The following is a 56,264-nucleotide window of genomic DNA, read 5'->3' as shown; positions in this document are numbered from 1 at the left end:
TTGATGCCGCCCGCGCCGGTGCGGCCATCGTGCACTGCCATGTACGCGAACCTGACACCGGCAAGCCGTCGCGCCGGCTGGAGCTGTATCGCGAGCTGACCGAACGGGTGCGCGAAAGCGAGGTGGACGTGGTCCTGAACCTGACCGCCGGCATGGGCGGCGACATCGTCTTCGGCTCGCCCGAGAGCCCCTTCCCGGTAAACCCGGATGCGACCGACATGATCGGCGCGGCCGAGCGGGTGCAGCACGTGGCCGAATGCCTGCCGGAAATCTGCACGCTGGACTGTGGCACGATGAACTTTGCCGAGGCCGATTACGTCATGACCAACACGCCCGGCATGTTGGAGGCGATGGGCCGCATGATGACCGCGCTGGGCGTGAAACCCGAGATCGAGGCCTTTGACACCGGCCACCTGTGGCACGCGAAAACCCTTGTGGATCAAGGTGTTCTGGACAGTCCTGCGTTGGTGCAGCTGTGCATGGGGGTGCCCTGGGGCGCGCCCAATGACCTGAACACCTTCATGGCGATGGTCAACAATGTGCCCTCGGACTGGACCTGGTCGGCCTTCTCGCTGGGGCGCGATCAGATGCCATATGCCGCCGCTGCGGTGCTGGCGGGGGGCAATGTGCGCGTCGGTTTGGAGGACAACCTGTGGCTGGAAAAAGGCGTGCTGGCGACCAATGCGCAGCTGGTTGAACGGGCTGCCAATGTGGTCACCAACATGGGCGCGCGGGTGATCGGCCCCGCCGAGGTGCGCGAGAAGCTGGGCCTGGTGAAACGCGATCCGAAGTTTTGATCAGCCTGCGGCCTGAGGAGTGCGGCACTGCCCCGCGTGCGCGGTCGGCGGGGCAGGCGGGCTCAGGCCGCTTTGATCCGGCACAGGAAGCAGTTGTTGCTGGCGCTGCGCAGGTCGACAAAGGCGATGTCGTCACGGGCCAGAAGCTGGGCGGCGTAGTCGGCCAAGGCGTCACGCGGGGTGACCGCCCCGGTGCCATAGACGATACGTTCCTCGGCCGAATAGCCGCGCAGGATATAGTGATCGGCGGCCAGGAAGGCGGGCGGTTCCGGCGACGGCACGGCCGCGGCGCAGATCGGATCGCAAAGGTAGATCGGCCCGGTTTCGGTAAAGGGGTTCTGCCCCTGAAACGGACGGTGGGCCAGGGTCAGGTAGGGCTGCCCGGCGGGCACGTTCTGCAGACAATGACGGCAGGGCATGCCGCCCTCTTCAGCGCTGGCGTGGCGTTCGACGGGGTTGGCGTAACTGTCACGCCCGGTGCGGTGGATCAATTCGACCTCTGCGCTGGGCAACGGGTGAAATTCAAGTCTCATAGGGGTCTCCTTTCCGTGAGGACCCTGCCGGAAAGCAGGGCGCGGAGACGACCCGAAACATGCGGGAAAGCAAGATGACGAAGACAGCAGCAATCATTGGCGGTGGGGTGATCGGCGGCGGCTGGGCCGCGCGGTTCCTTCTGATGGGGTGGGACGTGCGGGTGTTCGACCCGGACCCGGAGGCCGAACGCAAGATCGGCGAGGTGCTGGACAATGCGCGCCGCTCCTTGCCCGGCCTGTCGGATGTGTCGATGCCCGAGGAAGGTACGCTGAGCTTCCATGACGACCTGGCCGAGGCCGTGGCGGGTGCGACCTGGGTGCAGGAAAGCGTGCCGGAGCGGCTGGAGCTGAAACAGAAAGTCTACGGCGCGCTGATGGAGGCCGTGGGCGAGGAGGCCATCGTTGGTTCCTCCACCTCCGGCTTCAAGCCGTCGGAGTTGCAGGACGGGCTGAGCCGCCCCGGCCAGGTGCTGGTCGCGCATCCGTTCAACCCGGTCTACTTGCTCCCCGTCGTGGAGGTGGTGCCGACGGCTGAGAACTCGGCCGAGGTGCGGGCGCGCGCGGCGGAAATCTTGACCGAGATCGGCATGAAACCCGTTGAGATCAAAAAGGAAATTGACGCCCATGTGGCCGACCGCCTGCTGGAGGCGGTCTGGCGCGAGGCGTTGTGGCTGGTCTCGGACGGGATCGCCACGACGGAAGAAATCGACGATATCATGCGGTTTGGTTTCGGGCTGCGCTGGGCGCAGATGGGCCTGTTTGAAACCTACCGCGTGGCCGGCGGCGAGGCGGGGATGAAACACTTCATGGCGCAGTTCGGCCCGGCGCTGAAATGGCCCTGGACCAAGCTGATGGATGTGCCGGAGTTCACCGACGAGCTGGTTGATCTGATTGCCGACCAGTCCGATGCGCAATCGGGCATGCACACGATCCGCGAGCTGGAGCGCATTCGCGACGACAACCTGGTCGGCATGATGCGTGCGCTGAAGGATCGCGACTGGGGGGCGGGCAAGCTGCTGAATGAGCAGGACAAGCGCCTGGGCCAGCCTGCGGTGGTAATCGAGAAGCCGATCACCACGCTTGCCACCGCCATCCCGGTGGATTGGCTGGATTATAACGGGCACATGACCGAAAGCCGCTACCTGGACGCCTTTGCGCGTTCGACCGACCGGTTCATGGAGATCATCGGCTGTGACGCGGATTACATCGCCACGGGCGGGTCGTATTTCACCGCCGAGACCCATATTCGCCATATCGACGAGGCCCATCTGGGCCAGCGGATCCGGGTGGAAACCACCTGCCTCATGGGCGCGGGCAAGAAGATGCACCTGTTCCACCAGATGTTCGAAGGCGACCGGCTGCTGGCGACAGGCGAACATTTTCTGCTGCATGTCAGCCTGGAAACCCGCCGCCCCGCGCCACCCGCTGAACATATCGAGGCGCGCCTGGTCGAGATCGCCCAGGCCCACGCGAACCTGCCGCGTCCCGAGGGGGTCGGCCGTGCCATCGCGGTGAAACCATGAGGGGGCTGGACAATGCCCGCGTGCTGATCACCGCGGGCGCCTCCGGCATCGGGCGCGCCATGGGCGAGGCCTTCGCCGCTGCCGGGGCCCGGGTCTGGGTGACCGACATTGACCGCGAGGCGCTGGCGGACCTGCCCAAGGGGTGGGTCGGCCGCCGGGTGGATGTGGCGGACGAGGCCGCCATGGCGGAATTGTTCAAGGAACTCAAGGTGAAATGGGGCGGTCTTGATGTGCTCTGCGCCAATGCGGGCGTGGCCGGGCCGACCGCTCTGGTCGAGGATATTGCGCTGGAAGACTGGCGGTCCTGTGTGTCCGTGAACCTTGAAGGGGCGTTCCTGGCGGCCAAGTTCGCGGCGCCGATGATGAAGGAGCGTGGGGCCGGGGCGATCGTGCTGACCTCGTCCACGGCGGGGCAATATGGCTACCCGAACCGCGCGCCTTATGCGGCGGCGAAATGGGCGGTGATCGGGTTGATGAAGACGCTGGCGATGGAGCTGGGGCCGCATGGCATTCGCGCCAATGCGATCTGTCCCGGCGCGGTGGAAGGCCCGCGCATGGAAGGCGTGTTGGCGCGTGAGGCGGCGGCCAAGGGCATGACCCGCGATGAGGTTTACGCGGGCTATGCCTCGGGCACCTCGATGGGGTCGTTTGTCGAGGCCGCGGATATTGCCGACATGGCGGTCTTCCTCGGCTCGGAGGCGGCGCGGCTGGTGTCTGGCCAGGTGATCGCGGTGGACGGGCATACGGTGAACCCGGATCCGAAGGTGTGATGCCAAGCAGCCACGCGGCGCCCGACTCTGGGTGGGCGCTTTGCTCCGGGATTTGGATGTAAGCTGGTCGCAGCATCCGATCGGGCAGTTGGGGTGAAGCGTTGCAAGAGCGCCCTCCCGTGGGGAGGGCCCCCTCCCGGCAGAACTCGTACCGAGTTCGCCTGCCGGGTCAATGCAGGCGCCGCGTGGCTGCGCCCCGCGATTTGACATCTTCGCTGACGCTCGATGGGCGTCGCTCTACAAGCTCAGTGAATCCAGAAACCCCGGCAGGGCGCGGGCGGGCACCTGGGCCTCGCGCACCAGTTGGTCGAAGTGGCGGGTAAAGGCCTGCACCCGGTCCGAGTCGCGAAAGGCCACGTAATTGGCGCCCAGGTAGAGCACGGCGAGCAGCGGACCAAAGACCGTGATCGGCGAAGAAAACAGCCGCCGCGCGTCGAACAGGTAGATGCGGAGGGTTGGGTAGAGCTGGTCGTGCAGGGCGCGCAGATGGGCGATCTGTTCGGTACGAATGTGGTCGGGTAGCCCGGCGTAATATCCAGTGCCGCCTGCGAAACTGATCAGCTCATCCAGGGGCAGGGCGATCTCGTAATCCGAGTTGGACTGGCGCATGAAGGTCAGACGGTCCTCGGACGCGCCAATGGCCTGGTCCGTGGTGCGCCCTAGATGCGGGGCGTATTCCCACTCTAGCATGGCGCGGGTCTTTAGCATGTCAGGCAGCGCGGCGGGCACGTGGCGGATCTTGTAGCCCGCAGCCTCCAGATGCCAGTCATAGATCTGTTCATCGACCAGCGCGCGGGGGGCGCGGGTGAGGGAAAGCGAGGCCGCGAGCAGATCGGCCGCCGGTTCGGGCCGGTCCGACAGGCCCAGCAGCCAGTCGGCGGAAACCCCCAGGTGGGCCGCGCATTCCGCCACCAGCTGCGCATTGGGCAGGCGCGCGCCCTGATCCTTCAACAGCTGCGACACGGTTGACCGATCCACCCCGGCGGCGCGGGCCAGGGCGCTCTGATTGGTCTGTTTTTCTTCGATCGCCTGCAAAAGGCGGCCGCGAAACAACAAGGCGCGGTCTCGTTTGTCGATTTTTTCACTCATGTGCTGGATTAAATCACATCTGAGGGAAAATGTTAACTACTGACAGAATGCCCCCACAGCTCCCGCCCTGATAGCACAGAGGAGGAAGGTAACGGAGGCATTATGGAAACGACGCGAAGATCGTGGGTAAAGGCAGTTTTGTGGAATGTTCTCGGGCTGTTGACCATGTCCGGTGTCGGGCTGGTCATGACCGGGTCCGCAGCCGTGGGCGGCGCGATGGCGGCGATCAATACGGCAATCGGCTTTACCATGTACATCCTCTATGAACGGGTCTGGGCGCGGATCGGCTGGGGGCGTCATGGTTGAGCGCAGGCTGGGCACCGAATGGCCAACGCTCGCGGTTCTGGCCGGGGCCTACGGGCTTTGGGCCGTGGCGACGGTGTGGGTCGCGCCGCTGTGGCTGGCGATCGGGCTGGCGGGGGTGGCGGCGGCGCTGCACAGTTCGCTGACCCATGAGGTGTTGCACGGTCATCCGACCCGCAACCCTTGGATCAACGGCGCGCTGGTGTTTCCGGCCTTGAGCCTGGCGATCCCCTATATGCGCTTTCGCGACACGCACCTGGCGCATCATGATGACGAGCGGCTGACCGACCCCTATGACGATCCCGAGACGAATTTCCTGGACCCGGCGGTCTGGGCGAACCTGTCGCTGCCCTGCCGGGTGTTGATGCGGGTGAACAACACCCTGGCCGGGCGCATGGTGCTGGGGCCGATCATCGGCCAGGTGCTGTTCATGCGCTGTGATTTCCGGGCGATTATCCGAGGGGATCGGCGCGTGTTGGCCGGTTGGCTGTTGCATGTGCCCGCCGTGGCCGTCGTGGTCTGGTGGGCCAATGCGGTGGGGCAGATGCCCTGGTGGGCCTATCTGCTGCAAGCCTGGCTGGCGCTGGGGCTCTTGAAAATCCGCACCTTCCTGGAACACCGCGCCCACGAAGACGCGCCCTGCCGCACCGTGGTGATCGAAAGCCGTGGGCCGCTCGCATTTCTGTTTCTGAACAACAACTTCCACATTGTGCACCATTCCCATCCGGGGGTGCAGTGGTGGCAGATGCCGCGCCTGTATTTCGCCGATCGCGACGGGTATCTGCGGAAGAATGACGGTTATGTCTATCGCTCCTACGCTGAGGTGTTTCGCCGTTACTTCCTGCGGGCGAAGGATCCGGTGCCGCATCCGCTCTGGTCTGATCGCGGCTGACGTGCCATCAAGGCGCCATGCAGGCCTGGATTCCGATCACGATTGCTGCGGCATTTTCGCAGAACCTCCGTTTCATGTTGCAAAAGCGGCTGAAGGAGACGCGGCTGTCCACGGCGGGCGCGACCTTCGCGCGGTTTGCCTTTTCCGCGCCCTTGGTGGCGCTGGGCATGGTGGTCTACATGGGCGCCACGGGGCAGGGGATGCCCGCGCTCACGGCGCGGTTCTTTCTGTTCGCCTGTGTTGGCGGGGTGGCGCAGATCCTGGCGACCATGTGCGTGGTGGCGCTGTTTGCCGAACGCAACTTCGCCGTGGGCATTACCTTCAAGAAGACCGAGGTGATCCTGACCGCGCTGACTGGTCTGGTAGTGCTGGGCGAGGGGCTGAGCCGCGCGGGCGTGGTGGCGATTGCCATCGGCTTTGTCGGGCTTCTGGTGCTGAGCGACCCGCCCGAGGGCGGTGTGGGCTGGCGGCGGTTTTTCAACCGGGCGGCGGCTTTGGGGTTGGGCTCGGGGCTGTTGTTCGGGATCTCGGCCACCGGATATCGGGGCGCCACGCTGACCTTGGGGGTCGAGGATGTGGTGGCGCGGGCCGGGCTGACACTTGCTTTTGTCACGGCTTTTCAATCGCTTGTCATGGCCGCCTGGATGCGTGCGAAGGAGCCCGGGGAGGTCACCCGGGTCTTTGCCGCCTGGCGCGTGGGCGCGCTGGTGGGGCTCAGCTCGATGGTTGGCAGTTTCTGCTGGTTCACCGCCTTTGCGCTACAAAATGCGGCGATGGTGAAGGCGTTGGGGCAGGTGGAGCTGGTGTTCAGCTTCATGGCCACAATCTTTGTCTTCAAGGAGACCGTGACCCGCCGCGAATGGGCGGGCACGGCGTTGTTGGTGCTGTCGATCCTGGTGCTTGTCTTGTGGTTGTGAAGTGAGCAGCCGCGACGCGCCTGACCCTGGGTGGGCGCTTTCGCTACAGGTGTTCAGAGCAAGCGGGTTGCCACAAGCGCAACGCCGCCGTGAGACGAAACATCAGAAATGCGCCCTCCCGTGGGGAGGGGAGGGCGCGTCGCGGCTGCGCCGCTCCAGGCTTAACCCAGCATGCGCCCCACCATCTCCGCCGTGTCGGACGAGATCCCATCGGTGCCCTGAATACGCTCCAGCTCGCCCCGGATCATCGCGCGGCGGTCGGCGTCGTAGCGGCGCCAGGTCTCGAACCCGGTGGTCATGCGCGCGGCGATCTGCGGGTTCACGGGGTCGAGCTTGATCAGCCAGTCGGCAAAGAGCGTATAGCCCGCGCCGGACACCGCGTGGAAGCCCGCCGGGTTCATCATCAGTGCCCCGAATAGGGCGCGGAAGCGGTTCGGGTTTTGCCAGTTGAAATCCTTGTGGGCGCTCAGTTTTTGCGCCGTCTCCACCGCCGTCTGCGGGCTGGCATGGGCCACCTGCATGGCGAACCACTTGTCGATCACCAGGGCGTCGCCGTCAAACTCGGCGTGGAATTTCGCCAGCGCATCCTCGCCCACTTCGGCGTCCAGAAGGCAGCCCAAGGCACCCAGTTTCAGCGTCATGTTGTCGGCGCGGTCATAGAGCGCCTGGGCGGCCGCACCGCTGTCCAGGCGGGTGGTGAGAGACAGAAGCCCCAGACCCAGGGCGCGTTTGCCGGCCTGATCCGCGTTGGGGGCGAAGGGTTCGGTCACCTCCATCTCGGCGGACAGACGCGGCAGCAGGTCTTGCAGGTGTTCGGCGACCTCCTGCGCCAGGGTTTCGGACGCGCGCCAGATCGCCAGCGGGTCCGGGGTGATACCTGCGTCAAACAGCGTCTGGGCGATGTCGTCCTGGCCGGGCTGGCGCAGAGCCAGCGCGCGGAAGGCCGGGTCCAGGCTGTCATCGCGCAGCATGGTGGCGAGCGCCTGAAGATAGGCCGCGTCAGGCGTCTTGCCATGGGTGACCATGCCGATCAGCACGTCCTTGGCCAGCGCCCGGCCTGCCTCCCATTTGTTGAACGGATCGGTGTCATGGGCCAAGAGGAAAGCCCGTTCGCGGGCGGAGCTCTTGCGTTGCAGGATCACCGGAGCGGAGAAGCCGCGCAGGAGCGAGGGCACGGGCTTGGCCGCGAGCCCTTCGAAGGTAAAGCTCTGCTCGGCTTCTGTCATTTCCAGAACCGTGGTTGGCACGACCTCGTCGCCATTGGGATTGAGCAGCCCCGTGGCGATCGGAATGACGCGCGGGTCTTTGGTGTCCTGTCCGGGCGTGGGCGGGGTTTCCTGTTTGAAATGAAGCGTGTAGGTGCCGTCCTTGAAGTCGTCCGTGACGCTCAGACGCGGGGTGCCCGCCTGGGCATACCAGCGTTTGAACTGGGTCAGGTCGCGGCCGGTGGCATCCTCGAACACACGCACCCAATCCTGGATCGTCGCGGCCTCGCCATCATGGCGGTCGAAGTAGAGGTCGAGCGCGCGGTCGTAGTCGTCCTGCCCCACCAGCGTGTGCAGCATGCGGATCACCTCGGCGCCCTTTTCGTAGATCGTCGCGGTGTAGAAGTTGTTGATCTCGACGAAACTGTCGGGCTGGACCGGGTGGGCCAATGGTCCGTTGTCCTCGCGGAACTGGCGGCCGCGCAGCGACAGGACATCGTTGATCCGGCAGACGGCTTTTGACCGCATGTCACCGGAGAATTGCTGGTCGCGGAAGACGGTCAGGCCCTCCTTCAGTGACAGTTGGAACCAGTCGCGACAGGTGATGCGGTTGCCGGTCCAGTTGTGGAAATACTCATGCGCGATGATCGCCTCGATCCGTTCGAAATTCGCGTCCGTCGAGGTCTCGGGCGAGGCGAGCACGGCGGAGGTGTTGAAGATGTTCAGCCCCTTGTTCTCCATCGCGCCCATGTTGAAATCGGACACGGCGACGATCTGGAAAATGTCGAGGTCGTATTCACGTTTGTAGGTGTCCTCGTCCCACTTCATGGACGCTTTCAGCGCCTCCATGCCGAAGGCGGTCTTGCCTTCGTCCGGGCCGGGGCGGGTCCAGAGTTTGAGGTCGACGTGCTTGCCGGACATGGTGGTAAAGCTGTCCTCGCGCGCCACCAGATCACCGGCGACCAGGGCGAAGAGGTAGGCGGGTTTGGGCCAGGGGTCGGTCCACTCGGCCCAGCCGTCCCCCGCGCCGGTGGGGTTGCCGTTGGACAGCATCACCTTCTCGTCGCCTTCGATGCGCACGGTAAAGGGTGCCATCACGTCGGGGCGGTCGGGGTAGAAGGTGATCTTGCGGAAGCCCTCGGCCTCGCATTGGGTGCAGTACATGCCGTTCGAGGTATAGAGCCCTTCGAGCGCGGTGTTGGTGGCGGGGGAGATCTCGACCTCCGCCTCCCAGGTGAATGGGCCGTCGGGCACGGCGCAGGTGAGGCCGCCCTTGACCATCTCGGGCGTGACCGGGGCGCCGTCGATACTGGCCGAGATCAGGGTCAGTTCTTCGCCATGCAGGAAGAAATCACGCGATTTCGCGGCCTTGTTGGGCACGAAGCGGATGCGGGATGTGACGCGGGTGGCTTGCGGAGAGAGCGCGAAGGTCAGATGCACCTGTTCCACCAGCCAGTTGGGCGGGGTGTAATCGGCAAGAAAGATGCGGGTCTGCTCGGTCATGGGGCGCTCCTGAAAGGGTTTGGGGGGACGTTATAGCCCTCATTCGGGGGCTGCAAGGCGGGGAGGGCGCGGATCAAGATCATGTCAGATTGCGTGGCGGGGCAGGGTCGCATTCTCTTCCTCGGTTTGAAAAATCTTCAGTGAAACCGGTAAGTTTTTCTGACCGCCGCTTGTTGCCGATAGGAAACATACTCTCTACAAAAGAAACCGGATTGAAATCAGGGAGGTCGCGATGGTCGATCGGGTTGAGCGCAGCGGGTTGCAGGTGGCCGGGGAACTGGCGGAGTTCATCGAGGGGCGCGCGCTGCCGGGCACCGGGGTGGAGGCGGGCGCCTTCTGGGCGGGCTTTGCCGCGATCGTGTCCAACCTCGGCCCGAAGAACCGCGCTCTGCTGGAGCGGCGCGAGGAGATCCAACAGACCCTGGACAGCTGGCATATCGACCGGCGCGGGCAGGCGTTTGACGCCGCCGAATACCGCGCCTTCTTGGAAGAGATCGGATATCTGGTGCCTGAGGGGCCCGATTTCACCGTGGACACCGCCAATGTCGACCCCGAGATTGCCTCCATCCCAGGCCCGCAGCTGGTCGTGCCGATCATGAACGCGCGCTATGCGCTGAACGCGGCCAACGCGCGGTGGGGCAGCCTTTACGATGCGCTCTATGGCACCGATGCTTTGGGTGATCTGCCTGGGGGTGGGGGCTATGACCCGGTGCGTGGGGCCCGCGTTGTGGCGCGGGCGAAGGAGATGCTGGACGCTGCTGTGCCGCTCGCATCAGGCAGCTGGGCGGATGTCAGCGACGTGGCGGGTGTCTCTCTGGCCGATCCGAGTCAATTCAAGGGCAAGCGCGAGGGCGAAGTCCTGTTTGCAAAGAATGGTTTGCATATCCGCGTGGTGATCGACCCGTCGACCCCGGTGGGCGCGACGGACCCGGCGGGGATTAGCGATGTAATCCTGGAATCGGCCCTGTCCGCGATTATGGATTGCGAGGACTCGGTGGCCGCGGTGGATGCGGAGGACAAGGTGCTGGCCTATTCCAACTGGCTGGGGCTGATGGACGGCAGCCTGACCGAGGAGGTCACCAAGGGCGGCAAGAGCTTTACCCGCGCGCTGAACGATGACCTGACGTTTGACGGGCCGGACGGACCCGTGACGCTGAAAGGCCGCGCGCTGATGTTGGTGCGCAATGTGGGCCATCTGATGACCAACCCGGCCATTCTGGACGGCGACGGCCGCGAGGTAGGCGAGGGGCTGATGGACGCGATGGTGACCACGCTCTGCGCCATGCATGACCTGAAACGCGACAGCGGTAACTCGGTCGAAGGCTCGGTCTATGTGGTGAAACCCAAGATGCATGGGCCGGAGGAAGTGGCGTTCGCCGATGAGATCTTTACCCGGGTCGAAGCCGTGCTGGGTCTGCCCGCCAACACGGTCAAGCTGGGCATCATGGATGAGGAACGGCGCACCTCGGCGAACCTCAAGGAATGCATTCGCGCGGCCCAGTCGCGGGTGGCCTTCATCAACACCGGCTTCCTGGACCGCACCGGGGATGAGATCCATACCTCGATGGAGGCAGGCCCGATGATCCGCAAGGGCGAGATGAAGAACTCGGCCTGGATTGCGGCCTATGAGGATCGCAACGTGGATATTGGTCTGGCTTGCGGGCTGAAGGGTCGCGCACAGATCGGCAAGGGGATGTGGGCCGCACCCGACCGGATGGCCGAGATGCTGGAGCAGAAACTGGGCCACCCCCAATCGGGCGCGACCTGTGCCTGGGTGCCGTCGCCCACGGCGGCGACGCTGCATGCGACCCATTACCATCAGGTCGACGTGCTGGCGCGTCAGGATGAACTGGCCGCCGGTGGCGCGCGAGGCACGCTGGACGATCTGCTGACCATTCCGGTGGCCCATGGCGTGAACTGGTCCGAGGACGAGATCACCCAGGAGATCGAGAACAATGCGCAGGGCATCCTGGGCTATGTGGTGCGCTGGGTTGATCAGGGTGTCGGCTGTTCGAAAGTGCCGGACATCCACGATGTCGGGCTGATGGAGGACCGCGCCACACTGCGGATCAGCGCGCAGGCCCTGTCGAACTGGATCCACCACGGGGTGGTGGACCGCGACCGGGTCATGGCCGCGCTGCGCAAGATGGCGGTCAAGGTGGATGAACAGAACGCGGGCGATCCCGCCTACCGGCCAATGGCGCCGGATTATGACGGGGTGGCCTTCCAGGCGGCCTGTGATCTGGTGTTCCTGGGGCGGGTCCAGCCCTCGGGCTACACGGAACCGGTGCTGCACATGCGCCGTCAGGAGCTGAAGGCGGCGGGTTGAAACGGAAAATGGCTGCTCCGTCCGGGTGGGGTGCAGCCAAGCTTCCGGGGTAATGGTGGAGAGTGGAAGGAGGCAGGCAAGCCCACCCCCTTCCGGCCTGGCCCATCCCGGGGCGATCCGTGGCCTTCGCTGCGACCGCGTTTCACCCCCGGCCTACCAGACCCCCGGAAACGTCCCGGGGCCACGTGGTTGGGGAGGCCCCGAAACGGTTCGGGTTCAGGCGTTCTGGGTCTTGAGCATTCCGCCCAGCCCCATCAGCTGGTGCACCGCCGAGAGACCGACGACGACGTAGACCAGGCGCGACAGCACCGACATATCGCCGAAGATCGCGGCCACGAGGTCGAAGTTGAGGGCACCGACAAGGCCCCAGTTCAGGCCGCCCACGGCGAGAAGGACGAGAGTAATGACGTTCAGCATGACAGGCCTCCGATCACTTGCCGTCCGGGATCATCACGCGGTCGATCACGTGGATGATGCCGTTCGAGGTTTCGATATTGGCGGTGATGATGAAGGCCTCGTCCAGGTTGACGGTGCCGTCGTCGTTCAGGGTGACATCGACCATGTCGCCGTTGACCGTGTCGACCATGTCCTTGCGCGCGACCTGCTTGGCCATCAGCTTGCCGGGGCTCACGTGGTAGGTGAGGATCGCGATCAACTGGTCCTTGTTCTCGGGTTTCAGCAGGGTCTCGACCGTGCCGTGGGGCAGGGCCGCAAAGGCCGCGTCCGTGGGGGCGTAGACGGTAAAGGGCCCATCGCCTTTCAGCGTATCGACCAGACCCGCGGCGCCCAGGGCGGCGGCCAGGGTGGTGAAGTTGCCTGCGGCGACGGCGGTGCCGACGATGTCGGCATCCGCAGCGGCAGCGGGGGCGGCGAGGGCCAGAGACAGGCTCAGAGCGGTGAGGGTACGTTTCATGATTTCATTCCTTTCCGGGTTTGGGTCTGCCCGTTGGGGCATGACTTTCATGAGGTGAAAAAATCTTTCCCACCAGTAACGGTTTCGTGTGATGCACAATTCTTGCATCTAGTGAAAAAGAGGCGCAGTGTTGTTGCACCACGGGAAAACCAATGAGGCTGCCATGCTGTCGGAGACATTGATCGAAGGGTTGGAGAGCTACCGAATCGGGTCGAAGATCCGCGCGCTCAGGGCGTCGAAGAGCATGGGGTTGGCGCAGCTGGGCGATCACACCGGCCTGTCGGCGGGCATGTTGTCCAAGCTGGAACGCGGGCAGGTGGTGCCGACCCTGCCGACGCTCATGCGGGTGGCCATGGTGTTCGGGGTCGGGCTGGATCACTTCTTTCAACCCGGAGAGACCGCGCCGCTGGTGGAACTGGTGCGTGCGCAGGAGCGGCTGACCCTGCCCAATGTGCGCGAGGGCGACGTGACCTATCACTTTGCCAGCCTGGATTACACGGTGCAGGGGCGCCAGACCGAGGCCTTTCTGGCCGAGTTTCCGAAAGGCGCGCCTGAGTCCGAGCCGCATGAACACGAAGGCGTCGAGATGATCCATGTGATCAGCGGCTGGCTGGAGCTGACCATTCACAGCCGCACCCACCGGTTGGAGGTGGGCGACACCCTGACCTTCGACGCGGGTTTCCCGCATTCCTATCGCGGGGAGGGCCAGGCTCTGGTCACCCTGCGTCCAGAAATCTGAACGTGACCTCACAGGAGAGACAGGTGAGCACGATTTCCCTGCGCCGCGCGCGCACGATCATTCGCAAGACCATGGAGAAGGGCGCCGAGATGGGGCTGAAGCCCCTGTCGGTCGTGGTGGTGGACACGGGTGGCCATGTGATTGCCTTCGAACGGGGGGACGGGGCGCCTCCGGGCCGGTTCGATATCGCACGCGGCAAGGCCTATGGCTGCGTCATGCTGGGCATCGGCGGCACCGCGCAACGCGATCGGGCCGAGGCGCAGGCCTACTTCATCGGTGCGGTCGGCGGCGCCTATGACGGCAAGCTGGTGCCGGTGCCGGGCGGCATCCTGGTGCGCGACGCCAAGGGCCGGACCCTGGGCGCCATCGGCGTGACCGGCGACACCTCGGAAAACGATCTGGAGGCCGGGACCTATGGGATCGAGGCCGTGAACCTGGTGGCCGAAGGCTGACAGCGCGAAGGGCCGGGCAAGGACCCGGCCCTTTTGTTTCTCTGACACACAGGCTCAGTTCGGGATGTGAACGGCGGTGATGCTGACGTCATTGAACACGCCGCCGATGGTCGACATCATGCTGGCGCCGGGCGGGGTGAAGTTGATGGTCAGTGCCGAGAAACTGGTGTGTTCCAGCGACCCGGCCATGGCGTTTCCGTCCAGGATCGGGGCCAGGTCCGACAGCTCGCCCGCGTGCAGGTTGGTGTTACCGATGACGATATGCTCCACCGTGCCGAAGGGCCGCCCGGAGATATAGCGCGGGTTCAGAAAGAATGAGAACCCGTCGAACGGCGCGCTCCCGGCGCCATAGCTGTGATCGTCGTAAACGGTGAACGTGTTGTCCGGTGTCAGCAGGCCCAGATCGCTTTGTGCCCCAAAGACCTCGAGCGCCCCGCCGGTGGCCTCGTAATGCATCTGGGTCATGCGTTGGGGCTGGCTGTTTGCCTGATGGGTCGGAAAGGCGATCTCGAGCGTAAAGCTGATCTTGCCCTTGGTGTCGAACCCGTTGGCCTGCGCGGCCGCATGGTATTGCGGCAGGATCTCGTATTCCCCTGCGAACTCATAGATCACCCCTTCGGCCGCACGGGCGGACATGGGGGCGAGGGCTGCGCCAAGGGATAGGGCGGCGGCCAGGGCGGCCGTCAGGAAATGTCTCATGAAATGTCTCCAAATTGCAAAATGCAACGGGAGCTTTGCGCGCTGCCCCCCATGCTGCCAAGTCAGGTCAACCTGACCCCGCGTCGCGATTTGACCTTACTGCCGGTTTCGGGTTGGATGCAGCCGATACGCGCAAATCGAGGTTCTCATGTCCCGCCCCATCGTCGGCATCATCGGCAATTCCTACCTTCTGAACGACCAATACCCGACCCATGCGGGGGGCACGATGAATTCGGCCGCCGTGTCCGAAGTGTCGGGCTGCATGCCGATGATCGTGCCCTCGGACCCGCGCTATGTCTCGGTCGAGGAACTGCTGGAGGTCTGTGACGGGTTCCTTCTGACCGGCGGGCGGCCGAATGTGCACCCGGAAGAATATGGCGAGCCGCCCACCGTGGCCCATGGTGATTTCGACCGTTGCCGCGATGCGATCACCCTGCCGCTGGTGCGGGCCTGTGTCGAACGCGGCCAGCCCTTCTTCGGCATCTGTCGCGGCTTTCAGGAGGTGAACGTGGCGATGGGTGGCACGCTTTATCCCGAGATCCGCGAACTGCCCGGCCGGATGAACCACCGCATGCCGCCCGATGGCACGCTGGAAGAGAAATTCGCGATCCGCCACCGGGTGCATTTCACCGAAGGCGGGCGGTTCCACGACGTACTGGGCGCGACCGACGTGATGACCAACACGCTGCACGGGCAGGGGATCAAGACCCCCGGCGCCCGCGTGGTGGTCGAAGGCCAGGCCGATGACGGCACGCCCGAGGCGGTCTTCATCAAGGACGCGCCGGGCTTTACCCTGTCTGTGCAATGGCACCCGGAGTGGCAGGCGGCGACCGACCCGGTCTCGCGGCCGCTGTTCGAGGCCTTCGGGGAGGCCGTGCGGGGTTGGGCGGCGGGGAAGTAGGGCAACCGCCGAATAAGCTGTGCAAGCTGCGGGGCGGCGCCCGACCCTGGGTGGGCGCTGAGAAACGGTGATGTGGGGCGGTCGGTTTGCCCCAGCCGAGACTGCAGTTTTGCTTGAAACGTCGGATAAGCGCCCTCCCGTGGGGAGGGTCGGGCGCCGCCCCGCTGCGCGGTGCGAAAGGGTTCTACTCTCAGGCTCACCATTGAACCCCTTGCCGAAACGGGTTTCCGGCGTCATTACACTCCCATAAGCTCCGATAGCGCTAACGCATACCTTGGCAGGAGGCCCGCATGAAACGCTCGCGCATCAACCAGATCATGGCCGAGGCGGATGAGATGATCCGCCACTACGGCTTTACCCTGCCGCCCTTTGCCTATTGGACGCCCGAACAGTTCAAGGCGCGCAAGGACGTGGCTCGCGCGGTGATCGACGGGCGCATGGGCTGGGACATTACCGATTATGGCCAGGGGGATTTCGACAGGTTGGGCCTGTTCCTCTTTACCCTGCGCAACGGGCGACTCGCTGACCTGCAACGGGGCGGCGGCATGTGCTACGCGGAGAAGCTGCTCATTTCGCGCCAGGACCAGATCAGCCCGATGCACACCCATGTCATCAAGGCCGAGGACATCATCAACCGCGGCGGGGCCACGATGGCAATCGAGCTCTACGGCTCGGACGCGGACGGCAATTTCGACGAATCGGCGGGCGGCACGGTCTTCTGCGACGGCATCCGCCGCGCGTTCGCCCCCGGCGAGGTGCTGCGCTTTGCCCCGGGCGAAAGCGTGACCCTGATGCCCGGCGACTGGCACGCCTTCTGGGGCGAGGGGGGCGACGTGCTGATCGGCGAGGTGTCGACCGTCAATGACGACGAGACCGACAATATCTTCCGCGACCCCATCGGGCGGTTTTCCAAGGTGGAAGAGGATGAGGCGCCGACCCACCTGCTGGTGTCGGATTATCGGGCGTGGTTGGGTTGGGGGGCTTCAGTAGCCACCGTAGAGCTCTAGATACTTGTCCAGAGTGGGTGCAAATGGGCTTACTTGCGGGCACGCCCGTGAACAGCCTCAAACATTCAGCATGTTGGTCGTTATGATCAACTCACCATTCTGAATGCCTGTCTTTGCGTAGCGTTCGGCCACCGCTACGAATAGATGAAAGTTCGCTTCAATTGCTTTCACGTATTCTGCATCCGTTGAAAAGTCTGTTCGGTGGTAGTCGTCAACAGCGTGCAATCTGATAACGCAAGTAAAACCCTCACCTGCAAATTGCATGGGAACTGTCGCCTTGTCGTTAAACTGATCAATTTTGATACTTTTAATGTACGTGATTTTTCTTGTGTAATAGCGAACCCCCACGCCACGCGAACCTTCCTCGGGCACGAGTTCAACGCCAGCAGCAAAGAGACAGTCTGCGATTGACCGCAGATTGTTTTTGATTGGCGCACGGTTGCTGGCCTCAAAATCAACGACTGTTGCCCGCGATACTCCGGCGTGATGGGAGAGCTCCTCTTGAGACCAGTTGAGCAAACTACGGGCCGCTCTGCATTGAGCTGGTGTGATCAACATTCTTTGGACTCCAGTTACTGTTTCTCAAGCACAATGAGTGACATTTGACATTATGTCAAATGTTGATCGTGAAGTCTCACCATAGAGTGGGCTTAAGCGAGTTTCCTGTTCTCACCCCACCAACGGCACCAGCCGCTCCATCAGCTGAAACGAGTTCTGGCACACCCGGGTGAGGTTGGCCGAGAAGTCCTCGGGCGCCTCGTCGCCTGCGGTGTCCGACAGGCCCCGCACCACGACGAAAGGCACATCGTTCAGCTTGCAGGTATAACCCACTGCGGCGCCCTCCATTTCGGTGGCGAGTGCGGAAAACTCCCGTTGCAGCCAGCGCAGGGTCTTTGGGTCCGAGATGAAGCGGTCGCCCGATACGATGGTGCCGGCCATCAGCGCGGGGGCGTTATCCTGCCCGTCGAAGGCCGCGTCATAGGCCTGGGTGCAGGCGGCGACGAGGCCTGGGTCTGCCTCGATCATGCGGTCGCGGCCGGGCAGGGCGCCTGGGCGGTGGCCGAAGGCGGTGATGTCGAGGTCGTATTGGATCACGTGGCTGCCCACCACCAGGTCACCGGGGCGCATGTTGGGCAGAAGCCCGCCCGCGACGCCCGAGAACACCAGACGGCTGGGCTGGTAGAGGTCGATCAGCATCTGCGTGCAGATGGTGGCGTTGACCTTGCCGATGCCGCATTGCGCCAGCACCACGGGCACGCCGTCGAAAGTGCCGCGGGACACGGTGATGCCCGCGTGGGTCGCGGTCTCCACCCCGTCCATGCGCGCGCGCAGCAGGGTGACTTCTTCTTCCATCGCGCCGATGAGTGCGAGCATATGCGTGTCTCCGTTTCCCCTTGGGCTTAGCCCGGCCCCGCCTGTGGTGCAAGCCACAGGCGCCCGCCCGCCGCAGGCGCGGATTATCGAAGATAATCCAACCCGGTATGCGGGGAGGGCCAAGCTCCGTGGGGGCGCCACGCCCGCCGCAGGCGAGAATTTTCTTTGAAAATTCAATCCGGTTTGCGGCGGAGCGTTGTTTGCAGAGGCGCCCGCGCCCGGGGCTTACGCCACTTTCAGCAGCTTCGCCTCGAACCCTTTCAGCACCGGGCGCGCGGTGTTGCCATAGGTCGCCGGGTCGGCGCGCAGCTCGGGGAAGAGGGTGAAAAGCTCGTGGCGCGCCATGTCGCCCACCGCGCCCAGGCCCTGGTGGCCGGGGTGGAAGCTTTCGGTCGCCGCGCCATTGGCGAAGATCACCTCGTGGCTGTCGAAGAGCAGGTGGTAATAGGTCACGAACTCGCGGTCTTCCTGGGTCACGGTGGTGCCGTTCACCAGGTGTTTGGCGGGCACCATGACCTCGGAACTGTCGAACATCAGCACCGCGTCGGAGCCTTGATAGACCATGCGGTGCTGCGGGCTGACCACCAGGTCGCGGTCATTGCCAAACAGCCCCTTGCCAATGCGCACGGGCGCCAGGTCACCCACGCCGGGGACCGAGCTCTTGTCGATCCAGCGCACGGGCTGTGGGCCGTTGTCGCGGGTCAGCACCAGATCACCGGGGCGCAGGCTTTCGATCGGTCGCTCGCCATGGGGGGTCAGAATGCCGGTGCCGCGGGTAAAGCAGATGATGACATTCTCGATGTTGGTAAAGGTGATGACCGTGCCATCGGACAGGGTGGCGGTGCCGTTTTCCGGGTTGCCGCTGTCAAAGACCACGTCGTCCCAGTCATCGACCAGCCCGTTCAGGTTCAGCGTATCCACGTCCGAATTGTCCGCATCCTCGCCGCCGTCGATGAAGATCGTGCCGCCGGACCCGTCCAGCCCGTCAATCGGGTCCAGGATCAGCGTGTCCGACCCGGTGCCGCCCGACACGGTGTCGCCCGCGCCCAGGTGGATCGTATCCGCGCCCGCGCCGCCGTCCAGGATGTCCTGGCCGGAGCCGCCGATCAGGATGTCATCGCCATCCTCGCCGTAGATCGTGTCATCACCCGCGCCGCCGTCCAGCGTGTCATTGCCAGGATCATGGGGCAGGGCGATCGTGTCGAAATGCACGTCCGACACCCAAAGCGCCTGGCCCGAGGAGCCGCCGTTGGAATACTCGATCTCGATCGAGGCCACCGGGCCGGGGATCGAGATATGCGCGTTGCCGTCCAGATCCGTGGCGCTTTCCGAACCGGCCCCGGCGCTGATCGTATTGCCCGACAGGGTGTCGGTGCCGTTGACGGTGATATTGACCGCGATCTCGTTGCCATCGGCATCATAGGCGCGGATCGTGATGATGTCCTGCCAGCCCGAGGTGTCGATGTCGTTGATGGAGAACTCGACATTTTCGACCGAGCCGGAGGTGCCCGCGTTGTTGGAATAGAAATCCAGCGTGGTGGTCGAGGTCGGACCGGCGCCGGTCCCGGTCAGGGACAGCGACGAGGTGGAGTTGAACGGATCGCCCGGCCCGACATAGATCGAGCTGGTGCTTTCGACCGAAATGCCGGTGGAGTTGCCGTCATTGGTAAAGCTGACATTGACGCCGACATTGCCGGTGACCTGGGTGATCCCGCCCGAGATGTCTTCTTCATCCGCGCCGGCCGCGTCCCAGTTCAGGCTCTCCGAGGTCGCGGTGGCCGGGCTGGCCCCCGCGTGGTCGCCGTAGATCGTATCGTCGCCCTCGCCACCGTCCACGGTGTCGTCGCCCGCACCGGCGGTCACGGTGTCATCGCCGCCGCCCGCGTTGATCACGTCGTCGTTCGACCCATCCGCCGCGTCGCCATTGTCGACCCAATCGCCGTCCGGGTCGCCGCCGTATTCGGTGTCGATCACATCGTCGCCGGCAGTGCCTTCGACCACGAAATTGTCGCCCGCATCGTCGCGCCAGTCATAATCACCGCCGGTAAAGACGTCGCCGTCGATGTCCGACAGGGTGCCCGGGTCCACATCGGTGTCATTGACGTCCGGGCCGACCACATCGTCGACCGCGTCCATGATCCCGTCGCCATCCGTGTCGCCGGAGCCGTCAATGGTCGCCTGATCGACGCCGTGCCCGGCCTCGTCCACGTCCAGCACGCCGTCATTGTCGCTGTCGGTGTCGATGTAATCGGCGATGCCGTCGCCATCGGTGTCCACCGGCGTCAGCCCCGCGCCATAGGCGTCGTCGATCCCGTCCGCATTGGCGTCCACGCCCGAGGGCGCGATATAGCCGCCCGAGCTCTGCGCCTCGACATTGTCGGTAATGCCGTCGTTGTCGCTGTCCAGGTCCAAGTGGTCGGCGATGCCGTCGCCATCCGTGTCGCGGGTGGTGGTGGTGGTCTCGACGGTAAAGGTCTCGGTCACCGACGAGCCGAAATTCGGGTTGGCGCCGCTGTTCACCACCTCTGTGCCGTCGATCTCGATCGTGTAGCTGGCGGTGTTGCCACCGGCCAGACCGTCGCCGTAATCGTCCAGCATGGTAAAGGTGAAATCACCCTCGGCGGGTACGGCCACGTCCCAGCTTTCCACGCCCGAGCTGGTGACCGTGCCCGATGCGATCAGGTTGTTGTCCGGGTCGCGCAGTTCCCACCGGGTGTTGTCAACGCCGACATATTGGTCGCCGTCGACGGTAATGGTGATCGTTGTCGGAGTATTTGTGACCAGGCCCTCATCAACGTCGAGGATGCCGTCGCCATCGCTGTCCAGAATGGGCATGGTTACACCCCCTTCGCCAGCGCGATGGCGGCATTCTGGATACGATCAAACATGGCGAAACCTCCGACCCGGTACATTCGCCCCCGGTTGTCGGGGGCAAATGGGTCGGAAAGGTGGCAATTAGCGCGAATTTTCGTGGTTTTTGAGATAAGGTTAATTCAAGCCCTGCGCGAGAGACCGTCGCGCAGAGCGTTGATTAATATGAGAATCTGCTGGGTTCAGGCGCGCCTGTCGGCCATGAACCGGGCAAGACGTTCCAGCCCTTCGACAATGTCCTCGGTGGCGCGCGCATAGGAGAAGCGCAGGGTCTGGTGGCCGCGCACGGGGTCGAAATCCAGCCCCGGGGTGACCGCCACGCCTGCCTTTTCCAGGATTTCGGCGGCAAAGGCGCGGCTGTCATCGGTGTGCTCGGAGACATCCGCGTAGATGTAGAAGGCCCCATCCGGCGGGGCGAACTTGTCGAAGCCAGCCTTGGGCAACCCGTCGATCATCAGCTGGCGGTTCTTGGCATAGACGTCGAGGTTGGCACGCAGTTCATCGTGGCAATCCATTGCGGCCAGCGCGGCGACCTGGCTGGCGTGGGGCGAGCAGATGAACATGTTCTGGGCCAGGCGTTCGACCACGCGCACGTGGTTCTCGGGAACAACCATCCAGCCGACCCGCCAGCCTGTCATGCTGAAATACTTGGAAAAACTGTTGATTACATAGACCTCGTCCGAGACCTCCAGCGCCGAGACCGCGCGGCCCTCGTATTGCAGCCCGTGATAGATCTCGTCGGAAATGAAGCTCGCGCCCATGTCGTGGCTGGCGCTGATCAGCGCCTCAAGGTGGGCGTGATCCAGCATCGTGCCGGAGGGATTGGCGGGGGAGGCGGTGATCAGCCCGGCCAGCCCGGTGGGCAGATCGGTAGGCACCGGTTGCAGGCGGTTGTCCGCCGAGGTGGGAATGCCCACCGGTTCCAGGTCCAACGCGCGCAGGATCTGGCGGTAGGAGGGATAGCCCGGTTCGCCCAGCCCAACCTTGTCGCCTGCGTCAAACAGCGCGGTAAAGGCCAGGATGAAGGCGCCGGAACTGCCCGGCGTCACCACCACGCGGGCGGGGTCAAGATCGACACTATACCAGTCTTTATAAAGGCTTGCGATGCGTTCACGAAGTTCCGGGGTGCCCAGGGCGACGGTATATCCCAGCGCGTCGCCTTCCATCGCATCCGCCAGAGCGCGGCGGGCGCCCGCCGGGGCGGGCGTGCCGGGCTGGCCGACTTCCATATGGATGATATGGCGCCCGGCGGCCTCGGCGGCGCGGGCGGCCTCCATCACATCCATCACAATGAAGGGATCAACCTGAGATCGGCTTGAGTTTCGCATGGTTACCTCATTAGAGTTCGGCCAACGGGTTGCACCCAAGGGAGGTGAAGTCAATGGTTCGCAGGGTTCTGACAGCGGCGCTCGCGGCGCTGATGGCCGTGGTGCTGACGCTCCCGGCGCGGGCACAGACGATCCTGCGCGATCCCGATATCGAACATGCGCTGAAACAACTGGCCAAACCGGTGATCGAGGCGGCGGGCCTGTCGGCGGGGCGGATCAAGATCCTGGTGATCAAGGATGACAGTCTGAACGCCTTCGTGGCGGATCATGACCATGTGTTCCTGCATTCGGGCCTGATTCTGCGCCTGGATGAGCCCGAGCAGCTGCAGGCGGTGATTGCCCATGAGCTGGCGCATATCGCCAATGGCCACCTGGCGCGGCGGGCAACGAATTTTCAATCCGCGCGCAATGTTGCCCTGATCGGGACGATCCTGGCGGGGGCTGCGGCCGCGGCCGGGGGTGGCAAGGGGGCGGCCGGGGTCGCCATCGGGGTGCAGGACAGCGCCTTGCGCAGGTTCTTTGTCCACACCCGCGCCGAAGAGGCAAGCGCGGACCAATCTGCCCTGCGCTACATGGCGGCGGCGGGGATCGACCCCCATGGCATGCATGATGTGCTGGAGCTGTTTCGCGGGCAGGAGGCCCTGTCGGTCGGACGGCGCGACCCCTACCTGCTGACCCACCCGCTGAACCGTGACCGTATGCGTGCGGTGGCGGGCTTCGTCGCGGGTCACGCGCACCACGGGCAGGAACGGCCCGAGGATGACTATTGGTTCGCCCGTGCGCGTGGCAAGCTGTCGGCCTTCCTGCGGGCGCCGCGCACAACCTTCCGCGCGGTGGGGCGCAAGCCCGGGCAGGGCGATATCGTCGCGCGCATGCGCCGCGCGGTGGCCTTTCACCGCCAACCCCAGCCGGACAAGGCGATAGCCGAGATCCAGGCCCTGGTTGCGGCCTATCCGAACGACCCCTACCTGGCCGAGCTGCAGGGGCAAATCCTGCTCGAAAGCCGAAAGTTCGGCGCCGCCGTTCAGGCTTATCGTCGTGCCGCGCAGAAGGCGCCTTCGAACGGGTTGATTCTGGCGGGCTATGGCCGGGCGCTGCTGGCGCAGAACACGGCGGCCAGCAATGCCGAGGCGTTGAAGGTGTTGACCCGCGCCCGTGCGCGAGATCCCTATTCGCCCCTGATGCTGCGCGACCTGGGCCTGGCCTATTCCCGCGCCGGGAACAACGGCATGGCCGCGCTGATGAGTGCCGAACGCTATGCGCTGATCGGTCGCTTGAAAGACGCGGTGCCCCATGCGAAACGGGCCGAGGGCCTTCTGCCTCGCGGATCGAGCGGCTGGAACCGCGCCCAGGATATTCTGACCGCCGCCCGCGCGGTCTCCAAATGACGGAGAGATACATGAAACGCCTTGCTTTTGCCCTTGCGGCCACGACCTGCCTTGCCGGGCCCGCGCTGGCCACCGACATGACCGAGATGACCGATGCGGAACGCGATGCCTTTCGTGCCGAGGTCCGCGCCTATCTGCTGGACAACCCGGAAGTGCTGATGGAAGCCATCGAAGTGCTGGAACGCCGCCAGGCCGCCGAGGCCGTGGCCAATGACAGCGCGATGATCGCCCACAATGCCGACGAGCTGTTCAACGACGGCTATTCCCACGTCGCGGGCAACCCCGATGGCGACATCACCATGGTGGAATTCGTCGATTACCGCTGCGGCTACTGCCGCAAGGCCTTTCCCGAGATCAAGGCCCTGGTCGAAACCGATGGCAACATCCGCGTGATCTACAAGGAGTTCCCGATCCTGGGCGAAGGCTCGACCCTGTCCTCGCAATTTGCCATCTCGACCCAACTGGTCGCCGGGCAGGAGGGTTATGGCCTTGTGCATGACGCGCTGATGGCGCTGCGGGGCAACCCGTCCGAGGCGGTGCTGGTCACCATGGCCGATGACCTGGGCCTGGACGGCAAGGCGATCTGGGACGGCATGTCCGACCCGCGTGTGGACGAGATCATTCGCAACAACCACCTCCTGGGCCAGCGCATGCAGATCTCGGGCACGCCGACCTTCGTGATGGAGGATCAGATGCTGCGCGGCTACGTGCCGCTGGATGGCATGTTGCAGATCGTCGCAGAACTGCGCGCCGCCAAGGAGGGCTGAGCGCGTGCGACGCCTCTGGCTGGGGCTGGTTCTGTGTTGGCTGACCGGGATCGGGGGCGCCTTTGCCCAGGCGAGCGGGCAGGACCTGACTGCGCTGGCTCGCCTGACCGAAGCGCCGGTGCTGGAGGACCGGCACGACGGGCTTTCGTTGCAGATGTCGCTGACCCAGCCGGTGCCCTGGCGGGTCTATACGCTGGACGCGCCGCCGCGCCTTGTGCTGGACTTCTCGGAACTGGACTTCACCGGGGCGGATCGCGCCACCATGGCCGATGCGGTGACCGGCGTTGCAACGGTCAACCACGGCCTGTGGCGTCCGGGCTGGACCCGCATGGTGCTGGAATTGGCCGCGCCGATGGTGGTGGACCAGGCGGGCATGACCACTGCGGGCGCGGGGGCCGCGATCCTGCAGATCGACCTGACGGCGGTCAGCGCCGAGGTTTTCGCCGCGCGCGCAGGCGCGCCCGCCTCGGCGGTGTTTGCCGATGAGACCGGGCTGGACCTGCCCGCCGCGCGCACCCGCCAGACCGGTGACCGCCCGCTCAAGGTGGTGCTGGACCCGGGCCATGGCGGCATCGACCCGGGGGCCGAGGCCGAAGGCGTGGTCGAGGCCCATCTGGTGCTGACCTTTGCCCATGAGCTGCGTGAGCTGCTTCTTCGCACCGGCGGTTTCGACGTGGTGCTGACCCGCGAAGACGACCGGTTCGTGCCGCTGGAAACCCGTGTGACCATTGCCCGGCATGCAGGGGCCGATGTGTTTCTGTCGCTGCATGCTGACGCCCTGGCGCAGGGGCGGGCGACCGGCGCCACGGTCTATACCCTGTCGGAAGACGCCTCGGATATTGCCTCGCAGAAACTGGCGGAGCGCCATGACCGCAGCGACCTGTTGGCCGGGGTGGACCTGAGCCGCCATGACGACGAGGTGGCGCTGGTCCTGATGGACATGGCCCGGCGCGAGACCACGCCGCGTTCGCTGGCCCTGGCCGCCGCGTTGGTGCAGGGCATCCATTCCTCGACGCAGTCGACCTACAAGACGCCGCAGTTGCAGGCCGGTTTTTCGGTGCTGAAAGCGCCCGACATCCCTTCGGCGCTGATCGAACTGGGTTTTCTGACCTCGAAGGCCGACCGCGAGAAACTGGTCGACCCGGCCTGGCGTGCCAAGGCCGCGGAGGGCATTCGCGACGCGTTGCAATACTGGGCGATCCAGGACGCCGCCGAAGCGGTGCGCCTGCGCCAGTAAGGTTTGCGAAACGCGCCATGCTCTTGCGCGCGGCGCCAACCCGCACGGCCCCTCTTGCGCCCACAGGACCGCTCGGGCAACCATGGGTGCCATGAGCGATACCGTCGACACTATTCCCGAAACCGCGCTGGCCTGGCATCAGGCGGGCGAAGGCGCGGCCCTGGCCACGGTGGTGGACACCTGGGGCAGCGCACCGCGCCCGGTGGGCAGCCAGATGGCCGTGTCCGGCGCGGGCGAGATTGCGGGCAGCGTGTCGGGCGGCTGCGTCGAGGGCGCGGTGGTGCTGGAGGCGCAGGAGGCGCTGGGCGACGGGCAATCGCGGCTCTTGAGCTTTGGTGTCGATGATGGCACCGCCTTTGCCGCAGGTCTGGCCTGTGGCGGGCAGATCAAGGTGCTCGTCGAACCGGTCGGCGCGGCCCTGCCGGAGGCGATGCTGGCCGATCTGGTGGCGGCCCGCGCGGCCCGCGCGCCGCGTGCCTATGCGGTGAATGTGGACAGCGGGGAACGACACCTGACCGGCCCGGACACCCATGAGGAGCGGTTTCGCAAGGACCGCTCGGGTTTCGAGCCCGACGGGCAGACCTTCGTCGCCATTCACAATCCGCCCCTGCGCCTGGTGGTGATTGGTGCTGCGCATATTGCCCAGGCGTTGATCCCGATGGCGCGCATGGCCGGGTTCGACCCGGTGCTGATCGACCCGCGCGGCGCCTTCGCGACCGAGGCGCGTTTTCCCGGGGTCGACATCCACGTGGACTATCCCGACGAGGTGCTCCCCGACCTGGGTCTGGATGCGCGCTGCGCCGTGGTGACCCTGTCCCATGACCCCAAGATCGACGATCCGGCGATCGAGGCCGCGTTGCGGGCGGATGTGGCCTATCTGGGCTGCCTCGGTTCCACGCGGACCCATGCGAAACGGGTGGACCGGCTGAGCGGGCGCGGCTTTTCCGCGGCGCAGATGGCGCGCATCCATGCGCCGGTGGGGTTGGACATTGGCGCGGTGACCCCCGCCGAGATTGCCGTGGCGGTGCTGGCGGAAATCATCGCCCGGCTGCGCAAACCCTCATGAGGTTCGGACCGGTTCCCCTGTCGGGCGCCGAAGGCGCGGTGTTGGCCCATTCCGTGGCGGTTCCCGGTGGGCGGCTGCGCAAGGGCAAGCTTGTCGATGCAGGCGATGTGGCCGCGATGCAGGCGGCCGGGCTGACCGAGGTCACCGTGGCACGGCTGGAACCGGGGGACGTGGGCGAGGATGACGCGGCCACCCGGCTGGCGGCGGCGCTGCTGGGGGCGGATGCTGTCTCCGCCGGGCTTGCTCCGACCCGGGCCGCGACCGGCCGGGTCAACCTGATCGCGCAGCTCCCGGGCATCGTCGAGCTGCACCCGGAGGCCATCAATGCGATCAATGCGGTGGACCCGATGATCACCATTGCCACGGTGCCGGAATGGCAGCGGCTGGGGCAGGGCGGCATGGCTGCGACGATCAAGATCATTGCCTATGCGGTGCCGGAGGCGGCGCTGGAGCGCGCCTGTGACGCGGCGCGCGGCGCGATGCGGATGCGGGCGGCCACCCATGGCGCGGCCACGCTGATCCAGACCACGGTGGGCGCCGAGGTTGGTGAAAAGGGCCACAAGGCGATCGAGGCCCGGCTGGCGGCGCTGGGCGTGTCGCTGGGGCCGAAACAGCTGGTCGCCCATGAGGTCGACATTCTGGCCGGGGCGCTCCTGCAAGCCGGGGGCGACGTGCTGTTCGTCCTGACCGGTTCGGCCACCTCGGACCTGCGTGACGTGGCGCCCGAGGCGCTGCGTCGGGCGGGGGGCTCCGTGACCCATTTCGGCATGCCGGTGGACCCCGGCAACCTCCTTTTCCTGGGCGAATTGGGCGACAAGCCGGTGATCGGCCTGCCGGGCTGCGCCCGTTCGCCCGCCCTGAACGGGGCTGACTGGGTCATGGAACGGGTGCTCTGCGGCGTGCCTGTCGGCCCTGCGGATATCGCCGCGATGGGGGTGGGCGGGCTGCTCAAGGACATCCCGCAACGGGGCCGGATGCGCGACGCCTGACGGGCGCAATCGAGGTCGCAATTTCGTGCCCCGCACTCGACCGTATGGTCAAATTTTCGCAACCGCAGCGAGATTGAGGGGTTCTCATGAGCCCGTTCCCGTGCTTTGCTAAGGCCAACTAAAGCGTCACGCCTTTCACCTGTGGCAGGGGAAAGGTGAGGCGCTGCGGAATATATCAGTGGTGTGGGCGTTTGGCCCTAAACCTGTAGTGCAGGTTTTTGGCGAAACGCTTTAGCAAAAAATGAATTAGCCAGGGAGGAACAGATGGCACAGGTCTCGATGACCGTGAATGGAAAGGCTGTCTCCGCCGAAGCCGAAGGTCGCACGCTGCTGTCGCAGTTTCTGCGCGACACACTCGGGCTGACCGGCACGCATGTGGGATGTGACACCGGCCAATGCGGGGCCTGCACCGTCCATGTGAACGGTAAGATGGTCAAAAGCTGCAACATGTTCGCCGCTGAAGCGGACGGCGCCGAGGTCGCGACGATCGAGGGCATGGCCGAGGCCGATGGCTCCCTTGGGGTGATCCAGGCGGCGTTTCGCGAACATCACGGGCTGCAATGCGGCTTCTGCACGCCGGGCATGGTGATGGCGGCGGCGGGGCTTCTGGCGGAAAATCCCAAGCCCAGCGAAAAAGAAATTCGCGCGCATCTGTCTGGTAACTTGTGTCGCTGCACCGGGTATCACAATATCATCAAGGCGATCATGGCGGCCTCCGGTCAGGATGTCGGCGCGATCGCCGCAGAATAACCCAAACCTACAGGATCAGGACTAAGATGAAGACCTTTCTGAAAACCGCCTCGATTGCATTGATGATGGCCGCCCCGGCCGCTGCCCCGGCTTTTGCCGAAGGCTGGTCGGTCTACGACCTTGAGGATGTGCCCGGCGAGCGCGAAAACTGCATGAAACATGCGCGTAATACCATTGCCAGCTACATGTTCGATCATGGCGGCGGGGAAACCGCGGTCGCCAGCTGGACCACCTATGGCTACGACCTGCGCCCGGGCGACCAGGACGCGGTGATCATGTGTCCCGTGGTCAACGGCAACGTGGTGGATGCCTATCTGGTCGTGCACGGAGACACCACCGAGGACGAGCGTATCTTCGCCGCGGACGAGATCGAAAGGATCTGGAACAGCATGAAATAGGCTGCCGCAGCCAGGGACCGGCCCCATGGAGGAGAGAGGGCCGGCCCAAGCCAACATAGGGAGGAGAACATGCCTGCAGACGGAGGCATCGGCGCGCCGAACAAGCGCCGTGAAGACGTGCGGTTTCTGACCGGCAAGGGAAAGTATACCGACGACCTGAACCGGTCCGGCCAGGCCCATGTGATCTTCGTGCGCAGCCAGGTGGCCCATGGCAATCTGGTGGCGGTGAACACGGATGAGGCCGCGGCGATGCCCGGGGTGATCCGCATCTTTACCGGCGCCGATTTCGCCGAAGTGGGTGGGCTGCCCTGCGGCTGGCAGGTGACCGACCGGCATGGCGAAGTCATGCAGGAACCGGCCCATCCGGTGCTGGCCCAGGGCAAGGTGCGCCACGTCGGTGATGCCATCGCCGCCGTGGTGGCCGAGACCGCCGATCAGGCCCGCGACGCCGCCGAGGCGGTGGAGGTCGACATCGACGAGCTGCCCGCCGTGGTGGACATGAAGGCTGCTCTGGCTGCGGATGCGCCCAAGGTGCATGACGATCTGACCTCGAACCTCTGTTACGACTGGGGGTTCGTCGAGGAAAACAAGGGGGCGGTGGAAGAGGCCTTTGCCAATGCCGCCCATGTGACCACGCTGGATCTGGTCAACAACCGCCTGGTCGCCAACCCGATGGAACCACGTGTTGCGATTGGCGATTATGATGCGGCCAGTGGGGATTCGACGCTCTACACCACCAGCCAGAACCCGCATGTGATCCGCCTGTTGATGGGCGCCTTCGTGCTGGGCATTCCCGAACACAAGCTGCGCGTGGTGGCCCCGGATGTGGGGGGCGGGTTTGGGTCCAAGATCTTCCACTATGCCGAGGAAGCCTTTTGCACCTTCGCCGCCAAGGCGCTGGAGCGGCCGGTCAAGTGGACCTCGTCCCGGTCCGAGGCGTTCATTACCGATGCCCATGGCCGCGACCACGTGACCACGATCCAGCTGGCGCTGGACGCAGACAACAACTTTACCGCCCTTCGCACCGATACCCATGCGAACATGGGGGCGTATCTGTCGACCTTCGCGCCCTCGGTGCCGACCTGGCTGCATGGCACGTTGATGGCGGGCAATTACAAGACGCCGCTCATTTATGTAAACGTGAAGGCGGTGTTTACCAATACCGTGCCGGTAGATGCCTATCGCGGCGCCGGGCGGCCCGAGGCGACTTTCCAGTTGGAACGTGTGATCGACAAGGCCGCGCGGGAGCTGGGGGTGGATCCGATTGCGCTTCGCCGTCAGAACTTCATCACCGAGTTCCCCTATGCCACCCCGGTGGCGGTGGAATATGACACCGGCAACTATGTCGCGACGATGGACAAGCTCGAAGAGATCGCCGATCTCGCGGGCTTCGGCGCGCGGCGGGCGGACAGCCAGGCGCGCGGCAAGCTGCGCGGGCTGGGGGTGAACTGCTATATCGAAGCTTGCGGCATCGCGCCGTCGAACCTGGTCGGCCAGCTGGGCGCGCGCGCCGGGCTTTATGAAAGCGCCACGGTGCGGGTCAATGCGACCGGCGGGCTGGTCGTGATGACCGGCAGCCACAGCCACGGGCAGGGGCATGAGACCGCCTTCCCGCAGGTGGTGGCCGACATGATCGGCATTGATCCCGGCATGGTCGAAATCGTGCATGGCGACACCGCCAATACGCCGATGGGCATGGGCACCTATGGCTCGCGCTCGCTGGCGGTCGGCGGCAGCGCCATGGTGCGCGCGACCGAGAAGATCATCGCCAAGGCGAAGAAGATCGCCGCCCACCTGATGGAGGCCGCCGAGGGGGATATCGAGCTCAAGGACGGGCAGTTCAGCGTGGCGGGCACCGACAAATCGGTCGCCTGGGGCGATGTGACCCTGGCCGCGTACGTGCCGCACAACTACCCGCTGGAGGATATCGAGCCGGGGCTGGAGGAGACCGCGTTTTACGACCCGGCCAACTTCACCTATCCGGCCGGTGCCTATGCCTGCGAGGTGGAGGTCGATCCCGACACCGGCAAGGTCACCATCGAGCGTTTCGCGGCGGCGGATGATTTTGGCAATATCGTCAACCCGATGATCGTTGACGGCCAGGTCCATGGCGGGCTTGGGCAGGGGATCGGTCAGGCGCTGCTGGAACATGCGGTCTATGACGAGGATGGGCAGCTTCTGTCCGGCTCCTACATGGATTACGCCATGCCGCGCGCCGATGATGTGCCGTTCTACACGGTGGATCACAGCTGCCAGACGCCCTGCACGCATAACCCCTTGGGGGTGAAGGGCTGCGGCGAGGCAGGCGCCATTGGCTCGCCCCCGGCCGTGGTGAACGCGGTGGTGGATGCGCTGCGCAGCGCGGGCTACGATGTGACCCATATCGACATGCCGCTGTCACCCCACCGGGTGTGGCAGGCCATGCAATCGTGAGGAGGACGGATCATGTATGAGTTTGACATTGAAAAGCCCTCGACGATCGACGAGGCGGTCGCCGCATTGGCCAATGACGAGGCCCAGGCCCTGGGCGGCGGTCAGACGCTGATTCCGACGCTGAAACAACGACTTGCGGCGCCCGGCGTGCTGGTGTCGTTGCGCGGTATCGAGGACATGGTGGGTGTTTCACCCACTCATGATCCCGGCGCATTCATCGGTGGGGCAACCACCCATGCCGAGGTCGCGCGGGAGGCTGCCGCCTTCTATCCGGCCCTGGCCGCATTGGCGGGCGGCATTGGTGATCCGGCGGTGCGCAATCGCGGCACGATTGGTGGATCATTGGCCAACAACGACCCGTCGGCCTGCTATCCGGCGGCAGCGCTGGGATCGGGAGCCGCGATCTTTACCAACAAACGCGAAATCGCGGCAGATGATTTCTTTACCGGCCTGTTCGAAACGGCTCTGGAAGATGGCGAGATCATTACCGGGGTACGGTTCCCGGCCCCGATGGCGGCAAACTACCAGAAGTTCGAACAGCCCGCGTCGCGGTTTGCCCTGGTCGGGGTCTTCGTTGCGAAATACGACGATGGTGTGCGCGTGGCGGTGACCGGCGCATCCGAAGACGGCGTGTTCCGCTGGGCCGAGGCCGAAGCGGCCTTGTCGACCAATTTCGCACCGGAGGCTCTGGACGGCATGACCCCGGGCGGGGACATGATCGGCGATATCCACGGAAGCCCGGAGTACCGCGCGCACCTGGTCGGTGTGCTGACGAAACGGGCCGTGGCGGCGATCTGAGCCCCGGTTTGGAGATTTGAAAGCGCCCCGCCGGATCGGTGGGGCGTTTTTCGTTGGTGGAAGAACAAAACCCCCGCCGGAGGCAGGGGTTCGGTCATTTCGCGTTCGGCAGCGCTTTCTGTGAAAACGCGCCTGCCGCGGTAACAGTTTCGCTTCGCTAAACTGTTACTTCTGAATCGGCCCGATCATCATGATCATCTGGCGGCCTTCCATCTTCGGCATGTTCTCGACCTTGCCGAGTTCCTTGATGTCTTCGGCCACACGTTCCAAGAGCTCACGGCCCAGGTTCTGGTGCGCCATCTCGCGGCCACGGAAGCGCAGGGTCACCTTGACCTTGTCGCCCTTCTCCAGGAACTTGACCACGTTGCGCATCTTGACGTCGTAATCGTGGGTGTCGGTGCCGGGACGGAACTTGACCTCCTTGATCTCGATCGTCTTCTGCTTCTTGCGCGCCTCGCTTTCCCGCTTCTGCTGTTCGTATTTGAACTTGCCGAAATCCATGATCTTGCACACGGGCGGGTTGGCGTTGGGCGAGATTTCAACCAGGTCCAGACCGGCTTGTTCAGCCAGCTCCATGCCACGCGCGGGCGGCACAACGCCGACGTTTTCGCCATCTGCGCCAATCAAACGGATTTCCGGGGCGCGGATGCGGCCATTTACGCGGGGTCCGGTGTCGCGCTGCGGGGGCGCGTTATGAGGTCTGCGGGCTATGAGTTCATTCCTTCTGAAGTTGCCGGTAAGACTTGGGGCAGGAAGGTAATGGCCTGCCTTAGTCTTATCAAGCCGATAGTTGCCGAAATGATGCGTGTGCAGCATTTCTCCCCTTGCGCAGGTGGGGCGCCTGCCCCCACATGCCTCACGTAAGGCGCGGGGGACGCTGCGCCACTGACAAGTGAGGATAGTCACATGAACAAGACCTGGATCATTGCCCTTCTGCTGATTGCCGCCGGTGTGGGCGGCTATGTCTGGTATTCCGGCCAGCAGATGGAAGAACCCGCGCCGGTCGCCGAAGCGCCGACCGCGGAGGAAGAGGCTCCGGCGGAAGAGCCCGTCGCTGAAGAGACCGCCGACCCGGTGGGCGATGCTGTTGAGGGAGCCGTGGACGCCGTGACCGATGCTGCCGAAGGCGTGGTTGAGGAAGCCACCGATGCCGCCAATGGCGCCGTGGATGCGGCCGCCGATGCGGTCACCGGCGCTGTTGAAGAGGCCACCGAAGGCATGGGCGCCGTGGGCGAGGCGATCAGCGACGCCGTCACCGACATGACCGATGCCGCCACCGATGCGGCCTCGGATGCGGTGGATGCGGCCTCGGACGCCGCCTCCGATGCGATGGGCACCGCCACGGACACCGCCACTGACGCGGCTTCTGACGCTGCCGAAGGTGCGATGGAAGCGACCGGTGAGGCCGCCGAGGCTGCTGATGCCGCCGCGGATATGGCAGATGAGGCGACCGATGCCGCTGCCGACGCCGCAACCGATGCGGCCACCGAAATGGCGACGGATGCCGCCACGGATGCAGCGGGCGAAGCCGCGGAGGCTGCCTCTGACGCCATGTCCGTGACCGACCTGCTGACCCCGGAGGGGTTCGACGCGGGCAAGATCACCGAGATGGTGGATGGCTCCGACCTGGGGGATGTGCAGAAGCTTGCCCTGAAAACCGCCATCCAGCAGGCCGCCGATAACCCGGAGCTGGTTCAGGCCGCCATTGATCAGGTGAAATCGGCCCTGGGGATGTAACCCCTCGTAAGTCCTCCAGGACCCGACCGCCGCGCAGGGAGGCCTGTGCGGCGGTTTCTTGTTTTCCCGGTGCCTGTCAGCTTCGTGTCATGCGGGTTTCAACCAATCTCTGGGCACTGTCCGAACGGGGGACCGTGCGCTCCTCTGGACTGTCCGGTGTGCCGAACCCATCCAGATACTCCAGGAACATCTGCCAATGTTCGGTCGGATCCCCGGCACGGCGGGCGTAGTCCAGCTGTGCCTTGCCGTGTTCGATCAGGTTCATCGCACGGTGCGGTTGCGGCTCGCCCCCGAAGGTGCGGGCGAGGTGGGACTGGAATTCTTCGCCATAGGTCATGAGCGTCAGGAGCTCCGCGCCAAACTCATGCCCGGCGTCCTGCAGCTCCGACACCAGCTGGTCGACCTGGCGTGGCGTGATGTTGGTCATGTCATAGCGGGATTTGATGGCGGCGATGGCCTCTGGACCCTTCGTGGGCCCGGTTGCTGGGCCAATCGAAAACGCCTCGGTCGGGGCGGGCGTCGCGGCGGGTGGCCTGTTCGGCGCAGCACTGTGCTGCGTGAGGACGGGGGTGATATCCATGTCAAAGCTCCATTCTGGCGGCTGTGCCGGCAGGGTGGGGCGCATGGGTTGGCAAAACGTAAACGGGAGGCCGAGGCCTCCCGTCAATTCTTGTCGATTTGTTCAGACCCGAACGGTCTTAGTCCAGGAACGCCTTTTCGACCACATAGGTCTTGGGATTCGAGTTCGCCCCTTCCTCCAGCCCGAATTCCTCAAGCATATCCTTGAGTTCCAGGTTGAAGGCCAGGTTGCCGCAGATCATCGCGCGGTCGGTCTCAGCCGAGATCGGCGGCACGCCCAGGTCCTCGAAAGCCTCGCCCGAGCGCATCAGGTCGGTGATGCGGCCCATCTTGGCGCTCTCTTCGCGGGTGGTGGTCGGGTAGTATTTGATCTTCTTCCAGAAGCCTTCGCCGATCACCTCGTTCAGAAGCTCGTCGTCCTTCAGGGCCTCGATCAGTTCGCGGCCATAGGTCAGCTCGCCGGCCTCGCGGCAGGTGTGAGTGATGATGACCTCGTCGTAATCCTCGTAGGTCTGCGGCTCGCGCAGCAGCGAGGCGAAGGGGGCAAAGCCGGTGCCGGTGGCGAAGAACCAGATGCGCTTGCCGGGCAGCAGGGCGTCATGCACCAGGGTGCCGACGGGTTTCGGACGCAGGATCACCTGGTCGCCGGGCTGGATGTGCTGAAGCTTGGAGGTCAGCGGACCGTCCTGCACCTTGATCGAGTAGAACTCCATTTCCTCGTCCCACGACGGCGAGGCGATGGAATAGGCGCGCAAGAGCGGTTTCTGCTTGCCGGTCTTGGGATCCGGATCGCCCATCAACCCGATCATCACGAACTCGCCCGAGCGGAAGCGCAGCGAGGCAGGACGCGTACAGCGGAAGCTGAACAGGCGGTCGGTGTAATGCTTCACCTCGGTCACGGTCTGCGCATCGGGCAGGGTGGGCACGGGGCGGATGGTCGCGGTGTCGGTCACGGGTTTGTCCACGGGGGTCACTTCATTCATCGGGTCCAACGGGGCGCGGGGCCTCGTCCTCTGTTGTGCTGCTATATATGGGATATAGGTTAGGCGGGTCTAGCCCCGCAGGCGGGACTGATAGTCACGGGCCTGCCAGTCGGCGCGGTATTTCCAGTCGCCTTCGGGCTGGCGTTCAGCTTGCTCGTCCGAGATTTCGACCTCGTCGAAACCGGCGCGGCGGGCCATGGCGTATTGGTCACTGATGACGTGACCCTTGGCGCGCAGGCGGCCGGTAAACCCTTGCAAACGCAGCTGTTTTGCAATGGTAAAGCCGCGGCCATCGGCGAAGGAGGGGAAATCGACGCGGATCAGCTCGACGCCCTGGAAGACATCGGCCAGGGTAACAGGGTCGATATCCGAGCCCAGATCCAGCGCGCGGGTGTCATTGGCGGCGCGGTCTTCCAGGGTGGCGAAACCCTGCGTCCAGTCGTCGCGGGCAAAGCCCTGGTCGGTTACGATAACGCTCATGGCGTGTCCTTTCACGGGTCGCAGCGTATCCTGTCAGCCCCGAGGGACGGGCAAGATACGCCGGATTTTTGGTTTGTGCTTACGCGCCCTGGGTGGGGGCGATGCGCACCATCTTGCCATCCACGAAATGGATGCCGCATTCAACTTTCTCTTCGCCGCGCCAGCGACCGGCGCGCGGATCTTCACCCGGTTTCACGGCGCTGGTGCAGGGGGCACAGCCGATCGACGGGAAGCCCTTGGCGACCAGCGGGTGGCGGGGCAGGCGGTTGTTGATCATGTAGTCGCTGACATCCGTGGGGGTCCAATGGGCCAGCGGGTTGATCTTCAGCCGCACGCGGTCGGGTTCAAAGAACTCCATATCCGCGCGTTTGCCGCCCTGGAAGCGCTTGCGCCCGGTGATCCAGGCATCAAACCCTTCCAGCGCCTTTTCCAAGGGCTGCACCTTGCGCAGCTCACAGCAGGCGTCGGTATCGGCCAGGTGCAGGATATTGTCCGGGTCACCGTGGAACAGGTCCTCGGCATCTGGACGCACGATCCGCACATCGGTCAGGCCCAGTTTCTCGCTGACCTCGAGCTGGTAATCCAGCGTTTCCTGAAACAGCATCTGCGTGTCCAGGAAGATGACAGGCGTGGAGCGGTCGACCCGGGCCACCATGTGCAACAAGGCAACCGACTCCGCCCCGAAACTGGACACCATCGCAACGGAGCCGACTTGTGGATCGGTCAGGGCACGGTCCAGCACCGAATGCGCCGAGTGGTGGCGGTAGCGGTCATTGAGGGCGTTCGCGCGCTCCTCCAGGTTCGGAATGGGGGCTTCAAGCGGCATTGGCTTTGCTTTCCGGGTAGAGCGCCGCCTTGAACGGCCCGTCGCCGAGGCGGCGATAGGTCTCAAGGAAGCTCTCTGCCTCATCGGTGCGCAGCTCCAGATAGGCCAGGACCAGACGTTCGATCGCGGGAACGATCGCGTCATAGGCAAAGCCGGGGCCCGCGCGGGTGCCGATCACCGTGTCCGGGCCGCCATCGCCGCCCAGGGTGATCTGGTAGTTTTCGACGCCGGCGCGATCCAGCCCCAGGATGCCGATATGGCCCAGGTGGTGGTGGCCGCAGGCGTTGATGCAGCCGGAGATCTTGATCTTAAGCGGGCCGATGTCGTGCTCCAGCTTCAGCTCGTCGAAACGGGTCGCGATCTGTTGCGCGACCGGGATCGCGCGGGCGGTGGCGAGCGCACAGTAATCCATGCCGGGGCAGGCGATGATGTCCGAGATCAGACCGGCGTTCGCGGTGCCGAGGCCGGCAGGCTTCAGCGCGGCGTAGAGCGCGGGCAGGTCGGCGACATGCACATGGGGCAGGATCACGTTCTGCTCGTGGCTGATGCGGATGTCATCGTGGCCATATTGTTCCGCCAGGTCGGCGATCAGGCGCATCTGGTCGCTGGTCGCGTCACCCGGCGTCTGGCCGTGCTTCTTGATCGAGATCGTGACGATCCGGTAGTCGGCCTCGCGGTGCTGTTCGATGTTGGTGTCGACCCAGCTGCGGAACACCGGATCGGCGTCATAGGCGGCCTGGAACGGCGCGGTGTCGGCCTGTTTGAAGGCGGGCTGTACGAAGGTCGACTGGATGTGCTTGAACAGCTCCTGATCGACGCCGGTGAACAGCGGTTTCAGCTGGGCGAAGCGGGCCTCGACCTTGTCGCGCAGGGTGTCCAGACCGTTCTCCAGCGAGGTGATCTTGATGCGCGCCTTGTACTTGTTGTCGCGGCGGCCAAGCGTGTTGTAGACGCTGACGGCGGCTTCGACATAAGGCAGCAGATCCTCGCGCGGGATGAAATCGGCCAGCACCTGACCGACGATCGGGGTGCGCCCCAGACCGCCGCCCACCAGCACCTGGTAGCCGACCTCGCCCGCGTCGTTCTTGACGATACGGATGCCGATGTCATGCGCCTTGGTCACCGCGCGGTCCGCCTCGGACCCGGTCACCGCAAGCTTGAACTTGCGCGGCAGGAACTGGAACTCCGGGTGGTCGGTGGACCACTGGCGCAGAAGCTCGGCGGTGGGGCGGGGGTCTTCGACCTCATCGGCGGCCGCACCGGCGAAATGGTCGGCGGTCACGTTGCGGATGGTGTTGCCCGAGGTCTGGATCGCGTGCATCTGCACATCGGCCAGCGCGTCCAGCATATCCGGCACATCGGTCAGTTTCGGCCAGTTGTACTGGATGTTCTGACGGGTGGTGAAGTGACCATAGCCCTTGTCCCAGCGGTCGGCGATCATCGCCAGCTGGCGCATCTGCTGCGGGTTCAGCGAGCCATAGGGAATGGCGACGCGCAGCATGTAGGCGTGCAGCTGCAGATAGAGGCCGTTCATCAGGCGCAGCGGCTTGAACTCGTCTTCGGTCAGGGCGCCGGAAATGCGACGTTCCACCTGGTGGCGGAACTGGTCGACGCGGGAGCGGACGAAGGTCTCGTCAAAGTCGTTGTAATCATACATGGCTGACGGTCTCCCGTTTGGCTTCGGTCTGTTTGCCGTGGGCGTAGTTGGACGGGCCCTTGGCCCGGAAGGTTTCGCGGAAATGGGTGGGCGCGGGGCCCTGGTCACCGTCCTGGGCGTCGGCCAGGTAGGCGCCGACCGCGATATGCGGCTGGGTCTCTGCCTCGAACAGGCGCGCGTTGGCGGCGTCTTGGTCGGCCAGCAGCTCGGCATCGGCCAAACAGCGCACCCAGCTGCCGTCATGCGCCAGATAGATGACGTCGCCGGTGATCAGATCATTGGCGGTGACAACCTTGGGTGTGAAGGGGCGGGCCATTTGGTGCTCCAGTCGTGTTTGCAGTTGCAGAGAATATAGGACATTTTTCCGATTGATGGAGCGGGGTGGCAGTATATAAGGAAGATTATTCCGTATAGGTTTGGCGGTAGAACGGGTGTCCCCCAAGAGAGGAGAAATCGGAATGTCGGTGCGTCTGGACGATCTGGATCGGAAAATCCTGCGCGAGCTGCAGCGCGATGCGGGGCAGTCGCTGGACGTGATTGCCAAGACCGTGGGCTCGTCGAAGACCCCTGTGTGGAACCGGATTCGCAAGATGCGCGAGGCCGGTGTGGTGGGGCAGCAGACGGTGCTGCTGGATGCCGAAAGCCTGGGGTTCGAGGCCTGTTTCTTCGTGCTGGTGCGTACGTCCGAGCACGAGGCCGGGTGGCAGGACAAGTTCCTGCAGGTGCTGCGCGACAGGCCCGAGGTGCTGGAAGCGCACCGGCTGGCGGGTGAGATCGACTATATCCTCAAGGTCCGCGTGGCGAACGCGCGCGCCTATGATGTGTTCTATCAGGCGCTGATTTCCGAGGTGAAGATCTTCAACGTGACGGCTTTGTTGTCGATGGAAGAGATCAAGTTCTCGACGGAATTGCCGGTTTAGAGGGCAGAGCCGGGGGGCCAGCCCCCCGGACCCCCCGGGATATTTGTGGAAAGATGAAAGGGGGAGGTCAGGTCCTGACCATCAGCCGTTTCACCCCGTGGAAATGGTACACATCCGCGTATTCGGGCGGCTCGGCCAGGGTCAGATCCGGGCATCGGTCGAACAGGATCGGCAGGGCGGTGACCAGCTCCAACCGCGCGAGCGGGGCGCCGACGCAGAAATGCACCCCCGCGCCGAAACTGGTGTTCTGCTTGATCGGGCGCAGGGGGTCGAACTGGTCGGGATCCGGCCACATGTCCGGGTCACGATTGGCCGAGGCCAGCAGCAGCCCGACCTCATCCCCGCGTTTGAAGGCATGCCCGAAAACCTCCATGTCTTCATAGGCATAGCGGGTGAACATGTGCAGCGGCGGGTCGACACGAAGCGTCTCTTCGACCAGCGTGTCGGCGTTCTTGGTCGTGGGGCGTACACCGGTCTCCAACAGCAGTTTCACCGCATTGGCCACGGAGTGCACCGTCGCCTCGTGGCCCGCGTTCAACAGCAGGATACAGGTGGTGATCAGCTCATCGGCGGACAGGCGCTCACCATCCTCCTCGGCGGCAATCAGCTGGGTGATCAGGTCGTCGCGCGGGTCGGCGCGTCGGTCTTCCACGTAAGCGCGCATGAAGCTGACGAAGGCCTCGGTGGCGGCGACGGCGGCGTCCTCGGTCGCGCGGGTACGGCCCGCCATATACATGCCGACCATGGCGTTGGACCAGACCAAGAGCTGGTCGGCCATGCGTTCGGGCACGCCCAGCAGGCGGGCGATGATGATCACCGGGATGCGGGTGGCGAAGGCGGGCAGCAGGTCGAAATCCCCTTCGGGGAAGGCGTCGATCAACTCATGCGCCAGGGTTTCCACCTCCGGTGCCAACCCGGCGATGCGGCGCGAGGTAAAGGCGCGCAGGACCAGGCTGCGCAGGCGGGTGTGGCGGGGCGCTTCGAGCTCCAGCATCGAATGCGCCTCGACCGCGTAGAAGGGGGCCAGATGATCGGGAATGTCGCGCGGGGTGACCGGTTCGCGGCCAAACCGCCGGTCACGCAGGATGCCGTTCACCGCGGCGAAACTGGTCGCCATGGGCATCTTGTAATCTTCCCACCAGACCAGGTCACCTGCCGCCCGGGCGCGGGCGTAGAACGGGTAGGGGTCCTGGACGAAGACGGGATCGGTCGGCGATTGGCTGAAACTCTGCATCCGCGCAGATTTCCCGAACCTGCTTTCCATTGCAAGACCACATTCCTATGCTGCGGCCATGGTCAAGTCCTTGCGCAGCATATGGGTTCTGGCGTTCCTGCTTGCCGTCGCCCTGTTCAGCGCGGGGGTCTGGGGCGTGGCCTGGCGCTCGGCGCTGGGGACATTGGCCGAACGCGGGAGGACCGACCTGACGCTGGCCTCGGACCGGCTGACGCGGCATCTGTTTCGCTACCGGGAACTGGCGGTGCTGCTGTCTGATCACCCGGATCTGAAGGCGCTGTTGGACGGCGACAAGGCCTGGGACGCGCGCGCGCTTCTGCGGTCGATGGCCGATCGCACCGGTGCGCTGGGGATCGAGCTGGTGGACCGTTCGGGCTTGGTGCTGGCAAGCTCCCGCCCGGGCCATGTGGGGCGCAACCCCGACAGCGCGCCCCTGCGCCGGGCGCTGAACGGCGCGCTGGGGGTGACCAACGGGGCGGAAACCGCGCCCTCGGGCCTGACCCGCCGGTTGTTTACCTTCGCGGCCCCGGTGTTTGCCGACACCGGCCCCGCACGCGGTGCGGTGCTGGTCGAGGTTGATATCTGGCTGTTTGAACAGAACTGGCCGACCACGGCCACCGCCACCTATTTCGTCAACGACACGGGCCAGGTCTTTGTCACCAACCGATCCGAACTGACCCTGACCGACCGGTTCGGCGACGAGGGCTTCCCGGCCCATAGCATTCAACGCTGGTTCGGGCATGAGATTTGGCAATTGGACGGAGGCCCCTACCTGCCAGCTCAGGCGCTGCATCTGGCGGCGGATATCCACGTGATCGACATGGTGGGCGAAACGCTGCTGGACACAGCGCCTGCGGTGCGCACGGCCACCTTGCAAGCGGCGGTCGCGGCGGCGCTTTGCCTGGCTTTCGGTGCCGTGTTGCTGGTGCTGGCGGAACGGCGCCGGGCCCTGTCGGAGCGGTTGGCGGTGGAAGCGGCGGCCAATGCCCGGCTGGAGGCGCGGGTGGCCGAACGCACGGCTGCCTTGTCTGACGCCAACGAGGAGTTGAAACGCACCCAGGCGGAGCTTGTGCAGGCGGGCAAGCTGTCCGCTCTGGGCCAGATGTCGGCGGGGATTTCCCACGAGCTGAACCAGCCGCTCATGGCCATTCGCAGTTTCGCCGAGAACGGCACCGCTTTCCTGGATCGTGAGAAGCCCGAGAAGGCCGCGCAGAACCTTGGCCGTATCTCGGAGCTGGCCAATCGCATGGGGCGCATCATCAAGAACTTGCGCGCCTTTGCCCGCAATGAAAGCGAGCCGCTGGGCCGGGTTGATCTGGTGCAGGTGATCCAGGCTGCCGTCGAGCTGACCGAGGCGCGGCTGCGCACGGACGGTGTGGTGCTGGACTGGGCTCCGCCTGCCGTCTGTTACGTGCGCGCGGGCGAGGTGCGGCTGGTGCAGGTCATGGTCAACCTGATCAACAATGCCGCCGACGCCATGGTCGGGCAGGATGAAAAACGTATCGAGATCAATGTCCAGCCGGGAGATCCCCTGTCCGTCACGGTGCGCGACACCGGCCCCGGAATTGCCGATCCCGACAAGATATTCGAGCCCTTCTACACCACCAAACAGGTGGGGGATGAGGGCATGGGGTTGGGCCTGTCGATCTCTTACGGGTTGGTGCAGAGCTTCGGTGGCAAGATCCGGGGGGCGAACACAGGGCAGGGCGCGATGTTCACCATCGAGCTGGAGCCCTGGGCAGAAGACGTGAAGGAAGCGGCGCAATGAGCCAGAAAGTCCTGTTGGTCGATGACGATGCCATGGTGCGCGAGGCGCTGGGCCAGACCTTGGAGCTGGCTGGGCTGGACCCGTTGACGGCAGGGTCGTTCATCGAGGCGAAGGACCATATCTCGCTGGACTTCGACGGGGTGGTGCTGAGCGATATTCGCATGCCGGGCAAGGACGGCTTTGCCCTGCTGGAACATGCGCAGGGGGTGGATGCGGAGCTGCCGGTGATCCTGTTGACGGGTGAGGGGGACATTCCCATGGCCGTGCGCGGCATGTCGGCTGGCGCCTTCGATTTCCTGGAAAAGCCCTGCGAGCCGGACGACCTTGTTGCGGTGGTGGAACGCGCGTTGCGCACCCGGTCCCTGGTGTTGGAAAATCGCCATCTGAAACTGCAGGCAGAACAGGGCGACGCGGCGGCGCGGCTGTTGTTCGGTGACAGCCGCCTGGCCGAAGAGTTGCGCGCGCGGGTCCGCGCGGTGGCGCGCACGCAAGCCGAGGTGCTGATCTGTGGCGAGCCGGGGTCAGGCACGTCGAAAGTGGCGGAGGTGGTGCATCTGCTTTCCGGCGCGGCGATGCGGCCCTTCGTCAAACTGCCGGCGGCGGGGCTGACGGGCGAGGTGTTGAACGACGGGTTCGACAGGGCGGAAGGTGGCACGTTGTTTCTGGACGAGGTCGCCGCATTGGACCCGGCGGCGCAGTTTCTTTTGCTCGACCTGCTGGACCGTCCGGGTGGGGCGCGGGTGGTGGCGGGCACCTATCAGGACCTGGATGCGTTGGCGGGGGCGGGGCAGTTCAACCCGGACCTCTTCTACAAGCTCGACATCATGCGCGTGCGCATCCCCGCCATTCGCGAGCGCAAGGAGGACATCCCGATCCTGTTTCGCCACTATGTCGCCATTGCCTGCGAACAGGCGGCCTTGCCCGCGCCCGAGATCACCCAGGACGTGCTGGCGCGGCTGATGGCGCAGGACTGGCCCGGCAATGCGCGCGCGCTGATGAACGCGGCGATGCGTTTTGCCATGGGGCTGGGCGAGGCGGATGAGGGCGACGGGCTTGGCCTGGCCGAGCAACTGGCGCAGGTGGAACGGTCTCTGCTGATCGAAGCGCTCAGGCGTCACGGGGGCGCAGCCTCGGCGGCCGCGCGGGATCTGAAACTGCCGCGCAAGACCTTTTATGACAAGCTGGCGCGCCATGGGCTGAAGCCCGAGGAGTTTCGGGGGTAGGCTTGGCGTAGGTCCGCCTGGAGCGGCGCAGCCGCGACGCGCCCGCGTTGACCCGGCAGGCGAGTTCGCTTGCGAACTCTGCCGGGAGGGGGGCTCCCCACGGGAGGGCGCATATCCGGCGCATCAACTCGAACTGACCTTTCACTTGAAGCAATCCGCTTGCAACCAACTCCCGCTGCGAAAGCGCCCACCCAGGGTCGGGCCCGTCGCGGCTGCGCCTCTCGCGACTCTTCCCGGTTGCATTGCTGTGTGCTAACCTGCTGAAAATTGACCAAAAACGAGCAGTGATATGAGCGCTTCCGAAGACATTCCAAAGGGCCTTCTGGCCCGTGCCCGCTGGGCCGCCGAAAACACGCCCGCCAGCCGCAACCGGGCTGCCGATTTCTACCGGGCGCTGGCGATCTTCTTTGTCATTCTGGGCCATTGGCTTCTGGTCGCCCCGGTCATTCGCGGCGGTGAACTGGAGTTCACCATCCTGCTGGCCGAACAGCCCTGGACCCAATGGGCGACCTGGCTGTTCCAGGTCATGCCGGTGTTCTTCTTCGTCGGCGGCTTCTCGAACGGGCTCAGCTGGAACTCGGCCCGCAAGGATCCCGAAAGGGCCCGCGGATGGGCGGCGACGCGCCTGTCGCGGCTGCTCAAGCCCACCCTGCCGCTGGTCGCGCTCTGGGCCGTGGCCGCCGCCATTGCTGCGCGTATGGGGGTGGATGCGGAGCTGATCGCCGTCGCCTCGCAATCTGCGCTGGTACCGATCTGGTTCCTGGCGGTCTATATCGTCATCACCGTCGCGGTGCCCCTGTCGATGGCGGCCTGGGATCGCATCGGCTTTGCCTCGGTCGTGGTGCTCTGGGGCGGGGCCATTGTGGTCGATACAATCGCCTTCGGGCTGGACCAGCAATGGCTGCGCTGGGCCAATTACGGCTTTGTCTGGCTGGGGGTGCATCAGCTTGGTTACTGGTGGGGCGGGGCGCAAAGGCAAAACGCCTGGTCGCTGGGTTTCATCGCTCTGGGCGCGGTCTGGCTTTACGTGCTGATCGGCCTGCTGGATTTCCCCGTGGGCATGGTCAGCGTGCCGGGCGAGGAGTTCTCGAACACCCGGCCGCCGACCACCGCCATGCTGGCGCTGGGGGCGGTGCAGATCGGGGTGATCCTGTTGGTCTCGGGCGTGGTGAAACGCTGGCTCGCCCGTCCAGGGCCGTGGAGCTGGGTGATCGTGATGAACCAGATGATCATGTCGATCTACCTGTGGCATATCACGGCCATGGTGGCGGTGATTGGTCTGGCGATGCTGGCGGGCGGCATCGGGCTGGAGCTGCAGCCGGGGGCAGGGGCCTGGTGGGCGATGCGGCCGATCTGGCTGGTTGCTTTCTGCCTGGTGTTGGCGCCTTTCGTGATGGTGTTCCTGCCCTTCGAGGCGGGCTCGCGCACACCGCTTGAGCGCCGTCCGGGGCCGCTGGCGTCGCTTCTGGGCACGCTGATCACCTGCGCAGGCTTGATCATGATCGCGATGAACGGGATCGGCGCAGCCAATGTCCTGGGCGTGAACTGGATCGCCGTGGTACTTGTGTTGGCGGGCGTCTTCCTGGCCACGCGGCGGATTGGTGGCTGAGCGCTGGATTCGTCCCGCCCCCTTTCCATGTTGGCGCTACCGCACCTGTGCGGATTTCCGCACAGGTGCCTTTGGTAGCTGTGTGGAATCCCGCCCACCATGCCTTTGCGACTGGTGATGATGCAAAAAAAGCAGCCCATAACTGACTGCAAATGCTGATGAATTTGGCGCCTCACGGACAGGTGACAGTTTTTCTTGGCCGCTGCCTCTTGAAATGCCCAAATGGGTTCAGCGCCCGACTTGGGGTGTATTTTCGAGGAACGTCTGGGAGGACACACGACATGAAATTCCTGAACAAGGCTCTGATGGGGGCCGCCACCGCCCTGACCCTGACCGTCACCGCCACCAGCGCCACCGCGGCCTGTGACGATGGCGAGATTGTCATCAAGTTCAGCCACGTCACCAACGCTGACAAACACCCGAAAGGCATCGCGGCGTCGCTGCTGGCCGAACGCGTGAATGCCGAGATGGACGGCAAGGCCTGCATGGAGGTCTATCCGAACTCCACGCTGTACAACGACAACCAGGTGCTGGAAGCGATGCTGCAGGGCGACGTGCAGATGGCCGCGCCGTCGCTGTCGAAATTCGAAGCCTTTACCAAACAGTTCCGCATCTTCGACCTGCCCTTCATGTTCAAGAACATGGACGCGGTGGATGCGTTCCAGCAGTCGCCGACCGGTCAGGCGATGAAGGAATCGATGACCCGCCGTGGTCTGCTGGGCCTGGCCTTCTGGCACAATGGCCTGAAACAGTTCTCGGCCAACCAGCCGCTGGAACTGCCGACCGATGCCGCCGGGCTGAAGTTCCGCGTGCAGACCTCGGACGTGCTGGTGGCCCAGATGGAAGCCATTGGGGCCTCGCCGCAGCCGATGGCCTTCTCGGAAGTCTACGGCGCGCTGCAGACCGGCGTTGTCGACGGGCAGGAAAACACCTGGTCGAACATCTACGGCAAGAAGTTCTTCGAAGTGCAGGACGGCGTGACCGAGACCAACCACGGCATCATCGACTATCTGGTCGTGACCAATGTGGACTGGTGGGAAGGTCTGCCGGCCGATGTGCGTGACCAGCTGTCGACCATCATTGCCGAAGTGACCGCCACCCGGAACGGTGAAGCCTTCGCAGTGAATGAAGCCGCCAAGCAGTCGATCATCGACGCCGGTGGCGTTGTCCGCCAGCTGACCGACGAGCAGCGCCAGGCCTGGGTTGACGCCATGAAGCCGGTCTGGAGCCAGTTCGAGGCCGACGTGGGTGCCGACAACATCGCCGTTGCCCAGGAAATCAACGCCCAGCACTAAGCGCTGAGCCACGCATGAGCTTCGGGGCCGGCCGCGTGTCGGCCCCGGAACCCACAAACTCCACACGACACGATATCCACGCCACCAACCCGCGCGACGGATCTTCTGTCATGCCCGCCTCATGGAAAGGGGAAGACCATGAGCACCACTCACCACACAAAGGGCTTCGAGGAAACGGTCATCGCCGTGCTCCTTGGCCTGATGACCATGATCACATTCGTCAATGTCGTCCTGCGCTACATCTTCAACACCTCGCTGATCTGGGGTCTGGAGGTCACGCTGATCCTGTTTGCCTGGCTTGTGCTCTTCGGTGTGAGCTACGGCGTCAAGGTCACCGCGCATCTGGGCGTGGACGCGATTACCAACATGCTTTCGCCCGGGCCGCGCAAGGTTGTCGCGCTGATCGCAGGCGCGCTCTGCATCGCCTATGCCTTCCTGCTTCTGAAAGGGGCCTGGGACTACTGGGCGCCCTATGCAGCACTTGATCGCACCTCGGGCCGCTGGTTCCCGACCGGGTTCGAACAGACCCGTGACCAGGCCTGGTACATCACCGATCAGGTGCCGATGCCAGAGTTCCTGCGCTTTCTGGAAGGCTGGATCAACCAGGGGGAAACCTATGACAAGCTGCCGCGCGTCATTCCCTATGTGATCCTGCCCATCGGGGCCGCACTTTTGCTGTTCCGCTTCATCCAGGCCACCATCCGCGTGTGGACCGGCAAGGCCGAGAGCCTGATCGTCAGTCACGAGGTCGAGGACGAAATCGACCAAATCAAAGACCACCAGTGGGAGGAATAATCCATGGACGTCGTCTTTCTCTTCGCCATGGTGATCGGCTTCCTGCTGATCGGGGTGCCGATTGCGGTTTCCCTCGGTCTCAGCTCGATCATCTTCCTTCTGGTGTTCTCGGACACTTCGCTGGCCTCGGTTGCGCAGAGCTTCTATCAAGCCGAAGCGGGCCACTATACGCTGCTGGCGATCCCCTTCTTCATCCTCGCGTCGTCCTTCATGTCGACCGGGGGCGTGGCGCAGCGGATCATCCGCTTCTCGATCGCCTGTGTGGGGCATCTGCGTGGGGGGCTGGCGATTGCGGGCGTCTTTGCCTGTATGCTCTTCGCCGCCCTTTCGGGCTCGTCGCCCGCCACCGTCGTGGCCATCGGGACCATCGTCATCGCGGCGATGCGCCAGGTTGGTTACACCAAGGATTTCGCCGCCGGTGTCATCTGTAACGCCGGTACGCTGGGTATCCTGATCCCGCCCTCGATCGTCATGGTGGTCTATGCCTCCGCCGTCGAGGTGTCGGTCGGGCGCATGTTCCTGGCGGGTGTCATCCCGGGCCTCATGGCGGGTCTGATGCTGATGGTTGCGATCTATGTGATCGCCACGATCCGCAATATGCCCAAGGGGGATTTCCAGGGCTGGGGCGAGGTCTGGTCCTCGTTCTCGGACGCGGTTTGGGGCCTCCTGCTGATTGTCATCATCATGGTCGGCATCTACGGCATTCCGGGCATTACCGGCGCGCTGTTCACGCCCACGGAAGCCGCCGCCGTTGCCTCGGTCTATGCCTTCTTTGTGGCCTGTTTCGTCTATCGCGACATGGGTCCGCTGTCGGACAAGGGTGAGGGCAAGTCGAACGTGCTGAAGAAGCCGCAGGCCATCGTGACTGCCTTCTTCCACGAAGACACCCGCGGCACCCTGTTCGAGGCCGGTCGCCTGACCATTACCCTGATGTTCATCATCGCCAACGCGCTGATCCTGAAACACGTGCTGACCGATGAGCAGATCCCCCAGCAGATCGCCAATGCGATGCTGTCGGCGGGCTTCGGCAAGATCATGTTCCTGATCATCGTGAACGTGATCCTGCTGATCGGCGGTCAGTTCATGGAGCCCTCGGGTCTGATCGTCATCGTGGCGCCGCTGGTCTTCCCCATCGCGATCGAGCTGGGCGTGGACCCGATCCACCTGGGCATCATCATGGTCGTGAACATGGAGATCGGAATGATCACCCCGCCGGTCGGCCTGAACCTCTTCGTCACCTCCGGGGTTGCCGGGATGCCGATGATGAAGGTCGTGCGCGCAGCCCTTCCCTTCCTGGCCGTGCTGTTCGTCTTCCTGATCATGGTGACCTACATCCCATGGATCTCGACCTGGTTGCCCAACAGCCTGATGGGGCCGGAGATCATAACCCACTAGTAGAGTTACGAGTACGGGGAACGGAAAACGCCGGGAGAGATCCCGGCGTTTTTCTTTCTTGGTGGGCTAAGGACGTGACCGTTTCGCACGGCCGCAGGCCGGGCGGCGCCCTTCGCGCAGTGCCTCAGCCGCTTACTTCTTCAGCGAGCAGGTGCTGATGCCGAAGATCGAATAGGCCGGGCAGGAGCCCACGGCTCCGGTCAGCAGAGGCACGACGCCGATCCAGGCCCAGACAGGGCCACCGAAGACGGCCCAGGCGACCAGGGCCAGGCCGATGATCACACGCAGACCACGGTCGATGCTGCCAGCATTCTTTGCAAACATGAGAAAACTCCTTTCGTTACCTGTCCCCGGTCTAAGCCCGGGAGCAGTGAAAGGCATGTGACCCTGTCACAGAGCGGGCGAGTTTTTCACCTCTTCCAGCCCGGCGCGGTCCAGGATGGTGACTTCTCCGCGCCCATGGGTGACCAGACCGGCCTTGGCCCAGCGATCCAACCGGCGTGAGACGACCTCGCGCGCCGAGCCGATGGCGGTGGCCATGTCGGCTTGGGTCATGCGCAGGGTGTCGCCCTCGGCGCGGTCCAATACCAGCGCGGCCAGGCGCGCCTCGACCTTCAGGAAGGACATGTTTTCAACCAGTTGCATCATGTCCTGCATCCGCGCGGCGAAGGCGCCGAAGACCAGGCGGCGAAAGCCCGGCGAGCTGTCCACGAGCGCAAAGAACACGTCGCGCGGGATCAGCACCAGCCGCGCGGGCCCCGCCGCCGTGGCCTCGCCGGTGTAATCCTCGCCGCCCAGAAGGCCCAGGGTGGATTGAATGCAGCTCTGCCCCGGCGCAACCTGGTACAAGAGAATATCGCGCCCGTTCGGGCCGATCAGGTGCACATCCACCCGGCCCGAGAGCATGACGACATAGCCTTTCACCGCTTCGCCCGGGCAAAACAGAACCGCGCCCGCAGGCACTTCCACCGGGGTCAGCGTGTCCAGAAGCGCGCGGGCGGGGGCATCCAGCCCGGCGATGTCGGTGGTGTTCTTGGTCCAACTCATGGGGCGACTATAGCCGGGCGCGTGAGCGCTGCAATCGTGTCGGATCGTCGCCCCGGCATAGTCCGTTGGGCAAAAGAAACGCCCGGGCAGAGAACCGCCCGGGCGTCATGTGTTTTCTGTTCCGCACGAGGGTCAGGCGCTGACCTCTTCGGCGCGGATGCGGAAGAGGATCGCATAGAGCGTCGGCACGAAGATCAGGGTCAGCACGGTTGCAAAGCTGAGCCCGCAGATGATCGTGACCGCCAGCGATTTGAAGAAGGGATCGCCCAGCAGCGGCAGCACCCCCAGCACGGTGGTCACCACGCCCAGCAGGACCGGGCGGAACCGGCTGACAGCGGCGTCCACCACCGCGCTCATCCGCGCCTTGCCACCGGCGATCTGGCTGTCGGTCTCGTCGATCAGCACGATGGCGTTCTTGATCAGCATGCCGGTCAGGGACAGGATGCCGAGGATCGCCATGAACTCCAGCGGCGTCTGCGTGCCCGCAAGGCCGTAGACCACGCCGATCAGCGCCAGCGGCACGGTCAGCCAGATGATCACCGGCTGGCGCACCGCGTTGAACAGCAGGAAGACGACCAGCACCATGGCACCGAAACCCAGCGGCATGGTGGCGGCCAGCCCTGCGTTCGCCTCGGCGCTGCTGCCGAACTCGCCCTTCCATTCCATGCGGTAGCCGGGCGGCAGTGCGATTGCCTCGATCTCGTCCCGGATGGAGGCGAACAGATCGCCCGACAGCACCCCCGGCGCATTGTCCGACTGGGCGGTGATCGCCAGCTCGCGGTCGATGCGGCGCAGTGTGCCGTCCTCGAACACCAGCTTGAAGTCACTGACCACCTGGGTGATCGGCACATAGCCGCCCGCGACCTGGCTGAACACCTGGATGTCGCGCAGCTGCGCCACGTCCGCCCGCGCACTGGAGACCGGACGCATGACGATGTTCGTCAGCACGTCCCCCTCGCGATAGACGCCGATATTGCTGCCGTTCAGATGGGCATAGACCGCGTTCGAAATCTCGCCCTGGGTCAGGCCCAGACGGCGGGCGTTTTCGGTGTCGATCACCGGGCGGATCACCGGTACTTTCTCGCGCCAATCGTCCTTGACGGCCACGGCGCCCGCGGCTGCCATGATCGTCTTGGCCTCGTCCGCCAAGCCGCGCAGAACCTCGGGATCGGTGCCGTAGAAACGCGTTTCGATCTTCGAGCCGCCGCCCGGGCCCAGCACGAATTGCCAGACCTTGGTCGAGGCCTCGGGGTAGGTCGCATCAAGCCAGCTCTGGATCTCGGGGATCAGGGGGGCGATGCGGTCGAACCCGTCAACATCGACCAGGATCTGCCCATAGGCCGGGTTTCCGCTTTCGCCATCGTAAGTCAGCATGAAGCGGGTATGCCCGCCGCCCACCACCGTATTGGTGCCGGTCACGCCCTCCAGGCTGCGCACATGTTCGTCGACCTCGGCAATGCGCGCCTGGGTCGCGTCGATATCCGTGCCCTGGGGCAGGAAGAAATCGACCACGAATTGCGCCCGGGTCGAGGCCGGGAAGAAGCCCGGCGGCACCAGGCTGAACAGCGCCAGGGCCGAGAGGAACAGGCCGACGATCACGGCCACGGTCACATAGCGCATGTGCAGCGCCCGGCCGAGCAGCCCGCGATAGAAGCGCAGGACCGCGCCTTCGCCTTTGTCGGCGCCCTCTTTTCCCGGTTTCAGCAGCAGGGTGCAGTAATAGGGCGTGAGCCAGATCGCCACCAGCCAGGAGAACAAGAGCGCGATCATGATGGTCCAGAACAAGCTGCCTGCATATTCGCCGGTATTGTCCGGCGAGAGGCCGATGGGCGAGAAGGCGAGGAAACCGACGATCGTGCCGCCCAGCAAGGGCCAGCGGGTCTGGTTCACCACGGCGATGGCGGCCTTGGCCGTGTTCTCGCCCTTCTGTACGCGCACCAGCGTGCCCTCGACCACCACGATGGCATTGTCCACCAGCATGCCGAGCGCGATGATCAGCGCACCCAGCGAGATGCGCTGCATGTCGAGGCCGTAAAGGTACATGCCCATCAGCGTGCCCGCGACGGTGACCAGAAGGATGCCGCCCATCAACAGGCCAGAACGAAGCCCCATGAAGATCAGCAGCGTGCCCACGACGATGGCCAGGGCCAGCACCACGTTCATCACGAAGTCATTGACCGAGACCTTGACGCTTTCTGACTGGTCGGAAATGGGCAGGATGTCGATGCCGATGGGCCGTTCCGAGATCAGCGCGTCCATGCGCGCCTTTACCGCTTCGCCCATCTCGACCACATTTCCGCCCAGCACGTTTGAAATGCCCATGCCGATGGCGGGCTGGCCGTCACGATAGAGGCTTGAGGAGGCCGGTTCCTTCAGGCCCCGGCTGACCGTGGCGATGTCGGACAGGCGAAAGCTGGCGCCGTCCGGCCCGGAAATCACCAGGTTCTCGATCGCCTCCAGCGAGGTCACGGCGGCCAACGGCCGGATCGTCAGACGGGTGTCGCCTGCCAGGATGGTGCCGCCGGGCACGATCAGGTTCTGACCCTCCAGCAGGTTGCCGATCTGCGAGGGCGACAGGCCCAATTCGATCAGGCGCGCGGGTTCGTAGTCGACATGGATGACCTCGTCCTGAACACCGCTCAGCAGGATCTTGGACACGCCCGACACGGTCACCAGCTGGCGCTGCAACTCCTTGGCATAGGTGTGCAGTTCGGGCAGCGAGAAACCTTCGCCGGTGATCGCGAAATAGAGCGCGAAGACATCGCCGTAGTCGTCATAGACCTGGCTGGTCAGCGCATTGGGTGGCAGGTTGGCCTGGATGTCACTGATCTTGGCACGCATCAGCGAGAATCGCTGGTTCAGCGCGTCGCGGTCCTTGGCGGCGGCGATGGTGAACTCCACCGTCACCTCGCTGAGCCCGGGTTTCGAGACCGAGCGCACCTCGTCCACCCCGCGCAGCTGTTGCAGCGCGTTTTCCACCACCTCGGTCACTTCCAGGGCGACCTCCTCGGCGCTGGCGCCGGGGTAGGGGGTGATGATCTGGGCTGAGCGGATCAGGAACTCGGGGTCCTCGAACCGCGGCAGTTTGGTATAGGCGAAATAGCCCGCGAAGAGGATCAGGAGCGACAGGATCGCCGAGATCACCCGCTTGGTGATGGCAAATTTTGCAAGGTCCATGGATCAGCCACCCACCTTGGTGATCGGGCGGATTTCCATGCCCTCCTGCAACCGGCTGACCCCGCCGGACACGACGGTCTCTCCCGCGGCAAGGCCCGAGGCGATCGTGACGCGGTCCCCTGCGACCGGGCCGGTTTCGATGGCGCGTTTGGTAACGCGATTGTCCGTTCCGACGATCCAGACGAAGGGCGCGCCGTTCGGGTCGGCTCCAATGGCCGATAGCGGCACATGTACCTCCTGCGCATCCGTCTGGGGCGCGCGGACCACGATCTGGCCGACCATGCCCGGCAGTACGGTCCGATCCGCGGGCGCGGTGATCGACACCCGGCCGCGATAGGTCTGGGTTGCGGCCTCGGCCTGGGTCGAGAACTCGACGAATTCCGCCTCATGCTCCGCATCCGATCCCGGGAAGATCGCCATCACCTGCAGGTCCGGCGAGCGGCTGATGTTCGGCACATCCGCCCCCGGCACGTCAAAGGCCAGATGCAGGGTTGCGATGTTCTGGAGCAGGATGATGTCCTGCCCGGCCTGGACCTGGGTGAAGGCTTCGACATTGCGTCGCGCGACGATCCCGTCGAATGGGGCGGTCAGAGTGGTGTCGGCCAGGCTGTCGCGCGCCGCCTGCAGTTGCGTTTCGATCCCGCGCAGGGCGGCCTCGGCGCCGGTGATCTCCTCTTCCCGGCCCCCGGCGACGCCGATGGCCAGCTGCTCTTCCTGGGATTTCAACGTGGCCTCGGCGACGCGCAGCTGTGCTTCGGCCTGCTCCAGCACCACCGGGGCGGCGACATTGCGGTCGACCAGGGTGCGGGCGCGGTCGGCCTCGTCCTGGGCCAGTTCGACCTGCACCCGGGCGCTTTCCACCGCGGCCTCCAGCGCGCGCACCTCTTCGTCCCGTGCCCCGCTGCGCAGGGCTTCCAGCTGTGCCACCGCCTGGTCGCGCTGGCTTTCAAGCTGCGCCACCTGCGCCTCGTAATCACGCGGATCCAGCTTGGCGATCACATCGCCCGTCTTCAACCCTGCCGCCGCACGCACCGGCAGGTCGATCACCTGGCCGGAAACCCGGAACGACACCGAGGCCTCCTGCGAGGGCAGCACGATGGCCGGGTAGGTCCAGGTCTGGCTGCTGGCCGTGGTTTCGGCCATGGCGACCTTGGCGGGTCGGACGACGTCTTGCGCCTGGGCCATTGCGGGAAGGGATGTGAGGAGAAGGGCAAGCGCAAGTCCATGCCCGAGGCTGGTAGAGATCATGAATTCCACTTTCGCGCTGTAAGAGACTGCCCGAATTATAACAGGCAGCTGCAGAGGCGCACAGGGGGATATCCAGCGGGGATTGCAGTGAAATTTCGCGCGTCCCGCCTGCACGGTAGGGGCACTAAATGAAGGAACCCCGGCGAACGGTGAATGCTCGCCGGGGCTGGAGATGGTCGCGGACAGGCGCGGTCGCGCCGTCGCCGTCAGCTGCGAGAGCGTTTCTCGAACCGGGGCAGCATGGCCGAGAAATCCTTGCCCAGCCCGTCTTCGTCATCGACGAAGTCAGTGTAAAGCTCGGTTGCGCGCTGGCCCATCGGCGTATCGGCGTCCACCGCTTCGGCAGCCTGTTGGCTGAGGCGCAGGTCCTTCAGCATCAGCTCGGCGGCGAAGCCGGGCTTGTAACCGTTATCGGCGGGCGATTGCGGGCCGACGCCGGGGGCGGGGCAATAGGCGTTCATGGTCCAGCTGTAGCCCGAGGAGGTCGAGACCACGTCGAACATCTTCTGGCGGTCCAGACCCAGCTTGTCAGCCAGGGCAAAGGCTTCACAGGTGCCCGCCATGGTGATGCCCAGGATCATGTTATTGCAGATCTTGGCGGCCTGACCGGCGCCCGCGTCGCCGCAATGCACGGCCTTCTGCCCCATGATGTCAAACAGCGGATCGGCCTTGGCGAAGGCCTCGGCGGAGCCGCCGGCCATGAAGGTCAGCGTGCCGCCAGCCGCACCACCGACACCGCCCGATACCGGCGCGTCCACCGGCAGAAGGCCTGCGTCGGCCGCATCCGCGGCGACCGCGCGGGCGCTTTCCACGTCCACGGTCGAACAGTCCACGAAACCCGCGCCTTCGGACATGGCCGGGATGATCTCACCGGCGACGGCGCGCAGGATATTGCCGTTGGGCAGCATGGTGATGACGACGTCGGCGCCGGTTGCGGCCTCGGCGGCGGAGCCCGCCATCGACACGCCTTCAATCTGGACGTCCGCCATGTCGAACCCGGTCACGTCATGACCGGCTTTCGCCAGGTTCGCGGCCATCGGGCCACCCATGTTGCCCAGTCCGATAAATCCGATTTTCATTGTGTCCTCCTCAGAACGTCAAAGCCTGGTCGCCCAACGGGGCCAGCATGGTGTCGATTGCCGCGGTCGGCAAGGCGTCGGCCTGGTGTTTCCACTGCGGCGAACGGTCCTTGTCGATGATGGCGGCGCGAATGCCTTCGATGAAATCGCCATGTTCCATCGCGCGGTAGGTGTAGCGGTATTCCAGGTCCAGGGCGGCGCGGATATCGGTGACGCCGCGCAGGCGGGTCATCATCTCGATGGTGACGGCCATGGACAGGGGAGAATTGCGCAGCACGGTCTTCAGCGTCTTTGCGGCAAAGTCTGTGTCCGATCCGCGCAGGTTGGCCAGCAGGCCGGGCAGGGTGGTGGCGTCGAACAGCGCGTTGATCTCGGTTTGCAGGGCGGTCAGGCTGCCCTCAGGCGCGTCCTTGCCCACCAGGCAGGCCACATCGCCGGTGTTGACCAGCGTCTCGATCAGCCCGGGCCACTTGTCTTGCGGGATGAACATGTCGGCAAAGCCCACCAGGATCGCATCCGCAGGCCCCATGCGCGCGCCGGTGACCCCGGCGTAAACCCCGAGGTGCCCCGGCGCATTGGCAAGGATCATCGAGCCGCCCACGTCAGGCACCAGGCCGATGCCGACCTCGGGCATGGCGATCTGGCTGCTCTCGCCCACCACCCGATGCGAGCCGTGGCAGCCCACGCCCATGCCGCCGCCCATGGTGAAACCCTGCAGGAAGCTGACGATGGGTTTGGCATATTCGTGGATCTTGGCGTTCATCCGGTATTCGTCGCGCCAGAAGGTGCGGCCATAGGCGAAATCGCCTGCCTTGCCGGTCGCATAGAGGTCGGCAATGTCGCCGCCCGCCGAGAAGGCCTTGTCGCCCTCGGCGTCGATCACCACCAGGGCCACGGCATCATCGTCGCGCCAGGCGTCCAGGGCGGCCTCAATCGCGGTGCACATGTCATAGGTCACGGCGTTCAGCGCCTTGGGGCGGGTCAGGGTGATGCGGCCGACGCGGCCCTGGGTGCGGATGTTGATATCGGTCATTCTGGTCCTGTTCTCGGAAGCGGTCGGGGCTCCGCCCGCTTCCCGCGCACGTATGGAATTGAACGAATGTTTAGGGGGGAATCCTTACAGGAATTTTGCAAGGGCCGGAACAGGAGGCGAGACGTTTTCCGACACGGAAAACGGGTCGGATTTCGGGGCGAAATCCGGCTGGGCCTAGAGGTCGGCGTGGAATTCCTCGACCAGGTGG

General features: G+C 64.7%; 53 protein-coding genes (2 of these 53 cut by a window edge). 28 read left to right on the top strand and 25 right to left on the bottom strand.

Annotated features, from left to right (window positions below):
* Nucleotides 1–797, top strand: the 3' portion of a protein-coding gene (locus ACO07D_RS19560; RefSeq protein ID WP_421704600.1) for a 3-keto-5-aminohexanoate cleavage protein. It extends 118 nt beyond the left edge of the window; the window shows 797 of its 915 coding nt (coding positions 119–915); the start codon falls outside the window, past its left edge; its stop codon occupies nt 795–797.
* 62 nt (nt 798–859) lie between these two features.
* Here ACO07D_RS19560 and ACO07D_RS19555 read toward each other — a convergent pair whose 3' ends face one another.
* Nucleotides 860–1,330, bottom strand: coding sequence for a DUF1203 domain-containing protein (locus tag ACO07D_RS19555; RefSeq protein ID WP_421704599.1), 471 nt, complete (start codon nt 1,328–1,330; stop codon nt 860–862).
* A 74-nt stretch (nt 1,331–1,404) separates the two neighbouring features.
* Here ACO07D_RS19555 and ACO07D_RS19550 point away from each other — a divergent pair, with 74 nt between their 5' ends.
* Together ACO07D_RS19550 and ACO07D_RS19545 are read left to right on the top strand one after the other, a co-directional pair.
* The gene (locus ACO07D_RS19550) at nt 1,405–2,853 is read left to right on the top strand and encodes a carnitine 3-dehydrogenase (protein ID WP_421704598.1); all 1,449 of its coding nucleotides are present in this window, start codon (nt 1,405–1,407) and stop codon (nt 2,851–2,853) included.
* Nucleotides 2,850–3,623 carry an SDR family oxidoreductase gene (locus tag ACO07D_RS19545; RefSeq protein WP_421704597.1) on the top strand — a complete coding sequence of 258 codons (774 nt, stop codon included), beginning with the start codon at nt 2,850–2,852 and terminating at the stop codon, nt 3,621–3,623. Before ACO07D_RS19550 ends, ACO07D_RS19545 begins: the two co-directional genes overlap by 4 nt.
* Nucleotides 3,624–3,860: 237 nt before the next feature.
* Here the strand turns inward: ACO07D_RS19545 and ACO07D_RS19540 are convergent, their stop codons facing one another.
* Nucleotides 3,861–4,712, bottom strand: a complete 852-nt coding sequence (locus tag ACO07D_RS19540; RefSeq protein ID WP_421704596.1) for a helix-turn-helix domain-containing protein — start codon at nt 4,710–4,712, stop codon at nt 3,861–3,863.
* Nucleotides 4,713–4,850: 138 nt separating this feature from the next.
* Here ACO07D_RS19540 and ACO07D_RS19535 point away from each other — a divergent pair, with 138 nt between their 5' ends.
* From ACO07D_RS19535 to ACO07D_RS19525, 3 genes are read left to right on the top strand one after another with little or no spacing between them, the layout of a single operon-like run.
* Nucleotides 4,851–5,018, top strand: coding sequence for a DUF2061 domain-containing protein (locus ACO07D_RS19535; RefSeq protein WP_421704595.1), 168 nt, complete (start codon nt 4,851–4,853; stop codon nt 5,016–5,018).
* A complete protein-coding gene (locus ACO07D_RS19530) occupies nt 5,011–5,907 on the top strand; it encodes a fatty acid desaturase (RefSeq protein WP_421704594.1) in 897 nt (298 codons plus the stop codon). Before ACO07D_RS19535 ends, ACO07D_RS19530 begins: the two co-directional genes overlap by 8 nt.
* Before the next feature lie 17 nt (nt 5,908–5,924).
* The gene (locus tag ACO07D_RS19525; RefSeq protein ID WP_421704593.1) at nt 5,925–6,824 is read left to right on the top strand and encodes an EamA family transporter; all 900 of its coding nucleotides are present in this window, start codon (nt 5,925–5,927) and stop codon (nt 6,822–6,824) included.
* A 161-nt stretch (nt 6,825–6,985) separates the two neighbouring features.
* On the opposite strand, the gene pepN is transcribed toward ACO07D_RS19525, so the two are convergent.
* On the bottom strand, nt 6,986–9,532 hold the full coding sequence (gene pepN, locus ACO07D_RS19520; protein ID WP_421704592.1) for an aminopeptidase N: 2,547 nt from the start codon (nt 9,530–9,532) through the stop codon (nt 6,986–6,988).
* A 232-nt stretch (nt 9,533–9,764) separates the two neighbouring features.
* On the opposite strand from pepN, the gene ACO07D_RS19515 reads away from it, so the two are divergent.
* Nucleotides 9,765–11,861: a malate synthase G gene (locus tag ACO07D_RS19515; RefSeq protein WP_421704591.1), complete on the top strand. Its 2,097-nt coding sequence runs from the start codon at nt 9,765–9,767 to the stop codon at nt 11,859–11,861.
* Between the two features lie 216 nt (nt 11,862–12,077).
* Here the strand turns inward: ACO07D_RS19515 and ACO07D_RS19510 are convergent, their stop codons facing one another.
* Together ACO07D_RS19510 and ACO07D_RS19505 are read right to left on the bottom strand one after the other, a co-directional pair.
* Nucleotides 12,078–12,278, bottom strand: coding sequence for a DUF378 domain-containing protein (locus ACO07D_RS19510; RefSeq protein ID WP_421704590.1), 201 nt, complete (start codon nt 12,276–12,278; stop codon nt 12,078–12,080).
* Nucleotides 12,279–12,291: 13 nt separating this feature from the next.
* Nucleotides 12,292–12,777 carry a fasciclin domain-containing protein gene (locus ACO07D_RS19505; RefSeq protein WP_421705077.1) on the bottom strand — a complete coding sequence of 162 codons (486 nt, stop codon included), beginning with the start codon at nt 12,775–12,777 and terminating at the stop codon, nt 12,292–12,294.
* A gap of 160 nt (nt 12,778–12,937) precedes the next feature.
* On the opposite strand from ACO07D_RS19505, the gene ACO07D_RS19500 reads away from it, so the two are divergent.
* Both ACO07D_RS19500 and ACO07D_RS19495 read left to right on the top strand, forming a co-directional pair.
* A complete protein-coding gene (locus ACO07D_RS19500; RefSeq protein WP_421704589.1) occupies nt 12,938–13,513 on the top strand; it encodes a helix-turn-helix domain-containing protein in 576 nt (191 codons plus the stop codon).
* A gap of 23 nt (nt 13,514–13,536) precedes the next feature.
* Nucleotides 13,537–13,965, top strand: a complete 429-nt coding sequence (locus ACO07D_RS19495; RefSeq protein WP_421704588.1) for a GlcG/HbpS family heme-binding protein — start codon at nt 13,537–13,539, stop codon at nt 13,963–13,965.
* A gap of 54 nt (nt 13,966–14,019) precedes the next feature.
* Here ACO07D_RS19495 and ACO07D_RS19490 read toward each other — a convergent pair whose 3' ends face one another.
* Nucleotides 14,020–14,664, bottom strand: coding sequence for a hypothetical protein (locus ACO07D_RS19490; protein ID WP_421704587.1), 645 nt, complete (start codon nt 14,662–14,664; stop codon nt 14,020–14,022).
* A gap of 148 nt (nt 14,665–14,812) precedes the next feature.
* Between ACO07D_RS19490 and ACO07D_RS19485 the strand changes: the two genes are divergently transcribed.
* The gene (locus ACO07D_RS19485; protein WP_421704586.1) at nt 14,813–15,565 is read left to right on the top strand and encodes a gamma-glutamyl-gamma-aminobutyrate hydrolase family protein; all 753 of its coding nucleotides are present in this window, start codon (nt 14,813–14,815) and stop codon (nt 15,563–15,565) included.
* 290 nt (nt 15,566–15,855) lie between these two features.
* Entirely contained in the window at nt 15,856–16,572 is a 717-nt protein-coding gene (locus ACO07D_RS19480; RefSeq protein WP_421704585.1) for a D-lyxose/D-mannose family sugar isomerase, read from the top strand.
* 57 nt (nt 16,573–16,629) lie between these two features.
* On the opposite strand, the gene ACO07D_RS19475 is transcribed toward ACO07D_RS19480, so the two are convergent.
* The 4 genes from ACO07D_RS19475 to ACO07D_RS19460 form a co-directional block, all read right to left on the bottom strand.
* Complete coding sequence (locus ACO07D_RS19475) at nt 16,630–17,130, bottom strand: helix-turn-helix domain-containing protein (protein ID WP_421704584.1); 501 nt, start codon at nt 17,128–17,130, stop codon at nt 16,630–16,632.
* A gap of 111 nt (nt 17,131–17,241) precedes the next feature.
* Nucleotides 17,242–17,946 (bottom strand): 5'-methylthioadenosine/adenosylhomocysteine nucleosidase, encoded by a 705-nt coding sequence (locus tag ACO07D_RS19470; protein WP_421704583.1) that lies wholly within the window; start codon nt 17,944–17,946, stop codon nt 17,242–17,244.
* Between the two features lie 225 nt (nt 17,947–18,171).
* A complete protein-coding gene (locus tag ACO07D_RS19465) occupies nt 18,172–20,781 on the bottom strand; it encodes a Hint domain-containing protein (RefSeq protein ID WP_421704582.1) in 2,610 nt (869 codons plus the stop codon).
* Nucleotides 20,782–20,999: 218 nt separating this feature from the next.
* Entirely contained in the window at nt 21,000–22,145 is a 1,146-nt protein-coding gene (locus tag ACO07D_RS19460) for a pyridoxal phosphate-dependent aminotransferase (RefSeq protein ID WP_421704581.1), read from the bottom strand.
* A 53-nt stretch (nt 22,146–22,198) separates the two neighbouring features.
* Between ACO07D_RS19460 and ACO07D_RS19455 the strand changes: the two genes are divergently transcribed.
* The 9 genes from ACO07D_RS19455 (at nt 22,199) to ACO07D_RS19415 (ending at nt 31,971) form a co-directional block, all read left to right on the top strand.
* Nucleotides 22,199–23,533, top strand: coding sequence for a M48 family metalloprotease (locus ACO07D_RS19455; protein ID WP_421704580.1), 1,335 nt, complete (start codon nt 22,199–22,201; stop codon nt 23,531–23,533).
* Nucleotides 23,534–23,544: 11 nt separating this feature from the next.
* Nucleotides 23,545–24,300 carry a DsbA family protein gene (locus tag ACO07D_RS19450; RefSeq protein WP_421704579.1) on the top strand — a complete coding sequence of 252 codons (756 nt, stop codon included), beginning with the start codon at nt 23,545–23,547 and terminating at the stop codon, nt 24,298–24,300.
* A 4-nt stretch (nt 24,301–24,304) separates the two neighbouring features.
* Nucleotides 24,305–25,537 (top strand): N-acetylmuramoyl-L-alanine amidase, encoded by a 1,233-nt coding sequence (locus ACO07D_RS19445; RefSeq protein ID WP_421704578.1) that lies wholly within the window; start codon nt 24,305–24,307, stop codon nt 25,535–25,537.
* Nucleotides 25,538–25,619: 82 nt separating this feature from the next.
* On the top strand, nt 25,620–26,603 hold the full coding sequence (locus ACO07D_RS19440; RefSeq protein ID WP_421704577.1) for an XdhC family protein: 984 nt from the start codon (nt 25,620–25,622) through the stop codon (nt 26,601–26,603).
* On the top strand, nt 26,600–27,592 hold the full coding sequence (locus ACO07D_RS19435; RefSeq protein WP_421704576.1) for a molybdopterin-binding protein: 993 nt from the start codon (nt 26,600–26,602) through the stop codon (nt 27,590–27,592). The genes ACO07D_RS19440 and ACO07D_RS19435 overlap by 4 nt, the downstream gene beginning before the upstream one ends.
* A gap of 264 nt (nt 27,593–27,856) precedes the next feature.
* Nucleotides 27,857–28,342: a (2Fe-2S)-binding protein gene (locus ACO07D_RS19430; RefSeq protein WP_421704575.1), complete on the top strand. Its 486-nt coding sequence runs from the start codon at nt 27,857–27,859 to the stop codon at nt 28,340–28,342.
* Between the two features lie 26 nt (nt 28,343–28,368).
* Nucleotides 28,369–28,740: a hypothetical protein gene (locus ACO07D_RS19425; protein ID WP_421704574.1), complete on the top strand. Its 372-nt coding sequence runs from the start codon at nt 28,369–28,371 to the stop codon at nt 28,738–28,740.
* Between the two features lie 69 nt (nt 28,741–28,809).
* Nucleotides 28,810–31,173, top strand: a complete 2,364-nt coding sequence (locus tag ACO07D_RS19420) for a xanthine dehydrogenase family protein molybdopterin-binding subunit (RefSeq protein WP_421704573.1) — start codon at nt 28,810–28,812, stop codon at nt 31,171–31,173.
* 12 nt (nt 31,174–31,185) lie between these two features.
* Complete coding sequence (locus ACO07D_RS19415; protein ID WP_421704572.1) at nt 31,186–31,971, top strand: FAD binding domain-containing protein; 786 nt, start codon at nt 31,186–31,188, stop codon at nt 31,969–31,971.
* Between the two features lie 165 nt (nt 31,972–32,136).
* Here ACO07D_RS19415 and infC read toward each other — a convergent pair whose 3' ends face one another.
* Nucleotides 32,137–32,682 (bottom strand): translation initiation factor IF-3, encoded by a 546-nt coding sequence (infC, locus tag ACO07D_RS19410; protein ID WP_421705076.1) that lies wholly within the window; start codon nt 32,680–32,682, stop codon nt 32,137–32,139.
* Between the two features lie 195 nt (nt 32,683–32,877).
* On the opposite strand from infC, the gene ACO07D_RS19405 reads away from it, so the two are divergent.
* Nucleotides 32,878–33,708 (top strand): translation initiation factor 3, encoded by an 831-nt coding sequence (locus tag ACO07D_RS19405; protein WP_421704571.1) that lies wholly within the window; start codon nt 32,878–32,880, stop codon nt 33,706–33,708.
* 76 nt (nt 33,709–33,784) lie between these two features.
* Here the strand turns inward: ACO07D_RS19405 and ACO07D_RS19400 are convergent, their stop codons facing one another.
* The 6 genes from ACO07D_RS19400 to ACO07D_RS19375 all read right to left on the bottom strand — a co-directional run bounded on the left by ACO07D_RS19400 (nt 33,785) and on the right by ACO07D_RS19375 (nt 38,549).
* Nucleotides 33,785–34,288 carry a hypothetical protein gene (locus ACO07D_RS19400; RefSeq protein WP_421704570.1) on the bottom strand — a complete coding sequence of 168 codons (504 nt, stop codon included), beginning with the start codon at nt 34,286–34,288 and terminating at the stop codon, nt 33,785–33,787.
* A 118-nt stretch (nt 34,289–34,406) separates the two neighbouring features.
* Entirely contained in the window at nt 34,407–35,270 is an 864-nt protein-coding gene (locus ACO07D_RS19395) for a ferredoxin--NADP reductase (RefSeq protein WP_421704569.1), read from the bottom strand.
* Nucleotides 35,271–35,339: 69 nt separating this feature from the next.
* On the bottom strand, nt 35,340–35,750 hold the full coding sequence (locus tag ACO07D_RS19390; RefSeq protein WP_421704568.1) for a DUF934 domain-containing protein: 411 nt from the start codon (nt 35,748–35,750) through the stop codon (nt 35,340–35,342).
* Between the two features lie 79 nt (nt 35,751–35,829).
* Nucleotides 35,830–36,576 (bottom strand): phosphoadenylyl-sulfate reductase, encoded by a 747-nt coding sequence (locus ACO07D_RS19385; protein ID WP_421704567.1) that lies wholly within the window; start codon nt 36,574–36,576, stop codon nt 35,830–35,832.
* Nucleotides 36,566–38,233: a nitrite/sulfite reductase gene (locus ACO07D_RS19380; protein ID WP_421704566.1), complete on the bottom strand. Its 1,668-nt coding sequence runs from the start codon at nt 38,231–38,233 to the stop codon at nt 36,566–36,568. The genes ACO07D_RS19385 and ACO07D_RS19380 overlap by 11 nt, the downstream gene beginning before the upstream one ends.
* Nucleotides 38,226–38,549, bottom strand: a complete 324-nt coding sequence (locus ACO07D_RS19375; RefSeq protein ID WP_421704565.1) for a DUF2849 domain-containing protein — start codon at nt 38,547–38,549, stop codon at nt 38,226–38,228. Before ACO07D_RS19375 ends, ACO07D_RS19380 begins: the two co-directional genes overlap by 8 nt.
* 142 nt (nt 38,550–38,691) lie before the next feature.
* On the opposite strand from ACO07D_RS19375, the gene ACO07D_RS19370 reads away from it, so the two are divergent.
* Complete coding sequence (locus ACO07D_RS19370) at nt 38,692–39,153, top strand: Lrp/AsnC family transcriptional regulator (protein WP_421704564.1); 462 nt, start codon at nt 38,692–38,694, stop codon at nt 39,151–39,153.
* Nucleotides 39,154–39,220: 67 nt separating this feature from the next.
* On the opposite strand, the gene ACO07D_RS19365 is transcribed toward ACO07D_RS19370, so the two are convergent.
* Nucleotides 39,221–40,387 (bottom strand): cytochrome P450, encoded by a 1,167-nt coding sequence (locus ACO07D_RS19365; RefSeq protein ID WP_421704563.1) that lies wholly within the window; start codon nt 40,385–40,387, stop codon nt 39,221–39,223.
* A 58-nt stretch (nt 40,388–40,445) separates the two neighbouring features.
* Between ACO07D_RS19365 and ACO07D_RS19360 the strand changes: the two genes are divergently transcribed.
* From ACO07D_RS19360 to ACO07D_RS19335, 6 genes are all read left to right on the top strand, one after another.
* Nucleotides 40,446–42,155, top strand: a complete 1,710-nt coding sequence (locus ACO07D_RS19360) for a sensor histidine kinase (protein WP_421704562.1) — start codon at nt 40,446–40,448, stop codon at nt 42,153–42,155.
* Nucleotides 42,152–43,378: a sigma-54-dependent transcriptional regulator gene (locus ACO07D_RS19355; protein WP_421704561.1), complete on the top strand. Its 1,227-nt coding sequence runs from the start codon at nt 42,152–42,154 to the stop codon at nt 43,376–43,378. The genes ACO07D_RS19360 and ACO07D_RS19355 overlap by 4 nt, the downstream gene beginning before the upstream one ends.
* A gap of 289 nt (nt 43,379–43,667) precedes the next feature.
* On the top strand, nt 43,668–44,987 hold the full coding sequence (locus tag ACO07D_RS19350) for an acyltransferase family protein (protein ID WP_421704560.1): 1,320 nt from the start codon (nt 43,668–43,670) through the stop codon (nt 44,985–44,987).
* Between the two features lie 281 nt (nt 44,988–45,268).
* Nucleotides 45,269–46,282, top strand: a complete 1,014-nt coding sequence (locus ACO07D_RS19345) for a DctP family TRAP transporter solute-binding subunit (RefSeq protein WP_421704559.1) — start codon at nt 45,269–45,271, stop codon at nt 46,280–46,282.
* 138 nt (nt 46,283–46,420) lie between these two features.
* Nucleotides 46,421–47,077: a TRAP transporter small permease gene (locus tag ACO07D_RS19340; protein ID WP_421704558.1), complete on the top strand. Its 657-nt coding sequence runs from the start codon at nt 46,421–46,423 to the stop codon at nt 47,075–47,077.
* A 3-nt stretch (nt 47,078–47,080) separates the two neighbouring features.
* Nucleotides 47,081–48,472 (top strand): TRAP transporter large permease, encoded by a 1,392-nt coding sequence (locus ACO07D_RS19335; RefSeq protein WP_421704557.1) that lies wholly within the window; start codon nt 47,081–47,083, stop codon nt 48,470–48,472.
* Nucleotides 48,473–48,604: 132 nt separating this feature from the next.
* Here ACO07D_RS19335 and ACO07D_RS19330 read toward each other — a convergent pair whose 3' ends face one another.
* From ACO07D_RS19330 to ACO07D_RS19300, 7 genes are all read right to left on the bottom strand, one after another.
* Nucleotides 48,605–48,796: a YgaP family membrane protein gene (locus ACO07D_RS19330; protein ID WP_421704556.1), complete on the bottom strand. Its 192-nt coding sequence runs from the start codon at nt 48,794–48,796 to the stop codon at nt 48,605–48,607.
* Between the two features lie 66 nt (nt 48,797–48,862).
* Nucleotides 48,863–49,519, bottom strand: a complete 657-nt coding sequence (locus ACO07D_RS19325) for a Crp/Fnr family transcriptional regulator (RefSeq protein WP_421704555.1) — start codon at nt 49,517–49,519, stop codon at nt 48,863–48,865.
* Between the two features lie 132 nt (nt 49,520–49,651).
* Complete coding sequence (locus ACO07D_RS19320; RefSeq protein ID WP_421704554.1) at nt 49,652–52,696, bottom strand: efflux RND transporter permease subunit; 3,045 nt, start codon at nt 52,694–52,696, stop codon at nt 49,652–49,654.
* Between the two features lie 3 nt (nt 52,697–52,699).
* Nucleotides 52,700–53,881, bottom strand: coding sequence for an efflux RND transporter periplasmic adaptor subunit (locus ACO07D_RS19315; RefSeq protein ID WP_421704553.1), 1,182 nt, complete (start codon nt 53,879–53,881; stop codon nt 52,700–52,702).
* A gap of 269 nt (nt 53,882–54,150) precedes the next feature.
* Nucleotides 54,151–55,023, bottom strand: coding sequence for a 3-hydroxyisobutyrate dehydrogenase (mmsB, locus tag ACO07D_RS19310; RefSeq protein ID WP_421704552.1), 873 nt, complete (start codon nt 55,021–55,023; stop codon nt 54,151–54,153).
* A gap of 10 nt (nt 55,024–55,033) precedes the next feature.
* Entirely contained in the window at nt 55,034–56,056 is a 1,023-nt protein-coding gene (locus tag ACO07D_RS19305) for a 3-hydroxyisobutyryl-CoA hydrolase (protein WP_421704551.1), read from the bottom strand.
* Nucleotides 56,057–56,230: 174 nt separating this feature from the next.
* Nucleotides 56,231–56,264 carry the end of a carboxylate-amine ligase gene (locus ACO07D_RS19300; protein ID WP_421704550.1) on the bottom strand. 1,100 nt of this gene lie beyond the right edge of the window, so the window shows 34 of its 1,134 coding nt (coding positions 1,101–1,134); its start codon lies beyond the right edge, outside the window; the stop codon is at nt 56,231–56,233.

Origin of the sequence: Aliiroseovarius sp., from assembly GCF_965228805.1 — a bacterium.
In the GTDB taxonomy this organism is placed as follows: Bacteria; Pseudomonadota; Alphaproteobacteria; order Rhodobacterales; family Rhodobacteraceae; genus JASBTN01.
Note: the sequence above shows the minus strand (reverse complement) of the source record. Positions and strands in the feature narration are given on the sequence as shown.

Coding starts and splice junctions, on each gene's coding strand:
- ACO07D_RS19435 (WP_421704576.1), top strand. CDS start 26,600: ATGAGGTTCGGACCGGTTCCCCTGTCGGGCGCCGAAGGCGCGGTGTTG.
- mmsB (WP_421704552.1), bottom strand. CDS start 55,023: ATGAAAATCGGATTTATCGGACTGGGCAACATGGGTGGCCCGATGGCC.
- ACO07D_RS19515 (WP_421704591.1), top strand. CDS start 9,765: ATGGTCGATCGGGTTGAGCGCAGCGGGTTGCAGGTGGCCGGGGAACTG.
- ACO07D_RS19475 (WP_421704584.1), bottom strand. CDS start 17,130: ATGTTGATCACACCAGCTCAATGCAGAGCGGCCCGTAGTTTGCTCAAC.
- pepN (WP_421704592.1), bottom strand. CDS start 9,532: ATGACCGAGCAGACCCGCATCTTTCTTGCCGATTACACCCCGCCCAAC.
- ACO07D_RS19330 (WP_421704556.1), bottom strand. CDS start 48,796: ATGTTTGCAAAGAATGCTGGCAGCATCGACCGTGGTCTGCGTGTGATC.
- ACO07D_RS19355 (WP_421704561.1), top strand. CDS start 42,152: ATGAGCCAGAAAGTCCTGTTGGTCGATGACGATGCCATGGTGCGCGAG.
- ACO07D_RS19375 (WP_421704565.1), bottom strand. CDS start 38,549: ATGGCCCGCCCCTTCACACCCAAGGTTGTCACCGCCAATGATCTGATC.
- ACO07D_RS19460 (WP_421704581.1), bottom strand. CDS start 22,145: ATGCGAAACTCAAGCCGATCTCAGGTTGATCCCTTCATTGTGATGGAT.
- ACO07D_RS19525 (WP_421704593.1), top strand. CDS start 5,925: ATGCAGGCCTGGATTCCGATCACGATTGCTGCGGCATTTTCGCAGAAC.
- ACO07D_RS19500 (WP_421704589.1), top strand. CDS start 12,938: ATGCTGTCGGAGACATTGATCGAAGGGTTGGAGAGCTACCGAATCGGG.
- ACO07D_RS19320 (WP_421704554.1), bottom strand. CDS start 52,696: ATGGACCTTGCAAAATTTGCCATCACCAAGCGGGTGATCTCGGCGATC.
- ACO07D_RS19455 (WP_421704580.1), top strand. CDS start 22,199: ATGGTTCGCAGGGTTCTGACAGCGGCGCTCGCGGCGCTGATGGCCGTG.
- ACO07D_RS19470 (WP_421704583.1), bottom strand. CDS start 17,946: ATGCTCGCACTCATCGGCGCGATGGAAGAAGAAGTCACCCTGCTGCGC.
- ACO07D_RS19480 (WP_421704585.1), top strand. CDS start 15,856: ATGAAACGCTCGCGCATCAACCAGATCATGGCCGAGGCGGATGAGATG.
- ACO07D_RS19415 (WP_421704572.1), top strand. CDS start 31,186: ATGTATGAGTTTGACATTGAAAAGCCCTCGACGATCGACGAGGCGGTC.
- ACO07D_RS19450 (WP_421704579.1), top strand. CDS start 23,545: ATGAAACGCCTTGCTTTTGCCCTTGCGGCCACGACCTGCCTTGCCGGG.
- ACO07D_RS19335 (WP_421704557.1), top strand. CDS start 47,081: ATGGACGTCGTCTTTCTCTTCGCCATGGTGATCGGCTTCCTGCTGATC.
- ACO07D_RS19395 (WP_421704569.1), bottom strand. CDS start 35,270: ATGAATGAAGTGACCCCCGTGGACAAACCCGTGACCGACACCGCGACC.
- ACO07D_RS19385 (WP_421704567.1), bottom strand. CDS start 36,576: ATGCCGCTTGAAGCCCCCATTCCGAACCTGGAGGAGCGCGCGAACGCC.
- ACO07D_RS19370 (WP_421704564.1), top strand. CDS start 38,692: ATGTCGGTGCGTCTGGACGATCTGGATCGGAAAATCCTGCGCGAGCTG.
- ACO07D_RS19530 (WP_421704594.1), top strand. CDS start 5,011: ATGGTTGAGCGCAGGCTGGGCACCGAATGGCCAACGCTCGCGGTTCTG.
- ACO07D_RS19420 (WP_421704573.1), top strand. CDS start 28,810: ATGCCTGCAGACGGAGGCATCGGCGCGCCGAACAAGCGCCGTGAAGAC.
- ACO07D_RS19365 (WP_421704563.1), bottom strand. CDS start 40,387: ATGCAGAGTTTCAGCCAATCGCCGACCGATCCCGTCTTCGTCCAGGAC.
- ACO07D_RS19440 (WP_421704577.1), top strand. CDS start 25,620: ATGGGTGCCATGAGCGATACCGTCGACACTATTCCCGAAACCGCGCTG.
- ACO07D_RS19430 (WP_421704575.1), top strand. CDS start 27,857: ATGGCACAGGTCTCGATGACCGTGAATGGAAAGGCTGTCTCCGCCGAA.
- ACO07D_RS19345 (WP_421704559.1), top strand. CDS start 45,269: ATGAAATTCCTGAACAAGGCTCTGATGGGGGCCGCCACCGCCCTGACC.
- ACO07D_RS19405 (WP_421704571.1), top strand. CDS start 32,878: ATGAACAAGACCTGGATCATTGCCCTTCTGCTGATTGCCGCCGGTGTG.
- ACO07D_RS19390 (WP_421704568.1), bottom strand. CDS start 35,750: ATGAGCGTTATCGTAACCGACCAGGGCTTTGCCCGCGACGACTGGACG.
- ACO07D_RS19400 (WP_421704570.1), bottom strand. CDS start 34,288: ATGGATATCACCCCCGTCCTCACGCAGCACAGTGCTGCGCCGAACAGG.
- ACO07D_RS19550 (WP_421704598.1), top strand. CDS start 1,405: ATGACGAAGACAGCAGCAATCATTGGCGGTGGGGTGATCGGCGGCGGC.
- ACO07D_RS19360 (WP_421704562.1), top strand. CDS start 40,446: ATGGTCAAGTCCTTGCGCAGCATATGGGTTCTGGCGTTCCTGCTTGCC.
- ACO07D_RS19380 (WP_421704566.1), bottom strand. CDS start 38,233: ATGTATGATTACAACGACTTTGACGAGACCTTCGTCCGCTCCCGCGTC.
- ACO07D_RS19540 (WP_421704596.1), bottom strand. CDS start 4,712: ATGAGTGAAAAAATCGACAAACGAGACCGCGCCTTGTTGTTTCGCGGC.
- ACO07D_RS19305 (WP_421704551.1), bottom strand. CDS start 56,056: ATGACCGATATCAACATCCGCACCCAGGGCCGCGTCGGCCGCATCACC.
- ACO07D_RS19510 (WP_421704590.1), bottom strand. CDS start 12,278: ATGCTGAACGTCATTACTCTCGTCCTTCTCGCCGTGGGCGGCCTGAAC.
- ACO07D_RS19465 (WP_421704582.1), bottom strand. CDS start 20,781: ATGCCCATTCTGGACAGCGATGGCGACGGCATCCTCGACGTTGATGAG.
- ACO07D_RS19555 (WP_421704599.1), bottom strand. CDS start 1,330: ATGAGACTTGAATTTCACCCGTTGCCCAGCGCAGAGGTCGAATTGATC.
- ACO07D_RS19545 (WP_421704597.1), top strand. CDS start 2,850: ATGAGGGGGCTGGACAATGCCCGCGTGCTGATCACCGCGGGCGCCTCC.
- ACO07D_RS19350 (WP_421704560.1), top strand. CDS start 43,668: ATGAGCGCTTCCGAAGACATTCCAAAGGGCCTTCTGGCCCGTGCCCGC.
- ACO07D_RS19325 (WP_421704555.1), bottom strand. CDS start 49,519: ATGAGTTGGACCAAGAACACCACCGACATCGCCGGGCTGGATGCCCCC.
- ACO07D_RS19340 (WP_421704558.1), top strand. CDS start 46,421: ATGAGCACCACTCACCACACAAAGGGCTTCGAGGAAACGGTCATCGCC.
- ACO07D_RS19490 (WP_421704587.1), bottom strand. CDS start 14,664: ATGAGACATTTCCTGACGGCCGCCCTGGCCGCCGCCCTATCCCTTGGC.
- ACO07D_RS19485 (WP_421704586.1), top strand. CDS start 14,813: ATGTCCCGCCCCATCGTCGGCATCATCGGCAATTCCTACCTTCTGAAC.
- ACO07D_RS19425 (WP_421704574.1), top strand. CDS start 28,369: ATGAAGACCTTTCTGAAAACCGCCTCGATTGCATTGATGATGGCCGCC.
- ACO07D_RS19315 (WP_421704553.1), bottom strand. CDS start 53,881: ATGGCCCAGGCGCAAGACGTCGTCCGACCCGCCAAGGTCGCCATGGCC.